General features: G+C 62.7%; 55 protein-coding genes (1 of these 55 running past the window's edge). 26 read left to right on the top strand and 29 right to left on the bottom strand.

Features of this window, described 5'->3' with window-relative positions; translation table 11 throughout:
- Together H7C86_RS23495 and H7C86_RS23490 are read right to left on the bottom strand one after the other, a co-directional pair.
- Positions 1-471 carry the 5' portion of a glycerophosphodiester phosphodiesterase gene (locus H7C86_RS23495; RefSeq protein ID WP_019746370.1) on the bottom strand. The gene continues 294 nt to the left of window position 1, outside the view, so only the first 471 of its 765 coding nucleotides appear in the window; its start codon is at positions 469-471; its stop codon lies beyond the left edge, outside the window.
- On the bottom strand, positions 468-1,409 hold the full coding sequence (locus tag H7C86_RS23490) for a DUF4328 domain-containing protein (RefSeq protein WP_182262329.1): 942 nt from the start codon (positions 1,407-1,409) through the stop codon (positions 468-470). The genes H7C86_RS23495 and H7C86_RS23490 overlap by 4 nt, the downstream gene beginning before the upstream one ends.
- A gap of 415 nt (positions 1,410-1,824) precedes the next feature.
- Between H7C86_RS23490 and H7C86_RS23485 the strand changes: the two genes are divergently transcribed.
- The gene (locus H7C86_RS23485) at positions 1,825-3,606 is read left to right on the top strand and encodes a hypothetical protein (RefSeq protein WP_182262328.1); all 1,782 of its coding nucleotides are present in this window, start codon (positions 1,825-1,827) and stop codon (positions 3,604-3,606) included.
- Between the two features lie 16 nt (positions 3,607-3,622).
- On the top strand, positions 3,623-4,552 hold the full coding sequence (locus H7C86_RS23480) for an LLM class F420-dependent oxidoreductase (protein WP_070384785.1): 930 nt from the start codon (positions 3,623-3,625) through the stop codon (positions 4,550-4,552).
- 15 nt (positions 4,553-4,567) lie between these two features.
- Here the strand turns inward: H7C86_RS23480 and H7C86_RS23475 are convergent, their stop codons facing one another.
- The 3 genes from H7C86_RS23475 to H7C86_RS23465 form a co-directional block, all read right to left on the bottom strand.
- The gene (locus H7C86_RS23475) at positions 4,568-5,164 is read right to left on the bottom strand and encodes a hypothetical protein (RefSeq protein ID WP_020905734.1); all 597 of its coding nucleotides are present in this window, start codon (positions 5,162-5,164) and stop codon (positions 4,568-4,570) included.
- A gap of 111 nt (positions 5,165-5,275) precedes the next feature.
- A complete protein-coding gene (gene msrA / locus H7C86_RS23470) occupies positions 5,276-5,989 on the bottom strand; it encodes a peptide-methionine (S)-S-oxide reductase MsrA (protein WP_020905733.1) in 714 nt (237 codons plus the stop codon).
- The gene (locus H7C86_RS23465) at positions 5,928-7,106 is read right to left on the bottom strand and encodes an acyltransferase (protein WP_020968085.1); all 1,179 of its coding nucleotides are present in this window, start codon (positions 7,104-7,106) and stop codon (positions 5,928-5,930) included. The genes msrA and H7C86_RS23465 overlap by 62 nt, the downstream gene beginning before the upstream one ends.
- 260 nt (positions 7,107-7,366) lie before the next feature.
- On the opposite strand from H7C86_RS23465, the gene H7C86_RS23460 reads away from it, so the two are divergent.
- On the top strand, positions 7,367-7,990 hold the full coding sequence (locus H7C86_RS23460; protein WP_003944189.1) for a superoxide dismutase: 624 nt from the start codon (positions 7,367-7,369) through the stop codon (positions 7,988-7,990).
- On the opposite strand, the gene H7C86_RS23455 is transcribed toward H7C86_RS23460, so the two are convergent.
- From H7C86_RS23455 to H7C86_RS23440, 4 genes are all read right to left on the bottom strand, one after another.
- Complete coding sequence (locus tag H7C86_RS23455) at positions 7,991-9,337, bottom strand: hypothetical protein (RefSeq protein ID WP_182262327.1); 1,347 nt, start codon at positions 9,335-9,337, stop codon at positions 7,991-7,993.
- 44 nt (positions 9,338-9,381) lie between these two features.
- Positions 9,382-10,530, bottom strand: a complete 1,149-nt coding sequence (locus H7C86_RS23450; protein WP_020905730.1) for an AI-2E family transporter — start codon at positions 10,528-10,530, stop codon at positions 9,382-9,384.
- Positions 10,520-11,092 carry an HdeD family acid-resistance protein gene (locus H7C86_RS23445; RefSeq protein ID WP_019746361.1) on the bottom strand — a complete coding sequence of 191 codons (573 nt, stop codon included), beginning with the start codon at positions 11,090-11,092 and terminating at the stop codon, positions 10,520-10,522. The genes H7C86_RS23450 and H7C86_RS23445 overlap by 11 nt, the downstream gene beginning before the upstream one ends.
- A gap of 156 nt (positions 11,093-11,248) precedes the next feature.
- Positions 11,249-12,613, bottom strand: coding sequence for a DUF1254 domain-containing protein (locus H7C86_RS23440; protein ID WP_166501617.1), 1,365 nt, complete (start codon positions 12,611-12,613; stop codon positions 11,249-11,251).
- Positions 12,614-12,778: 165 nt separating this feature from the next.
- On the opposite strand from H7C86_RS23440, the gene H7C86_RS23435 reads away from it, so the two are divergent.
- Positions 12,779-13,306: a hypothetical protein gene (locus H7C86_RS23435; RefSeq protein WP_019746359.1), complete on the top strand. Its 528-nt coding sequence runs from the start codon at positions 12,779-12,781 to the stop codon at positions 13,304-13,306.
- A gap of 292 nt (positions 13,307-13,598) precedes the next feature.
- On the top strand, positions 13,599-14,312 hold the full coding sequence (locus H7C86_RS23430; RefSeq protein WP_019746358.1) for a TMEM165/GDT1 family protein: 714 nt from the start codon (positions 13,599-13,601) through the stop codon (positions 14,310-14,312).
- 3 nt (positions 14,313-14,315) lie between these two features.
- On the opposite strand, the gene H7C86_RS23425 is transcribed toward H7C86_RS23430, so the two are convergent.
- A complete protein-coding gene (locus H7C86_RS23425) occupies positions 14,316-15,335 on the bottom strand; it encodes an Lrp/AsnC family transcriptional regulator (protein WP_069146685.1) in 1,020 nt (339 codons plus the stop codon).
- A gap of 99 nt (positions 15,336-15,434) precedes the next feature.
- On the opposite strand from H7C86_RS23425, the gene H7C86_RS23420 reads away from it, so the two are divergent.
- The 3 genes from H7C86_RS23420 to H7C86_RS23410 are packed head-to-tail and all read left to right on the top strand — an operon-like array spanning position 15,435 to position 19,418.
- Positions 15,435-16,643 carry an MFS transporter gene (locus tag H7C86_RS23420; protein ID WP_029254177.1) on the top strand — a complete coding sequence of 403 codons (1,209 nt, stop codon included), beginning with the start codon at positions 15,435-15,437 and terminating at the stop codon, positions 16,641-16,643.
- A gap of 27 nt (positions 16,644-16,670) precedes the next feature.
- On the top strand, positions 16,671-17,933 hold the full coding sequence (locus H7C86_RS23415) for an amidohydrolase (RefSeq protein ID WP_047889364.1): 1,263 nt from the start codon (positions 16,671-16,673) through the stop codon (positions 17,931-17,933).
- Positions 17,934-17,966: 33 nt separating this feature from the next.
- Entirely contained in the window at positions 17,967-19,418 is a 1,452-nt protein-coding gene (locus H7C86_RS23410) for an amidase (protein ID WP_069146688.1), read from the top strand.
- A gap of 12 nt (positions 19,419-19,430) precedes the next feature.
- On the opposite strand, the gene H7C86_RS23405 is transcribed toward H7C86_RS23410, so the two are convergent.
- Genes H7C86_RS23405 through H7C86_RS23400 form a run of 3 tightly spaced genes read right to left on the bottom strand, consistent with a single transcriptional unit; the run spans position 19,431 to position 21,463 of the window.
- Complete coding sequence (locus H7C86_RS23405) at positions 19,431-20,195, bottom strand: ABC transporter substrate-binding protein (protein ID WP_259349284.1); 765 nt, start codon at positions 20,193-20,195, stop codon at positions 19,431-19,433.
- A gap of 12 nt (positions 20,196-20,207) precedes the next feature.
- Positions 20,208-20,444: a twin-arginine translocation signal domain-containing protein gene (locus H7C86_RS37360; RefSeq protein WP_259349283.1), complete on the bottom strand. Its 237-nt coding sequence runs from the start codon at positions 20,442-20,444 to the stop codon at positions 20,208-20,210.
- Positions 20,441-21,463 (bottom strand): ABC transporter substrate-binding protein, encoded by a 1,023-nt coding sequence (locus tag H7C86_RS23400; RefSeq protein WP_182262326.1) that lies wholly within the window; start codon positions 21,461-21,463, stop codon positions 20,441-20,443. Before H7C86_RS23400 ends, H7C86_RS37360 begins: the two co-directional genes overlap by 4 nt.
- 152 nt (positions 21,464-21,615) lie before the next feature.
- Here H7C86_RS23400 and H7C86_RS23395 point away from each other — a divergent pair, with 152 nt between their 5' ends.
- The 6 genes from H7C86_RS23395 (at position 21,616) to H7C86_RS23370 (ending at position 26,764) form a co-directional block, all read left to right on the top strand.
- Positions 21,616-22,506 (top strand): AraC family transcriptional regulator, encoded by an 891-nt coding sequence (locus H7C86_RS23395; RefSeq protein ID WP_198538398.1) that lies wholly within the window; start codon positions 21,616-21,618, stop codon positions 22,504-22,506.
- 53 nt (positions 22,507-22,559) lie between these two features.
- On the top strand, positions 22,560-23,534 hold the full coding sequence (locus H7C86_RS23390) for an ABC transporter substrate-binding protein (protein ID WP_182262325.1): 975 nt from the start codon (positions 22,560-22,562) through the stop codon (positions 23,532-23,534).
- A gap of 54 nt (positions 23,535-23,588) precedes the next feature.
- Positions 23,589-24,311 (top strand): FadR/GntR family transcriptional regulator, encoded by a 723-nt coding sequence (locus H7C86_RS23385; RefSeq protein WP_019746349.1) that lies wholly within the window; start codon positions 23,589-23,591, stop codon positions 24,309-24,311.
- Positions 24,308-24,958 carry a sterol desaturase family protein gene (locus tag H7C86_RS23380; RefSeq protein WP_182262324.1) on the top strand — a complete coding sequence of 217 codons (651 nt, stop codon included), beginning with the start codon at positions 24,308-24,310 and terminating at the stop codon, positions 24,956-24,958. The genes H7C86_RS23385 and H7C86_RS23380 overlap by 4 nt, the downstream gene beginning before the upstream one ends.
- 144 nt (positions 24,959-25,102) lie before the next feature.
- Positions 25,103-25,261 carry a hypothetical protein gene (locus H7C86_RS23375; RefSeq protein WP_020905720.1) on the top strand — a complete coding sequence of 53 codons (159 nt, stop codon included), beginning with the start codon at positions 25,103-25,105 and terminating at the stop codon, positions 25,259-25,261.
- A gap of 90 nt (positions 25,262-25,351) precedes the next feature.
- Positions 25,352-26,764, top strand: coding sequence for an amidase (locus H7C86_RS23370; RefSeq protein ID WP_182262323.1), 1,413 nt, complete (start codon positions 25,352-25,354; stop codon positions 26,762-26,764).
- A gap of 19 nt (positions 26,765-26,783) precedes the next feature.
- On the opposite strand, the gene H7C86_RS23365 is transcribed toward H7C86_RS23370, so the two are convergent.
- The 5 genes from H7C86_RS23365 to H7C86_RS23345 are packed head-to-tail and all read right to left on the bottom strand — an operon-like array spanning position 26,784 to position 32,442.
- On the bottom strand, positions 26,784-28,982 hold the full coding sequence (locus H7C86_RS23365; RefSeq protein WP_182262322.1) for an acyl-CoA dehydrogenase: 2,199 nt from the start codon (positions 28,980-28,982) through the stop codon (positions 26,784-26,786).
- 4 nt (positions 28,983-28,986) lie between these two features.
- Complete coding sequence (locus H7C86_RS23360; protein WP_007735961.1) at positions 28,987-29,853, bottom strand: SDR family oxidoreductase; 867 nt, start codon at positions 29,851-29,853, stop codon at positions 28,987-28,989.
- A 41-nt stretch (positions 29,854-29,894) separates the two neighbouring features.
- Positions 29,895-30,770 carry a MaoC/PaaZ C-terminal domain-containing protein gene (locus tag H7C86_RS23355; RefSeq protein WP_021342394.1) on the bottom strand — a complete coding sequence of 292 codons (876 nt, stop codon included), beginning with the start codon at positions 30,768-30,770 and terminating at the stop codon, positions 29,895-29,897.
- Positions 30,771-30,777: 7 nt separating this feature from the next.
- Positions 30,778-31,209 (bottom strand): SRPBCC family protein, encoded by a 432-nt coding sequence (locus tag H7C86_RS23350; RefSeq protein WP_019746343.1) that lies wholly within the window; start codon positions 31,207-31,209, stop codon positions 30,778-30,780.
- Positions 31,210-31,251: 42 nt separating this feature from the next.
- On the bottom strand, positions 31,252-32,442 hold the full coding sequence (locus H7C86_RS23345; protein WP_007735955.1) for a lipid-transfer protein: 1,191 nt from the start codon (positions 32,440-32,442) through the stop codon (positions 31,252-31,254).
- 102 nt (positions 32,443-32,544) lie between these two features.
- Between H7C86_RS23345 and H7C86_RS23340 the strand changes: the two genes are divergently transcribed.
- Entirely contained in the window at positions 32,545-33,228 is a 684-nt protein-coding gene (locus H7C86_RS23340) for a TetR/AcrR family transcriptional regulator (protein ID WP_020905717.1), read from the top strand.
- Positions 33,225-33,791: a GNAT family N-acetyltransferase gene (locus tag H7C86_RS23335; RefSeq protein ID WP_182262321.1), complete on the top strand. Its 567-nt coding sequence runs from the start codon at positions 33,225-33,227 to the stop codon at positions 33,789-33,791. Before H7C86_RS23340 ends, H7C86_RS23335 begins: the two co-directional genes overlap by 4 nt.
- On the opposite strand, the gene H7C86_RS23330 is transcribed toward H7C86_RS23335, so the two are convergent.
- From H7C86_RS23330 to H7C86_RS23315, 4 genes are read right to left on the bottom strand one after another with little or no spacing between them, the layout of a single operon-like run.
- Positions 33,754-34,857, bottom strand: coding sequence for an FAD-dependent monooxygenase (locus H7C86_RS23330; protein ID WP_182262320.1), 1,104 nt, complete (start codon positions 34,855-34,857; stop codon positions 33,754-33,756). The two genes, H7C86_RS23335 and H7C86_RS23330, sit on opposite strands and share 38 nt — an antisense overlap.
- Before the next feature lie 3 nt (positions 34,858-34,860).
- Entirely contained in the window at positions 34,861-36,318 is a 1,458-nt protein-coding gene (locus tag H7C86_RS23325; RefSeq protein WP_182262319.1) for an HNH endonuclease signature motif containing protein, read from the bottom strand.
- Between the two features lie 35 nt (positions 36,319-36,353).
- Positions 36,354-37,004: a DUF6308 family protein gene (locus tag H7C86_RS23320; RefSeq protein ID WP_084325541.1), complete on the bottom strand. Its 651-nt coding sequence runs from the start codon at positions 37,002-37,004 to the stop codon at positions 36,354-36,356.
- Entirely contained in the window at positions 36,997-37,587 is a 591-nt protein-coding gene (locus H7C86_RS23315; RefSeq protein WP_020968068.1) for a hypothetical protein, read from the bottom strand. The genes H7C86_RS23320 and H7C86_RS23315 overlap by 8 nt, the downstream gene beginning before the upstream one ends.
- A gap of 158 nt (positions 37,588-37,745) precedes the next feature.
- Between H7C86_RS23315 and H7C86_RS23310 the strand changes: the two genes are divergently transcribed.
- Positions 37,746-38,513 (top strand): SDR family NAD(P)-dependent oxidoreductase, encoded by a 768-nt coding sequence (locus tag H7C86_RS23310; protein ID WP_003944195.1) that lies wholly within the window; start codon positions 37,746-37,748, stop codon positions 38,511-38,513.
- Between the two features lie 55 nt (positions 38,514-38,568).
- On the opposite strand, the gene H7C86_RS23305 is transcribed toward H7C86_RS23310, so the two are convergent.
- A complete protein-coding gene (locus tag H7C86_RS23305; RefSeq protein WP_182262318.1) occupies positions 38,569-40,896 on the bottom strand; it encodes a bifunctional diguanylate cyclase/phosphodiesterase in 2,328 nt (775 codons plus the stop codon).
- Positions 40,897-41,034: 138 nt separating this feature from the next.
- Entirely contained in the window at positions 41,035-42,591 is a 1,557-nt protein-coding gene (locus H7C86_RS23300; protein WP_029537352.1) for a TM0106 family RecB-like putative nuclease, read from the bottom strand.
- 124 nt (positions 42,592-42,715) lie between these two features.
- On the opposite strand from H7C86_RS23300, the gene H7C86_RS23295 reads away from it, so the two are divergent.
- The 8 genes from H7C86_RS23295 to cysC all read left to right on the top strand — a co-directional run bounded on the left by H7C86_RS23295 (position 42,716) and on the right by cysC (position 49,807).
- Positions 42,716-43,369, top strand: a complete 654-nt coding sequence (locus tag H7C86_RS23295) for a DUF6474 family protein (protein WP_003944178.1) — start codon at positions 42,716-42,718, stop codon at positions 43,367-43,369.
- 14 nt (positions 43,370-43,383) lie between these two features.
- A complete protein-coding gene (locus H7C86_RS23290; RefSeq protein ID WP_019746333.1) occupies positions 43,384-43,899 on the top strand; it encodes a hypothetical protein in 516 nt (171 codons plus the stop codon).
- A gap of 52 nt (positions 43,900-43,951) precedes the next feature.
- Complete coding sequence (locus H7C86_RS23285; RefSeq protein ID WP_020905708.1) at positions 43,952-44,620, top strand: YcnI family protein; 669 nt, start codon at positions 43,952-43,954, stop codon at positions 44,618-44,620.
- Positions 44,620-45,138 (top strand): copper resistance CopC family protein, encoded by a 519-nt coding sequence (locus tag H7C86_RS23280; protein ID WP_020905707.1) that lies wholly within the window; start codon positions 44,620-44,622, stop codon positions 45,136-45,138. Before H7C86_RS23285 ends, H7C86_RS23280 begins: the two co-directional genes overlap by 1 nt.
- Positions 45,139-45,142: 4 nt before the next feature.
- Entirely contained in the window at positions 45,143-46,084 is a 942-nt protein-coding gene (locus H7C86_RS23275) for a copper resistance D family protein (RefSeq protein WP_182262317.1), read from the top strand.
- A gap of 122 nt (positions 46,085-46,206) precedes the next feature.
- On the top strand, positions 46,207-47,016 hold the full coding sequence (locus tag H7C86_RS23270) for a trehalose 2-sulfotransferase (protein WP_019746329.1): 810 nt from the start codon (positions 46,207-46,209) through the stop codon (positions 47,014-47,016).
- Entirely contained in the window at positions 47,013-47,927 is a 915-nt protein-coding gene (cysD, locus tag H7C86_RS23265) for a sulfate adenylyltransferase subunit CysD (protein WP_166501604.1), read from the top strand. The genes H7C86_RS23270 and cysD overlap by 4 nt, the downstream gene beginning before the upstream one ends.
- Entirely contained in the window at positions 47,927-49,807 is a 1,881-nt protein-coding gene (gene cysC, locus H7C86_RS23260; protein WP_020968064.1) for an adenylyl-sulfate kinase, read from the top strand. Before cysD ends, cysC begins: the two co-directional genes overlap by 1 nt.
- Here the strand turns inward: cysC and H7C86_RS23255 are convergent.
- From H7C86_RS23255 to H7C86_RS23240, 4 genes are read right to left on the bottom strand one after another with little or no spacing between them, the layout of a single operon-like run.
- A complete protein-coding gene (locus H7C86_RS23255; RefSeq protein ID WP_182262316.1) occupies positions 49,804-51,174 on the bottom strand; it encodes a sulfatase in 1,371 nt (456 codons plus the stop codon). The two genes, cysC and H7C86_RS23255, sit on opposite strands and share 4 nt — an antisense overlap.
- A gap of 56 nt (positions 51,175-51,230) precedes the next feature.
- Positions 51,231-54,428 carry a carboxyl transferase domain-containing protein gene (locus H7C86_RS23250; RefSeq protein ID WP_182262315.1) on the bottom strand — a complete coding sequence of 1,066 codons (3,198 nt, stop codon included), beginning with the start codon at positions 54,426-54,428 and terminating at the stop codon, positions 51,231-51,233.
- Positions 54,425-56,122: an AMP-binding protein gene (locus tag H7C86_RS23245; protein ID WP_182262314.1), complete on the bottom strand. Its 1,698-nt coding sequence runs from the start codon at positions 56,120-56,122 to the stop codon at positions 54,425-54,427. The genes H7C86_RS23250 and H7C86_RS23245 overlap by 4 nt, the downstream gene beginning before the upstream one ends.
- Positions 56,123-56,147: 25 nt before the next feature.
- Positions 56,148-56,783: a TetR/AcrR family transcriptional regulator gene (locus H7C86_RS23240; RefSeq protein ID WP_182262313.1), complete on the bottom strand. Its 636-nt coding sequence runs from the start codon at positions 56,781-56,783 to the stop codon at positions 56,148-56,150.
- A 1-nt stretch (position 56,784) separates the two neighbouring features.
- Here H7C86_RS23240 and H7C86_RS23235 point away from each other — a divergent pair, with 1 nt between their 5' ends.
- Positions 56,785-56,964, top strand: coding sequence for a hypothetical protein (locus H7C86_RS23235; protein ID WP_060938715.1), 180 nt, complete (start codon positions 56,785-56,787; stop codon positions 56,962-56,964).
- 1 nt (position 56,965) lies between these two features.
- Here H7C86_RS23235 and H7C86_RS23230 read toward each other — a convergent pair whose 3' ends face one another.
- A complete protein-coding gene (locus H7C86_RS23230) occupies positions 56,966-57,553 on the bottom strand; it encodes a DinB family protein (protein ID WP_019746321.1) in 588 nt (195 codons plus the stop codon).
- Positions 57,554-57,671 lie beyond the last annotated feature (118 nt).

Genomic DNA, 57,671 nt, shown 5'->3' with positions numbered 1-57,671 from the left:
CGCAGTAGCCGAGAAAGACATGACCACAGCGCGAGAGTGATCGGCCGACGGCGGTGACGCGATCCCGAAGCGGTGCAGTTCCGCGAGAAGTTTTGCTTCGACCAGGCCGCCGAACCGCACTGGGTGTTTGGTTTCGATGAACAGCTTCACCGGGCGCGCGAAATCCAGGGCGAGGGTGATGAGGTCGGAGAGAGTCAGCAGTTCGGCCGGTTCGCTCGTCGACCCGTAGTCCAGAGCGTTCAGCGAATCGAGCGTCATCTCGCTGACGATCCCGGTGCCGCTGGAGGTGCGGTCGACCTTGCGGTCGTGAACGCAGACCAGGTGCCCGTCGCGGGTGAGCCGGACGTCGCATTCGAGCCCGTCGGCACCCTCCTCGAGGGCCAGTTCGTAGGCGGCGAGGGTGTGCTCCGGCCGCGCAGCCGACGCACCTCGGTGCGCAACGACGAGTGGACCTCGACGATCTGGGCTCACAGGGCAGCGGTCTCCTTCTCTTCCAGCACCGAGCGCGGCACTGGCACCCATCGAGTTTCCGATTCGGGTTCGCCGCGCCAGCTCTTGCGCTCGATCCGTCGGATCACGACGAGCGTCAACGACGCGGTGACTGCTGCGACCAATGCGATGAAGGCGTTCAGCAGAACCCCGTCGGCCATTGCCTGAATCCCCGGGCGTGATCGCCAGTACGCGTTGACCACCAGCAGCAGAGCGCTGAATCCCCAGAAGCCCCACCAGATCTTCACCAGCAGAGTTCCGCGCGGATCGCGGCGGACCAACTCGAAGAGATAAACCGCCGGCATCACGAGGTTGAGGATCGGCACAGCGCAGCCGACGACAACTTCCGACGCTGTGCGCGGATCGGATTCCCCGGCACCTGCGAAGTGTTCATGACGCCGACGAAGCAGCCAGCACACACCGGCGACAGCCGCGAAGACCGAGATCAGCAGTCCACCCAACTGAGTGAAGTACACGGCGGCGTCGGAGACCGTGAGAAGCCACTGCGGGATCAGCGTGGTGCGGTTACGCACCAGGATCGCGTATCTGCCCAGTTCGGCGAACACAGCGAGTCCGTAGAGAATCGTCGCGAGTGTCAGCAACGGCCCGACTCTGTCGGCCATCCGGTCCGCTCGCGAGGGCGGCACCGGTGAGGTGTCGACGATGTCCTGGAGCCCCCACTGCGGGACGGCGTCGTAGCGCGGGGTGGTGAGGCTACGACGCACTGGTGCGTCCCCCACGCCGCGTGGGTCGGACGGTGAGCGCGCGATCCAGCGGAAGCCTCGACGGTTGGGTGGTTGGTAGATCTCGGTGCGGGTGGGGATCAGCAGGACGCCGCTGCAGCGCGGGCACCACTGCGTTGGGCCGCCGACGACAGGCCATCGTGCGGCGCACCGGGCGCAGACCTGAACGACACTCACAACTTCGATTCTGTCACGCCGTATCGGTAACGGCAGCAAATGGATTCACTCCCGATTTGTGATCGAACCTCCACCGCGTTCACCTGCATTGTTCGAATAATGTGACCTCCGCCACTTAAAAACTCGAGTTATCCACAGTTTCCACAGGTTCATCCACAGTTCTGGATGAATGAATCGGGCTTTATCCACAGGTCACGGGCAAGACCCTGAGAATTTGCTGACAGGTGTTAGCGAACGATGCACAGGCTCGAGGATGAATTTGACACCGCAGGTCAGTGAACTTTTGGGCGTCGGCGTCATTTATCCCGGCAAAGTTCACAATCCATTCAGAAATTGCTCCCGAAAAGACAGAAAAGACCGTTATCCCTTTTTTGCGGGAAGTCGGTTTTTGACACACCTGGAAGCATGACCGTCGATGACTTCTCCACAGCCCGAGCCAACTCTGACGTTCACCCCGAAACGGGTCGCGCAGCTCGCGTTCGTGTTGATCGGATGTCAGCTCGTCATTCGCGCCTGGGTTGCCGCGAGCAATTACTTCTACTGGGACGACCTCATCCTGATGGGCCGCGGAGGACGCTTCCCTCTCTTCTCGAGCGAACTCCTGCTCTACGACCACGACGGTCACTTCATGCCCGCGGCCTTCTTCTTCACCGGGTTGATCACCCGCATCGCGCCGTACCACTGGGCGCTGTCGGCAACGCTGCTCGTCATCGGCCAGGCCGCGGCGTCGTTGGCGCTTCTGCGCACTCTTCGGTTGGTCCTTGGTTGGCGACCGGCGCTGTTGATTCCGCTGATCCTGTATCTCTTCGTCCCGCTGACCCTTCCGTCGTTCTCGTGGTGGGCGGCCGCACTCAACGCCTTGCCGCTTCAGATCGCGCTTGCCTGGGCATGCGGCGACGCGATCAAGCTGTACCGCACCGGACATGTGCGCTACGTGTTCTCGGGCACCGCGGTTTTTGTCGTCTCTCTGCTGTTCTTCGAGAAGGCAGTGCTCGTTCCGTTCGTGGCACTCGCTTTTCTGGTGCTGTACTTGCGCACACAAGGTGAAGGAACGCCGATACGAAGTGCGGTCACGAAGTGCCGACGCCTGTGGACGGCCTGCGCCGCCGTGCTCGCGATCTGGATTCCGGTGTATCTGACAACTGTCGAATCTCCGATCACCGGCAACGGCCGTTCCATGTCCACCGAACTGCTGCATCACGGCACGTCTTTGGGGATGCTTCCCGCCCTTCTCGGCGGCCCCTGGCGCTGGGAGCGGTGGATCCCCAGCCCCGCCTGGGCCGATCCGCCGACGGTCTTGGTGGCCGCGGCCTGGGCCGCGCTGCTGACGACGGTCGTGATGACCGTGCGTGCCCGACGCGGCGCTGCCTGGATCTGGGCCGCCGCTGCGCTGTACTTCCTGGCCTCTGTCGTGGCGATGACCGCTACCCGATCCGACGCCGACACCACGTACGAGTTGGCGCAGACCTTGCGGTACTTCACGGATTCGGCGACGGTGTTCGCCCTCGCCGCCGCTCTGATTCTCGGTGCACCTCGGCGGCGTCCGGCCCGGATACCCGTCGCAGTCGCCGCCGGCCTGTCGGCGCTCTTTGTGGTCAGTTCGCTCGTCTCGACCGTCACGTTCGTCGACATCTGGCGCGAGAACCCGACTCGCGACTACCTCGCCAACGCGCGAATGTCGTTGTCACAGAATCAGGATGCTCCACTGCTCGAGCAACCCGTCGCGATCGAAGTGCTCCTTCCCGTCGCCTTTCCGAACAATTTGGCAAGCAATGTTCTCGCGCCACTGCCTGATCGCCCCGAATTCTCTTCCAGCACTCCGATTCTGCGCACCATCGACGACAGCGGACGGATTGTCGATGCCGAAGTGACCTGGACGAGAAGGATTCCCGAAGGAGCAGCACCGAACTGCGGCACCCGTGCCGAAGGCCCGACCGAACTCCCCCTCGACGGCCCCCTGGCCGGCTGGGAATGGACGGTGCAGCTCAATTACCTCGCGAGCACCGACGGAACGATCGATGTTGCGTTGGAGTCCGGCGACGCAGTATCGGTACCCGTGACGCAGGGTTTGCACTCGGCATTCGTGCGCCTGGTCGGCCACGGAAACAGTGTGAAGATCACGCCGACAACGCCGGGACTGACGCTGTGTTTCGGCGCCGGACAAGTCGGTGCCGTCGTCCCGACCTCCGCAAAATAGTGGCAGAGTAGAAGTCATGGAGCTGCGTATATTCACCGAACCCCAGCAGGGCGCTACCTACGAACAACTACTGACTGTTGCCCAGACCGCCGAAAAACTCGGCTACGGCGCATTTTTCCGCTCGGACCACTATCTCGCCATGAATTCCGACGGCCTTCCCGGGCCCACCGACGCGTGGATCACGCTCGCCGGAATCGCCCGCGAAACATCCACCATCCGCCTCGGCACTCTGGTGACGTCGGCTACGTTCCGTCACGCCGGACCGCTGGCCATCTCGGTCGCACAGGTCGATCAGATGAGTGGTGGCCGCGTAGACCTCGGCATCGGTGCCGGCTGGTACGAGGAAGAGCACCAGGCGTACGGCATCCCGTTCCCGGCGCTCAAGGATCGCTTCGAACTACTCGAGGAAACTCTCGACGTAGTGACCGGCCTGTGGCGTACGCCGGTCGGCGACACGTTCGACTACGACGGTAAGCACGTGCAGATCAAGAACTCTCCCGCGCTTCCCAAACCGCACCAGGTCGACGGTCCGCCGATCCTGATCGGTGGCACGGGCAAGAAGAAGACTCCGGCACTCGCCGCTCGGTTCGCGAACGAGTTCAACATCCCGTTCAAGTCCCTCGCGGAAACAAAGGACATCTTTGCGCGGGTTCGTCAGGCTTGCGTCGAGCACGAGCGCGATCCGAACGAATTGGTGTACTCCAACGCTCTCGTCCTGTGCTGCGGCCGCGACGAGGCGGAGATCAAGAAGCGCGCCGAAGCGATCGGACGCGACGTGGACGAGCTACGTGAGAACGGTCTGGCCGGAACACCTTCGGAGCTGGTCGACAAGATCGGCACTTTCGCCGAGGCCGGTTCACAGCGCGTGTATCTGCAGACTCTCGATCTGGCCGATCTGGATCATCTCGAACTCGTCGCAAGCGAGGTCATGCCCCAACTGCAGTGAGGAAAGGTCCGGGATCTACAGCGCGTTCGCGTCGAGGAACGCGCGTAGGTCTCGGTCCCACTGGGCCGAGCGGGAACGATCGAGAAAGACCCGCACCAGCATGAACGCGATGACCAACAGGGACATCACGCTGAACCAGGTGAAAACCCCGGTGACCACGGCTGCGACGTCGGCAGCACTCTGCGTGATCGGAGCTACGGTCTTGTCGCCGTGATCGTTGACGTAGATGGGGACCTCGGTGCCGACGGGCGTCGCCGAGTCGACAGTGACATCACCCGTGTGAACCTCACCGTTCCAGTTCCATTGCGCGCTGGCCATTTCGGTGGTCGGCGCAATGTAATCGGCTGTCGAGGCGGTGGTCTGCGTCGAATCTGCAGTCGTCGTCGCCGAAATGCTGTGTAATTCGGCGGATTGTTTGGCGATCAGTGCGTTCTGGCTCGAAGCCGTCGCAGCCCCTGCCCATACCGCGAGAGGCAGCAGAAGAATCGCGAAAATGATCAGACCGAAGGACATGAATCCTTCGATCCGATCACTGCGGCGAACCATCGGATCGTGGCCTACATGAATGGTGCGTCGGAGCAGCGACGCAGTTCCTCGCGTACTACCTGACATTATTAGCTCAGTTCTCTCGACGACACACTCTTACATCGAGATTCCCTTTGTTTCGATCTAGTTGCAAGTGTTAACGAGCTGAATCACATGTGTCCTCCAACACCTGTCCAGTTATTCGCTCGGCGGAAGGATGTCCGTCTGCGCCGGAACCTGATCCTGACGGAGCAATCCGACCGGGCAACTGACGCCGGTGGCATGCACCGGGCAGTAGCCGCCGGGGTTCTTCGCCAAATACTGCTGGTGGTAATCCTCCGCGTAGAAGAAGTCGCGCAGCGGACCGATTTCGGTGGTGATCGCGCCGTATCCGGCTTCGGCAAGTCGTTCACCGAAAGCGACGGCCGACGCATGAGCGATTTCTTCCTGCTCGGCGGACGTCGTGAAGATCGCCGAACGGTACTGCGAGCCCTGGTCGTTACCCTGACGCATCCCCTGCGTCGGATCGTGGTTCTCCCAGAAGTGCGCCAGGATCTGCTCGTAGGAGATCACTGCGGGATCGAAGACCACCAGCACCACTTCGGTGTGACCCGTGCGTCCGGAGCACGTCTCTTCGTACGTCGGGTTGGGGGTGAAGCCTCCCGCATAACCCGCAGCGGTTGTGTACACACCGGGAAGCTGCCAGAACTCCTTCTCGGCGCCCCAGAAACAACCCATCCCGACGACGACGGTCTGCAGTTCGGCCGGAAACGGCGGCGTCAACGGATGCCCGTTGACGTAGTGCGCGGTAGGTACCGGCATTTTCTGCTCTCGCCCGGGCAGGGCGTCCTCAGGCGCGATCAGCGTGGATTTTGCGGACGCTCGTCCCAGAATGTCGTCGTACCAGCTCATGCTTCGATGCTACGCGCGAGCGGCTGTTTCGCCACGCCGTCACCGCGCGGGCGCCGGGCAGCTCCACCCACCGGTAGCCGATTTCTGCTACCGCGGCCGTTGCCAGAAGGAACAGCGCGAACGCCAGCGTCGGTCCGACGTACAAAACGGTGTTCTCGACAACGCGGTACAGGATCAGGGTGTGGACGAGATAGATGATGTAACTGCGCGTCGAAAGCCATTTCACGACCGACCAGCGCGTCGGGACACCGTCGTAGCGGCCGATGAGAACTACCGCTGCGGCGACTACCGAAATGGTCCACAGGTAGTGCTCGCCGGCCCAGTAGACGCGGAACTGGGTCGCCACGATGATGACGTGCATCTGAACGAGGACGGCAACGATCAGCCAGCGGCCGGGAGCGAGCTTGGCCCACGCGAGGTACATGATCTGACCGAGGAAGACAGCCGGCAGCGTCGCGGCGATCTTGGACAGCATCGGCACGGTGTACGGCAACGGCGCGTAGACGTTGTAGAGCAGCACCAGTGAGCACAGTGCTCCGCCGGCGAGCGGCATGACGATTGGACGCAGACGCAGTATCGGTCGAGCCGCGACGCAAGCGAGATAGAAGAGGAATTGGACGGTGAGCGTCCAGGTCACTCCGAGAACCGCTACCTCGGGTTTGAGAAAGAATCCGCCGAGAAAAAAGCTCATCAACGCTTCGGTATCGGAAATACCTTCCTGACCGCTGAACATTCCGTTGATTCCGAGGCGGACCAGAAGAATGGCAATCGCGGTTGCCACCCAGAATGCGGGCAGCAGGCGGCTGAATCGGTTGGTCAAGAACTTTCCGGGACCGTCACGAATCGCGGACCGCGTCACCAGAGCGCCGGTCAGCATCATGAATACCGCGACGCCGACAAAAGAGAGATGCTGGTTGAGTTCGGCGGGCTCGATCAGAACGCCGTAAACGACGTCGATCACCCACCAACCCGAGCCGAGATCGTCGATGACGTAAAAAGAGATGTGGGAGTAGATCACGGCGGCAACCGCCAGTGCTCGCAGCAGGTCAGCGCCCGGAAGATTCACCCGAGGCGCGGCCGCCTCTGGTGATTCCGGGAGGAAAACTGGTGCGGGCATCGCGCAAGTTTAAGGTTCCGTTCACCTTTACGACGAATTTGCGCATATTAGCTTACCCTTAGATCCGACTAAGTTCGGTTAACCAAACTTTATTCTTTGGTGATTACTACCTGAGCCGGACTGTTGCGGACGGTGTACGAATGTTATTGGGTGGAAACCCGAAGAATGATTTGCACATACGCGAGTGACGTCACGCCGTGACCGGTGATCGACGCACTCTAAAGCACCAGGGCTCACCAGCCCGCAAAGAAGGGACCCTCGTGTCTGTTTACACGCTGCCGGAACTCCCCTACGACTACGCAGCCCTCGAGCCGCACATCTCGGGCAAGATCATGGAGCTGCATCACGACAAGCACCACGCGGCTTACGTTGCCGGCGCCAACGCTGCACTCGAGAAGCTGGCCGAGGCTCGTGAGAACGACACCATCGCAGCGCAGGCCAACCTGCTCGAGAAGAACCTGGCGTTCCACCTCGGTGGCCACACCAACCACACCGTTTTCTGGAACAACCTCAGCGCTGACGGTGGCGACAAGCCCGAAGGCGAGCTCGCCGCAGCGATCGACGACAACTTCGGTTCGTTCGATCTCTTCCGCGCTCACTTCTCCGCGAACGCCAACGCCATCCAGGGCTCCGGCTGGTCCATCCTCGCGTGGGACTCGATCGGACAGCGTCTGATCATCGTCCAGCTCTACGACCAGCAGGGCAACATCTCCATCGGCCTCACGCCGCTGCTGCTCCTCGACATGTGGGAGCACGCTTTCTACCTCGACTACCAGAACGTCAAGGGCGACTACGTCAAGGCATTCTGGAACATCGTCAACTGGAACGACGTTTCGGCTCGCTTCGACCGTGCACGTACCCAGACCGCAGGTCTGATCGTCTAGTCACAGCTCTTCTTGCGAACGGCGGCGCCTCACCAGGGGCGCCGCCGTTCGCGTCAGCAGAGCGCCACCGAGCAGGACCGTCGTGGCTCCGAAGACCAATGCCAGTGTGCGAGTTCCGGAGTCACCACTGTTCGCGCTGGTCTGATTCACGGCCACCGGATCCGACAGCACCGAGGTCAACTGAACCTGCTGCGGAGTGGTCATCGCCGGAATACCGGATTTTGCGCCGTCGAGGCCCGTGACCAATGACTTGGCGATCCCTTGCAGCGTCGTGAATCCCTGGGTGATCTGATCGGTCACGTCGCCGAGCATCTGCGGTGCCTGATCGGCGATGGGGATGAGTCCGTCGTTCAATTGTCCGGCAGCACTGCTCAGTTGATCGCTTGCGCCTTGCAGCTGCCCGACAGCGGTGCGGACTAGATCACCGAGCTCCGTATCGGGTCCGACCGAGCCACCCAACAGTGCCGGAACGCTGCCCAATTGCGCATTCAGCGCACCGAGATCCGAACTCACACCGGCCAGTTGCGCTGTCACGTCGGGCGGGATCGGAAGGCCGTTCAACGCAGTTTGCAACGTGTCGATCCGTGTCTTCAATTCCACGGTCGACGACGACGCCTCCCCCAGCGTCAGGCCCAGTGAGTCAGCGCGCGTGGCCAGCTCTTCCGCCGACCCCGACGCCTGATCGACCACGCCGGATACCTGGTCCGCCACGCTCATCAACTCCAACGCTCCCGAGCGTGCGGTCTCGAGATACGGCAGCAGAGTGCCTGCGCCTGCCTTCACCTGATCGATGGACTTTCCGGCCTCATTGGTGCCGGCGACCAGAATCTGTGCGGTGGTGAGGTTTTGATCGATCGAGCGCCGCGCGGCCGAAGTCTGAGCCAGCAAACCCTTGATTCCGTCCGCGCCGACCTGCGCCGATACGGCCCGAGTCAACTCGGCGGACTTCTCCGAGTCCGAGCCATTCACCGCCAGTTCGACACTGGCTTGGCGGGGATCAGTGCCGAACATCGACGCGACGGTTTCGCTGAAGTCTTCCGGCACCGTCAACGTCGCGAAGTAGTTCCCGCCGGGATTGTCGACCACCTGGAAGTCGAAGTCTTCGTTCTTGCCCAACGTGTCCACCAGGGTGTCGCCGGCCCGAAGTTCCTTGCCGTCGAGCGTGGTTCCCGCGTCGGCGTTCACGATCGCGACGGTGTTCGAGGAATCGGCACCGCCCGCGAAGATCACGAACCCGATCCCCGCCACCGCAGCCGCGACAATCGCGGCCACACCACCCACTGCCAGCCGTCGACCGAGGCGTGACGGCTGGCGGTGGGAGTTCTCGGTGGTGTTCTCGGCGCTCATGGGCGAGACGATAAAGCAACAACTTGTAGAAACACTGAGAAGTTCTAGGTGGGCGCCGGGGTCGGTTTCGCTTCTTCTTTCGGGTCTTCATCCGGTTCGGTTCGAGGACCACTGATCAGGATGTCCGCCCAGCGTGTGGCCGGGTCGATGTCGAGCAGGACGGCCTTCACCAGCAACGAGAGCGGAATCGCCAGCAATGCTCCGAGTGCTCCGAGAACCCACGCCCAGAAGACAAGCGAGAGGAAGGTCATCGTCACCGACAACCCGACTGCGTCGCCGACGAACTTGGGTTGGATGATGGACTGGATCACGAAGTTGATGACGGAGTAGACGACGATCACCCACAGCATCAGCCACGGCCCGCCCTGAAGGAGTCCCAGGAGCGCCGGTGGGATGACGCCGATGACAAACCCGATGTTGGGGATGTAGTTGGTGATGAAGGACAGTAGCGCCCACAGGACGGGCAGCTGAATGCCCATCAGCCACAGCGCGCCACCGTCGAGTACCGCCACGATGAGGCCGAAGACCGTCGAGACGACCAGATATTTGCGAGTGCCGGCGGCAAAGGTGGAGAGCGCGTAGGAGATTTCGGGACGTTGCTCGGACAGCACATTCAACCGTGAGCGGATACTCATGCCGTCGAAAGCCATGAACAGCAACAGCGCGAGGATGAACACCAGATCCGACAGAATGCCGAGCAGACCCTCCAGCCCACTTTCGAGTACGCCCACGACCTTCGTGAGATCGATACTGCTGAGTGTGCTTTGGATCTGTTCGGTGCTGACTCCGAAGTCGGCCAACTTGTCGCGGCCCTCGTTGAGGAGGTTGGTCATCTCCTCGGAGTATTGAGGCAGGATTGTCGCCAACTGGGCCGTCGACACGATCAACGACGCCGCCAACCCGAGCAGAATCAGGTACACGGTGACCAGTGAGCCGAGCATCCCGACCCACTTGGGCCATCCTCGTCGCTGTGACCAATCCTGAATGGGCTGAACGGCAATCGTCAGCACGAGCGCCAGGAATACCGGTCCGAGGATGCCGCCGAACACCTTCATTCCGCCGACGGCAACCACGGTGGCCGCGAGACCGAGCAGGACGATCAGACCGCGCGGGATCGACCAGTTCGCACTACCGGAAAGCGTGGGGATCGGAGCGGGAGCCGCGGCGGCCGGCTTGCCCTTCTTAGAGAACACCGGCTTCCTTTGCCCGGCTTCTGATCTGGAATGCGCCCACGATCATGAAGAGGCCGAACAAGATTGCGTACCAACCCAACAGCCAGATGAGGCTGATGATGCCTTCGCCTGGTGCGATCAGAAGGATGATGCCGAAGATGACCGCGAGCACCGATGCGGCGAGCAGCCATCCCCAACTGGATCCTGGCAGCGCTTTCATCTTGAAGGCGCCGACAATTCCGAAGATTCCGAACATGATGGCGTAGAAGGCAATTATGTACAGAAGTACCAGCGCCGTGATGCCTGGCCAGACCAGCGCGACGATACCGGCTCCCACCGAAACGACGCCGGTGAACACCCACCATCCCCACGAACTCAGGTGTTCGCGGTCCCGGATGGCTCGAACGAGCGTGATCAAGCCGTCGACAATGGAGTAGATACCGAACAGGAAAACCAAGGCCACCACGGTAATTCCCGGCCACACGAGCGCGATGATTCCGAAGATCACGCCGAAGATTCCGCGGATCAGGATCATCCACCAGATCTCTTTGCCGTACTGCACGAACGGATTCTGCGTGACCATCAGTAGCCTCCGAAGCAAGCGGGTGTCTCTGACCGATTCAACAGCTTTTCAAACAGGGCAATACCGACAGATCGTATGGCTATCGTGACCTTTCCGCCCATCGAAACGCGCGGCTGATACCGAGTTGTGCTCTTCGGGTGCGAAGCGAGGGGACTTTCAGCCCGCTTCCCGAATACTTGCTTCCCGAATACTTGCTTCCCGAATACCGGGCGCAGTCCACGATCCCGAAAGCACTGCAGCCTTCGGCCAGTACAGGCGCAGAAAGACGTTGAATTCACCGGACGGAGCCGGCAGCCAGTTCCGCTCCTTCTCGCCACCAGGCGACTCGTGCTGGAGATAGATGTCCAGCGAGCCGTCGTCGGCGAACACCAGATCACTTCGATCGCCGATGGCATATCGATCGATCGGGTTGTCCACGAAGTACTGTCGCTCGTTCATCATCGTGAGCGACCAAAATCCCTCGACCGGCGGGAGCTCGTCCTTCTCGAAATGAAGTACGTACTTCTTCTCACCGGTCAGAGGCTTACCGGCGACGTCGGTGGTGGCGTGCGGGTACACGGCATCTGCGTCGAGGTTGGCCCCGAAACCGAGCCAGACGATCAGAGCCCGCTGAGCGTAATGAGTCCCGTAATGCCCCAAGCCGCGGTGCATCGTCCAGCCGTTCTTCGGATTGCCTTCCGCCTCCTTGGCGATCTCGCTCAGCACGTCCATTCCGGTCCGCGCAGCCCGGTCGAGGGCATCACGCACCTCTTGCGGGCGCGACTTCCAGGGCAGCGAGGAGCCGATTCCGATGTCGGACAGCTGTTTCATCATCTCGGTATCCTCCGGACGCGGAGGATTGTCGTCGAGAAGTGCGTCGAGCGTGGTGAAGAAGGCCTCGCCGTCCATTGCGGCCACCTGGTCCACCGGCGGTGTGCGCGTGTCGACAGCAGAGTTCACCGGAACTTCTCCGGGCGTGTAGTCCTGCGGGTCACCCGTCCATTCCGACAGTGGTGTGAGTCGCGTCCGGTCCTGCAGGCTGTGCACTTCGGCCAGGTCTGTTCCCCCTGACGTCGCGTAGCGGGCGACTATCCAATTCATCGCCGTCGGCGACCGCAGCAGCGTCAAACCCTTGGGCACGTTGCCTTTCCAATTCGGTCCGGCCACCAGGTACGGCCCCCCGGTGCGTCCTACCGTCCGAGATCCCGGCACCGTGAAGACGTCGCTCCACGCGTCGAGGATGGGGACCAACCAGTACCGGGTGCCGAAGTCCGGCAGCGAGAGCACCTGCGGTTCCGTCGAGACGTCCAGCCACCCCGACGAGTAGAGAGTGTCCGCGTTCGGCGAGACGACATCGGTGAAGCTCGCGTCGGGCGTCGTACGCGCATAAGCGAACTGGTTGAGCGGGGCTTTCATCGCCACCGGGGTCGGCGTCGCCGTCATGACGTCACGCGATACCGCCGCAATCAACAGGGGATACCCGAAGATCCACGCCTGCGTTGCCAGGTCTTCGAGCCGAGAACGGTTCTTCGACAGAGTCATGCCTGCGCATACCACCGCTCTCACCAGCGCAAACCTGGCTGGCACTCTCCCTGTCTTGTGTGCCAGTACCGAATAGGTGCATATTTCGATTACCCAACGAGGTGTGCCGGACCGACGCATGCGCGTCAGACCGAGATTTGCCCCAGCACCGAGGGAGGAACAGAAATGAACAGAAACGAAGCAATAGGCATTTCTCCGTTCCAAGCCGCTGGGTCTTTGCAGGGTTTCGTCATTTCCGGCCGTTGGCCGGACACCACCCAGGAGTGGGCGCAGCTTCTCGCCCTGGCTGTCCGAGTGGCCTCGATGCCGGGATTGTTGCCGACGACGACGGTCTTCGGAGTGCGTGAGGACGTTCCCGAGGATCCGCAACCCGGCACCGTCGGTCTGGTGGTTGCCGAAGGTCCGGTGCTCGGCGATTTTGCACTGACACCCGGCCGTTTCTCCGACCATCAGCCGCCGGCACTGATCATGCTGCACCCGCCGTCGGAAACTACCCCCAGCCTGCCGGAATGCGAGGGAAGCGCGTCGGGGTGCGTACTACTGCCAGGACTTCCCTACCTGGGCTTGGAGCATCGTGCGGCCTGGGTGGAGGCAGAGCCGGACGGCACGGTCGTCTCCATGATCAGCCGCGTCGGCATCGATTTGATCAGCGATCCCGACACCGCTGTTTTGGCCATGCTCCTCGCTTCGTGACGGCCGCGGTAAGCGATAAGTTCGGACTCCCAAACTTGCTGTGCGCTTTGCCAATTCGTTTCAGGCGCGCTAACGTGGGGAGCAACGAAGGGGAGTAGCCCCCAATCGCCTGTGTCGACATACTGGTTCGACGCGCTCCGCCTGGTGCGGATCGCGAAGCACCCGGCCTGGCGAACCGAAGGTCCTGTGGCCTCGGTGGGCGAGACCTTCGGCCGGACAAGCGCACTATGCGCCTGCCCAGGCCGGAGGCTCGCATTTTTCCTCCGACCTACACCGACCGGAGGAGTAAACCTTGCTTGCCGCAATACTTTTGAGTTTCGGCGTCATTTTCGTCGCGGAACTCGGCGACAAGTCGCAACTGATGGCAATGACGTTCGCCTTGCGATATCGCTGGTGGGTCGTCCTCGGCGGAATCACCGTCGCCACCACCCTTGTTCACCTTGTCTCGGTCGCCGTCGGCCACTACCTGGGCGTCGCACTCCCCACCGCGGCAATCTCCATCGTCGGCGGTATCGCGTTCCTGATCTTCGGCCTCTGGACCCTGCGCGGTGACGATCTCACCGACGACGAGCAGAACAAGGCCGGTCGCGTCACGCGATCCGCCTTCATCGCCGTCGCGTCGGCCTTCTTCCTGGCAGAACTCGGCGACAAGACCATGCTCGCCACCATCACCCTTGCGACCGACAACGACTGGATCGGCGTCTGGATCGGGTCGACGGTAGGCATGGTGGCGGCCGACGCTCTCGCCATCATCGTCGGCTCGGTACTGGGCAAGCACCTCCCGGACGGATTCATCAAGATCGGCGCCGCGGTGCTGTTCTTCGTCTTCGGTGTCTGGCTGCTGCTCGAGGGCATCTTCCCCGACTCGTCGGCCGGCATCATCGGCGGTGGCGTTGTCCTGGCAGTGTCCGTGCTGGGTGCGCTGGCTCGGATGATCTGGAAGCGCTCCCGTGCAACCGACTCCGATACACACCTCGTCGACGACAATCGGACGCCGATCGACTGACGCTCAACGAATAACGTCGCCGGCGCCCCAAATCGCGACCGGGACATGACCTTCCGCCACTCCGCTCGGTCCGAGCAGCTGCCCGAACCGCTTCATCGGGTACAGCGAGACACGTCGATCGAGGATCCGCACACTACCGATTCGGCGGAGTCGATCCTCGACGACAAGACTCTGCGCGAGGGTGCTCAGCCACACGCTGATCAACATGTTCGCTGTTCCGGTAGTCGCCACCAACAATCTGATCTCCGGCCAACTCGACACAAGATTGCCGAGTTCGTCGGTGGAACCGTCCACAGCGACATCGAAGATCACTTCGAACGGTGAACCGACAGCCTGTTGCGAGACATCGCAGCGGAAAATCAACTGTCGCGATGCAGTCAGCTGGGCCAAGCGCCGTCGAATCGCAGTCTCGTTCGTTCCACAAATCGCGGCGAGACGCGCATAGCTGGCACGTCCGTCACGGCCGAGCGCCTCCAACAGGGCACCGTCGGACTCACGGAACACTGTCGGATCTGCCGGCGCCGCAGCGGTTGCCAGCTGAGCGCGACCTGCTTGCCCCAGAGCGCCCGGCTCCCAACTGAAGCCGTCTCGGTACACCTTCACCCCGACCCGGCTTCTGATCGACAAGATTCCAGGATCGGCAGCAAGGTGCTCACACACCAAGGCGTCCAAACTCTTCTGGTCGGCGGCCACAACTCCGACGAAGTACTCGTACTCACCTTCCGTCCTGGCCAACAGATAAGCGCAGGCCAGCTCACGTAACCGCTCCCCCACGTCGGCAACCGCATCCTGAGTGGTCCTGATCAGGAGATAGCCGAATATGTGGGTTCGACCGATTGCGACCGCGTTGACCCACGAATGACCGTTCGAGACGAGTCGACGCCACCGGCGGGCGATCGTCGTCGAATCCATGTCGAGCACCGAAGACAACTGCGTCCACGACGCGCGGGGGTTGAGTTGGAGTGCATTGATGATCTCCAGATCAGATTCCGCGATCACAAATGCGTCGGATTCCGGCTTCATCTGCCAAGTATTGCTGGATTACTGCATTCTGGCCGGTGATCCCTGCCTGTTTGCCAAGGATATGTGAATCACTTCACAGGTTCACCACTTGGAGGCCCAGTGCTTCGCTCCACCAAAGTCACGGTCGCGCTGCTGTTCGTCGCCTACGCGATCGACTACATAGACCGGCTGGCGATCAACCTCGCCCTCCCTTTGCTCGGTGAGGAGTTCGATCTCGACTACTCCCAGCGTGGGTTGATCATCTCCACGTTCTTCATTGCATACACACTGGCCCAACTGCCTGGTGGACTGCTCGCCGATCGATACGGCGCAGTCCGGATGGCTCTGATCGGGTTGGTGGCGTGGAGTGTCTTCACCGGCCTCACTGCCCTTGCGTGGTCGTTCGGGACGCTTCTGGTTGTTCGCTTTCTCTTCGGTCTCGCACAGGGCGTGTTTCCGGCAGCCGCAGTAAAGCTGGTTGCCGAACGCAGCATCCCGGAGCAACGTGCCACCGCAACCGGATGGATGAACAGTTCCAACGCCGTCGGTACGCTTCTTGCCATTGTCGTTGCGGCAGCTCTTCTCCCGTTGATCGGCTGGCGCGGGATGTTTCTGGCCGTCGCGGCGCTCGGCGTACTCTCGCTCGTCAGCATCAAGTTGTGGCTCCCGCCCGCACTTCAGGCGGAGATCGACCACGGTCCGGATTCCTCCTGGGACAACATGCGCACCGTACTTCGCTCCCGCGCGATGTGGCTCTTCGCCTTGATGTTCTTCGGCTACGACTTCGTGATCTGGGGGATGTCGTCCTGGGTTCCGTCCTACCTCCATGACGAACGTGGAATCGCCCTCTCGAGTGCGAGCCTCCTTCTCATCCCGGCAACCGTGGTGGCCGCCGTGACCACCGTCATCGGCGGCCGAATCTCGGATCGACTGGCAGGCAACAGCCGCATCGTCGTAGTGCCGTCCATGCTCGCGTGCATCGTGATGCTCGTTTCAGTTCCTTTCGCCTCCAACACGGCCTTGTTCGTCGTTCTCGTCACCCTCGGATCTGCCGCTGCCTCTTTCGCTTTCATGCCGTGTTTTGCACTCCCACTTCGTAGCCTGCCTTCTTCGGTGGTCGGAGCCGCCTCGTCGATGATCATTTTCGGCGGCATGGTCGCCGGGATTGTCGCGCCGCTGGTGTTCGGATTCATCGTGGACCATCTCTCCTGGTCAGCGGCGTTCGTATCGCTCGCGCTCGGGCCCGTCGTGGCGATCATCGCGGTAATGGCAGCGCCGCAGACCCGAGAAAAGATGCTGAACCTGGTGCAACTGAAAACCGCCAACTGATCATCACCAACCGAAAGAAGATCGACCATGAATCAACTGCTTTCGAATCTTGAATTCGGAGACCCGTCGCGGTTGCGAACCGTCGAGCCGCACTGGTTCGATCTGTACCGGGACCTGCACGCACACCCCGAGTTGTCCGGCAACGAAACTCGCACTGCCGCACTTGTTGCCGAAGAGCTTCGGCGGATCGGCGGCTGGGACGTCACGATCGGAGTCGGCGGCACGGGTGTCGTCGGTGTTCTCCAAGGGAGCAGCGGGCCGGTGATCCTGCTACGCGCCGACATGGACGCGTTGCCGGTCGCAGAAGACACCGGGTTGTCATACGCCTCCAAGACGGATGGCGTCATGCATGCGTGCGGCCACGACGTCCACGTCACCGCGCTACTTGCCACGTGCGCAGCACTTTCCGCGGATCCGACGTCGATCACCGGCACTGTTGTCGCGGTCTTCCAGCCTGCCGAGGAGACCGGGTCCGGCGCTCGTGCGATGGTCGACGACGGAATCTTCGACCGTTTCCCGCGACCGGACCTCTGCCTGGGACAACACGTGGGTCCGACTCCGGCTGGGATGCTGGTCAGCAAACCCGACATCTTGATGGCAGCATCCGACACGATTCGAGTGGTTTTTCACGGCCGTGGTGGACATGCGTCCTCGCCGTACGCGTGCATCGACCCCTTGTTGATGGCAGCATCTTTCGCGCTGCGCATTCAAAGTCTGGTCGCTCATGAAGCGGCAACCCCGACAGCACCGGTGCTCACGGTGGGAGCATTGCACGCCGGCACAGCTGCGAACATCATTGCCGACGACGCCGAACTACTACTCAGTCTGCGAACTTTCAGCGCATCGTCGCGAGAACACATGCTCGAATCTGTAGGCCGGATCGCTCGCGCAGAAGCGGACGGAGCAGGCGCCACCGAAGCGCCGGACGTTCATGCGTACAACGGCTTTCCGGCCACGGTCAACACTCCGGACGCAACGTCCACGGTGATGACCGACCTACGCCGGGCCGGATTGGGAATGCACACCCTGCCGCAACCACTTTCAGGCAGCGAGGACTTCGGAGTCTTCGGCACTGCTGCCCAATGCCCCTCCGTATTCTGGCATTTCGGCGGGACGGCGCTTCGGAGTTTCGACGAAAGAGCTCTCGCCGCACTCGCCGAGGGACGGATTCCTCCCGGCACACCCTCGAATCACTCACCGCGCTTCGCGCCGGATCCGGCCGCGGCACTACCCGAAGGTGTCACGGCTATGACTGCGGCCGCACTGGGCGCCCTTGCGCGAAGCGCGTGATTCCTACACATACTTCTCCAGGGAGATAACGCCATGTCAGACGACCTGCATTACCTCAGCGCCACCGAAGCTATTGCACACTTTCGCACGCGAGAATTGTCTCCGGTCGAGCTGCTACAAGCAGTCGTCGACCGAACCCAGAAGTTCGAACCTCACATCAATGCCTTCACCGAAGAGATGTTCGAGGAGGCACTGACCGGCGCTCGGGAAGCTGAGAGCCGATATCTCGGCCACGGACCCGATCCGCGGCCGCTCGAGGGAATTCCGGTAGCTGCCAAGGAAAAACACGCTATTGCCGGAAAGTCTCTGACCGAAGGTTCGCTGGCGGCGCGCGGAAACATCGCCCGCGAGAACGCGCCGGTGATCGATCGAGTTCTGGCAGCAGGCGGCTTGATTCACGCACGCACCACGACGCCGGAGTTCTGTGTTGCGGCGTTCACGCACTCTCCACTATGGGGCGTGACTCGCAATCCCTGGAATCTCGATTACAGCCCCGGCGGGTCATCCGGAGGTGCGGGCGCTGCACTCGCTGCCGGAACTACCACTCTGGCAACAGCATCCGATATCGGTGGGTCGACGCGGGGCCCGGCAGGCTTCACCGGCACCGTCGGACTCAAAGCGTCGTACGGCCGCATTCCCGGAGTCGCCCCGCTGTCCATGGATTCCTACCGTGGCGACGGTCCGATGGCCCGAACTGTCGACGACGCAATTCTTTTGGCCAACGTTCTGATCGGGCCGGATCCGCGTGACCATTCTTCCCTGAGGCCGGCGATCACGCTGCCACACGAGTACCCGACGGTCGAGGGAATGCGCATTGCCCTGTGCCTGCGGCTCGGTGACTTCCCCATCGAGCCTGACATCGAGGCGAACACCCGGGCTCTCGCACAGTCGTTGGTCGATGCCGGCGCGATCGTCGAGGAGATCGAGTTGCCGTGGACTCGTGATTCGATGGCAGCAGCGGTGAAAGTCCATTTCGGAACGATCATGGGTGCATCCGTCGCGGAAGTTGCTCGCGTCCACGGTGATCTTCTTGCCGACTACACGCTCGACAACGTCGCGATCACGTCGAAGGGCGCTGCAGAAATGTCATTTCTGGACGGCCTTCGCAAAGAAACCCAGATGCAACGAGAGCTCGCCGAGGCGATGGCTCCATTCGATGCGCTGATCTGCCCGACTTCGGGCACCATCGCCTTCCCGGCAGGCGAGTCTTTGCTCGACGGCCTCACGGTTGCGGGCCAGCACGTGAACACCACCGCCGAAGCACTTCTCACGTTGCCGTTCAACGTCGCCAATCGGTGCCCCGTACTAGCGGTGCCCAGTGGACACGCACACAACGGCGTTCCCACGGGCGTCCAGATCGTCGGCCATACGTACGACGAACCGACCGTGTTCCGGATCGGCAAAGCACTGGAGAAGATCCGCCCGTGGGCATACACCGACCAGCATCAACCGAGGCTGGACGTGGTGGCACCGGCTTCCTCTTGATCGCTGAGGAGATCAGAGCTTGGCTCTGATCTCCTCAGCAATCGGCTGGAACTGCTCGAGGAACGTCAGGGCCCAACCGAAGGACGCGACGCCCTCGTAGTCGAACGAGTACACCTGATCGTTCTTGACGGCGCGCAGACGCTGGAAGATGGTGTCGTTCGCCAACTTCTCGTTGATGGGACCCTTGCCACTGTTGGTGATGATGACGTCGGCTTCGTCGAGTAGCTCCAACTGCTCCTTCGGGAACCACTCGTTGCTGCCGGCAGGAATTGCGAGTGAGCGGTCGTTGAACTGGAACCCGGCCTCGCTGATGACCGTCGTCTGATACTTGGTCGGCGAGTACAGCGAGAAACCACTCTCCTCGAAGTACGTGGTGTAGACGACCTTCACCTTGCTCAACACGTCAGCATTGTCGCTGCGGAACTTCGCGATCCGCGCCTCGTACCGGTCTGCCAACTCTTGAACCTTCGCACTCTGGTTGAGTGCGTCCGCGACCCCGAGGGCGCGCTCCTTCCACGCGTACTGGCCGTCTTCGGCAAAAACTGCGGTCGGTGCAATCGACCGGATCTGCTCGTAAAGATCCGGGTTGTTCTCCGAAAGGAGGTTGGTCATCACGATCAAGTCGGGAGACAAAGCCGCTATCGCCTCGGCGTTGGGCTCGTACCAGCGTCCCACCTTCGGAAGAGACCGCAGGGCAGACGCATACGGTTCCGGGACACCGTCGGCGTTCTCGTAGTCCACCGGCAATCCGACGGGCGTGAATCCGGCGTCGAACATCGCGGGGCCTGTCTAGTAATCGGCGCTGACCACTCGCTGCGGGTTGGTGGGAACCTCCACCTGCCCCAGGGCCGTGTTGATGGTGCGCATCGAGCCCTCGGCCGATTCACTGGAGCTGGTTCCACAGGCCGTGAGCAATCCGATCCCCGCCAAGGCACCGGCCCCGAGGAAACCGCGTCGGGTAAGTGCTGCGGTGATGCGAGCGAACTCGGCATCGGTATCAGCGGTAGGCAAGAGAAGTGATGTCATGAAAGTGCCTCCAAGGCGCCGGTTTCGAGTTCATTGAGCCAGTTGATTGCCGTGCCGTAGTCGGTGACCTGAGCGCTGATTCCGAACGAGCGCCCAGATGCGACCGCGGGAATGCGGCTCCACAGCGGGCTGGCGAAGACGGATTTCATTCCTGCAGAATCAGTTCCGTTCGGCTGCTTCGGGTAGATGACGACGGTGACGTCCCGCAGCATTTCGAGTTGTTCGAGCGGGAAGGCTTCGAACCCGGTCGATGGGCGCAGATCCGGGATGAATTCGCCGCGGGTCACGTTCAGGTCGGCGAGCATCGCGCCGGTCACTCCGGTTGGATACAGGATGGAGAAGAGCCCCTCCGAACCACCGACAGCAACCTGGGCCCAACGATTGTCGCCAAGCTGCGCGGCGTAATCGGTGCGGATACGCTCCTGCATCGCCGTGTATTTCTCACGGTTCGACGCCAATGCCGAGCCTTTGTTGACCGCGTCCGCGACGCCTTCCGACACCGAACGCCAGTCAGACCGGTTCATACCCGAATAGACCGCTGTCGGAGCAATTTTCGAGAGCTCGCGGAACATGTCCTCGTCGATCTCGTACGCATCACCGACGATGAGATCGGGCGCGGCAGCCACGACGGCTTCGCGGTTGACTTCGAGGAAAACCCCCACCGTAGACAAGCCTTCGATGAACTTCTGCTGTGTCGGGGTGAACTGGTCGATGTACGCGCTGTAGTCGAGCGTCGCCACGGGTTGGGCGCCGACGGCTTGCAACTGCCACGGGGTGTTGTAGGAGACGGCGACGATGCGCTGCGGATCGACGGGAACGTCCACGGATCCGTAGTGCGTCTGCACAGTCCGAGTTGCACCGTCCGGTCCGTCACCGCCCTCCCCACTACTGCATCCGGCAAGCGCGAGCATGGACAGTGCGGCGGCACTTCCGCCGAGAAAGCCGCGACGAGTCAAGGCAGCAGTGATGCGAGCGAACTCTGCATCGGTATCTGGCGTCGGTAACAGGAGTGGTGTCATGGGTTTCCTGACGGTATCCGAATTAGGGCTACCTAAAATTACTCTCACCTGCACTGTTACGGTGAAGCGTCATGGCCAACCACTGTTTCGATCGAGCCATCGATACGCGCACCCCCTCGGTCGACGGCCGGAAGCCGGTACGTTCTTGGTTCGTGACGCCTTCGCGACAGGACTTCCCCGGCATCATGTTGTGGGGAGCGCCGACCCTGGAACCGTCGACGTGGAACGAGCCGGTGTCCACCCCGAACCGGATCGTCGCGGAGCCGTGGTCCGTCAGCACCATCCGGTTCAAGAGCACGGCAACTGGCGTCTGGGATTTCCATACCCACCGCGAACATGAACTGCTGTGGTCGGCAGGTGGGACCGTCACCCTCGAAGCGTCCGAACACCTTTGGATGGTTCCGCCGATGCTCGGCATCTGGATTCCTGCCGGCACTGCGCACCGCGTCCGCTCCGACGACGGCGCCGTCATCTTCGCGACGTACCTGACGCCGGATCGAATCGACACCGATTGGGACTCGATAGTCGGCATACCCATGACCGGTGCACTTCGGGAGGTGTTGTTACACAACGAGAACAACGCCATGCCCGACCTGAAGCGACTACGGCTACAGCAGGTGGCAATCGACCTCATCCATCCCGTTCAGGCCGCGAGTCTCGACATTCCGTTGCCGAGAACGCCTGACCTCCTTTCGATTGCCCAGCAGATCATCGCCGATCCGGCGGACGACCGCACCACTTCCGACTGGGCTCGCACCATCGGCGTGAGTGGCCGGACCTTGATGCGCCGCTTCCAGGCCGACACCGGCACGACGCTCACTCAATGGCGAATTCTGGTGCGCGTCCGCGTTGCATTGATCGAGATTGCCGCAGGCAAACCTGTCGTCGCCGTGGCCCGCGGCCTCGGGTATGCCAACCCTGGAACGTTCATCGACCTGTTCAGGCAGGTCATCGGCCACACCCCCGCCGCGTACTTCCGCTCGTTCTCACCTGTCATGAAACCGCATCAGAATGGCACCAAACCCGCACGGGTGACACGTTAGCGTTGTTAGGCAAGGCAAACCATGTTGCCCGAACACGTTGGAGAACACCACAGATGCACCACCGCCGCCGCCGTTTTGCCAGGTCTATCGCGCTCGCGGTCGGCGCGATCCTGATCGGCACGCTCGCCTCGTGCAGCTCGTCCGACGACCAGCCCTCGCCTTCGGCCGAGACCATCGACTACAGCTTCGCGGGGTACTCCGCCCAGATACCTGCCGACCCGCAGCGAGTGGTTGTCATCGACTCCCGGACGTCCCTCGAGTTCGCACTTCTCGCCGATTACCCGATCGTCGCCCTCGATTACGACGAGTCGAGCCATCTCGCATCCAAGGTCCCTGCCGATGCGGGGCATTTGGGCGGCAATCTCAGTAAGGAGGACGTGCTGAGCTACAACCCGGACCTGATCCTCATCTCCGTCGGCTGGTACGAGAGCTACAAGTCACAGAACCTCACTTTCGAGGACATCGCACCGGTTCTGGTGATCCAGGACGGCAGCTCGCCCGACAAGGAGACCGAATCACTCGGCGGGCCTCTGGGATTCATGGGCGAGCAACTGGCACTACTGGGCAAGACCGCCGCCGCCTCGGCAGCACAGGCGCGGTACGAAGCCGCTCTCGCCACTGCCCGCGACGACGTCGGTTCCGTCGCGCAGACCAAGACGATCGCCTTCGCATCGCTGATCGAGGACAAGTTCTTCGTGTTCAACACCCCGAACAACCTGACCGTCGACGTAGCGTCGTCACTCGGTTACACGATCTTGTCCAACGATGCGATCACCGCCGCCCAGTCGGCCGCGATCGGCGGCTACAGCGCCGAATTCGGTTGGGAGAATGCGGATGTGCTCGCCGACGCCGATGTCGTCGTCGCCCAGAATCTCGACTCCTGGCCGGGCAACCCGGCGTGGGATCGTGTTCCAGCCGTGGCCGCCGGCAATGTTGCACCGCTCGACTACGACGACAAGGTGGGATTCGCACTCACCTACACGGACTTCCTGAACAAGTTGGCGGACACCACTCGCAACCTGCAGTGACGCTAACTGGTCATACCACTTGACCTCTCACCAGTTAGCGTTTACGGTCGGTACATGTTCCAACCCGTTGCACGTACCTCCGCTTCCGGCGCAGTGTTCGACCAGATTTCAGTGAAAGTACTGGCCGGAGAGTTGGCCGCGGGTGAGGCGCTACCCAGCGAGCGCAAGCTCGCCGAGGCATTCGGTGTCTCGCGGCCCGCAGTCCGCGAGGCAATTCAGAAGCTCGCCCAGGCCGGGCTCGTCGAGGTCCGCCAGGGCGAGTCCACGTCCGTGCGAGATTTTCGACGCCAGGCCGGACCCGAGCTTCTCCCCCAGTTGTTGGTTCGAGACGGCGTCCCCGACCTGACCGTGGTGCGCAGCGTCCTGGAAACTCGCGAGTTGATGGGACCGCAGATCGCGGTGCTGGCCGCCCGTCGCATCTCCGCGGAATCTGCCCGAGAACTCGACACGGCCGTGGATCAACTAGGCGCCACCGAAGATCCGGTAGAGCTGCAAGACCGCGCTCTGGCGTTCTGGGACGTCGTCGTCGACAGCGCGGATTCCATTGCCTTCCGTTTGATCTTCAACAGCCTGCGCGCTGCATACGAACCGGCCATGACTGCACTTGCCTCCGTCATGGTCGCCGAAGTCGGCCAGACCGACCTGTATCGAAAACTGGCCTCCGCCATCACTTCACACGACGAGTCAACTGCCGAGGCGTCAGCCGCACAGCTCCTTCACACCGGCACGACGGCAATCGGCGATGCTCTCACCTTCCTGGAAGGACTCAAACCATGAGCAAGCCTCTCACTCTGGCCGACGCAGCACGGACGTTCCGCAAGTCACCGACGCCGTGGATGATCGGCACCATGTTGATGGTCGCTGCGGCAGCGCGCTTCACGCTGGGCAACTGGCAGATCACCGACGCCCTTGTTCCGCTCGTGATGCTTGCCGCATTCCCCTTCGTGGAGTGGATTATTCACGTCTTCGTTCTCCATTGGAAGCCGCGGACCATTGCCGGCGTCACCCTCGATTCACGCCTGGCGCGCAGCCATCGGGAGCACCATTTCGCCCCGCGAACCATCTCACTCATCTTCATTCCGTGGCAGACGCTCCTGATCGTGATTCCCGTCCTGACTGCCGTCGCACTCCTGGCGTTTCCCCGTGTCGAACTCGGTCTGACCTTCCTGACCTGTATTTCCGTACTCGGCCTCGGCTACGAGTGGACTCATTTCCTCATCCACAGTGACTACAAGCCGAAAACTGCTCTCTACCGGTCGGTTTGGCGCAACCATCGCAACCATCACTTCAAGAACGAGCACTACTGGTTCACCGTCACCACCGCGGGAACGGCCGATCGCGTACTGGGCACGTACCCCGATCCAAAATCCGTCGAGACGTCCCCGACAGCCAAGAATCTGCACGGCACCGCGTCGAAGCTGTGAAGAAACGCCGATTCCTGGCCCCTAGCTGGCAATGAACTTGAACTTGACTGTGTATCAGTGATTTTCGTTGAAACCCACCCGAACCGTGCTTAGTGTCGATGGAGTCAGAAGTTCGAAAAGCGCTGTAACCGAAGGACACAACACATGTTCAACGATGTATTCAACAACGTCATCCACCCGATGGTCACGAACTTCCAGCAGTTGGGTCCCCAGCAGTTCATTCCTCAGCAGTTCATCCCTCAGGGCCTGTTCCAGCAGGCACCGCAGGCAGCAGAGCAGGCAGTGACGATCTTCGGTAGCTGATACCGCAATCCACAGATAGCGCCACTCAGGGGTCGTCCGTCCAATATGCTGGACGGACGACCTGAGTGCCTCCGCCTGACAAGGATCCCCATGAGCCCCAACACCCCCGTCCACGCATTCACCGATGACGCCATGGGCGATCTCGACGCCACCGGCGTCGCCGCCCGGATCAAATCAGGCGAGGTGACCGCACGGGAAGTCATGGAGGCGTCGATCGCGCGCGCCGAGGCAGTGCAGGGGCGATTGAACGGTCTGGCCTGCACAGATTTCGATCGCGCCCTCGCCAGGAGCAACCGGTCGGCCGCGGGCATCTTCGCCGGTGTGCCCACCGCGATCAAGGACAACACCGACAGCGCCGGCCTTCCCACCCAGCAGGGCAGCACCGCCTTCACAGCAGTCCCCGCCAAGGCTGACAGCGATTTCGCGAAGCAGTTCCTCTCCACCGGGGCCATTTCGATCGGCAAGACCCGACTGCCCGAGTTCGGATTCAGTGCGTCCACCGAGTACATGACGGAAGAATCCGTGCACAACCCGTGGAACCCGGCCTACTCGTCGGGCGCTTCCTCGGGTGGCGCTGCCGCACTGGTTGCTGCCGGAGTCCTCCCGATCGCGCACGCCAACGACGGTGGTGGATCGATTCGCATTCCCGCCGCTGCCTGCGGACTCGTCGGACTCAAACCCACTCGCGGCCGTACCATCGCCGATCCGGCCGACAAGTCGATGCCGATCCGGCTGATCTCTCAGGGCGCCGTCACCCGCACGGTTCGCGACACCGCACGATGGATGTCAGCGGCCGAAAGTTACTACCGCAACCCACGACTCGCACCGGTGCGCCTGATCGAAGGACCCAGCTCAACCCGCCTGCGCGTCGGCGTGATCACCGATTCCGTGACGGTCACCAAGACCGACGACGAGACACGCAAGTCCGTCGAAGCTACGGCTGAACTCCTTGCCGGCCTTGGCCATCACGTCGAGGACGCGGCATTGCCAGTCGGACCGGAATTCATCGACGACTTCAGCATCTACTGGGGCTTTTTGTCGTTTGCCATCTCCACCGGTGGCAAACAGATGCTCGGGCCCGACTTCGACAAGTCCGGCACCGACAATCTCACGAAGGGCCTCTACACGCTGTACCGGAAGAACCTGGTGAAGACGCCGCGCGTGCTCTACCGCCTGCGACGCCTCCAGCAGCAGTACAGCGCCATGTTCTTGAAGTACGACGTCGTGCTCTCGCCGGCTCTGGGGCACACCACCCCCGAGCTCGGATACCTCTCTCCCGCTCAGCCTTTCGAGGAGCTCTTCGACAAGTTGATCGCGTACACGTCGTTCACACCGCTCAACAACATCTCCGGTGGTCCCGCGATTTCGCTACCGATGCATCAGACCAGCAACGGTTTGCCGTTGGCTTCGCATTTCTCCGCCGATCTCGGCGACGAGCGCACGCTCCTCGAATTGGCCTTCGAACTGGAAGAGGCTCAGCCCTGGAGAAGAATCCAGGACTGAGCCTCACCCGTAGATACCCTCAGTCTCGCGGCAATCCGAGCATGCGCTCACCGATCACGTTGAGCTGCACCTCGGTTGTGCCGCCGTAAATGGTGGTGGCACGGCCCGAAATGAGCTGCTCCATCGCCTTGTCGCTCGGCTGACCTGGGATGCTGACCGCTCCGGCAGCACCCAGTTCGGCGACGACGAACTCGGCGATCGACTGGCTGATCTTCATCGCCAACAGCTTGCCGACGCTCGACGTCGTACTCACGTCGATCCCCGAAAGTTGCTTGAGCACAACGCGGGAGCCGATGAGGTCGATCGCCTGACTCTCGGCAACCAGCTCGCCGACGCGGTAGCGCCCGATCGGGCTCAGGTCTGCCGACTTCGCGAACTTCAGCAGATCGGAGTCCGAGGCGTACGCCTCCATCTTCTGGCTCAGGGCGACGCGCTCGCCGGCCAGCGTCGTACGTGCGACGTTCCAGCCGTCGTTGACCTCGCCGACCACGTTCTCGTCGGGGATGAACACGTCGTCGAGGAACACCTCGTTGAACAACGCCGAACCCGTCATCTCACGCAGCGGGCGGACGGTGATGCCCGGTGTCGACATATCGAGCACGAAGTAGGTGATGCCCTGATGCTTCGGCTTGGTGGCGTCCGTACGGGCGATCAGCATTGCCCAGTCGGAGAACTGAGCAACCGTGGTCCAGATCTTCTGACCGGTGATCTTCCAACCGCCGTCGACCTTTTCGGCCTTCGTCGACAGTGATGCGAGGTCGGAACCAGCACCGGGCTCACTGAAGAGCTGGCACCACACCAGCTCACCCTGCAGGGTCGGTATTGCCAATTCCTGCTTCTGCTTGTCCGAACCATGCGCTACGACGGCCTGCACGGCCCAGGTGCCCATCAGGAGCTGCGGCATCGAGATTCCCGCAGCCTTGATCTCCTGGGAGATGACGATCTGCTCCAGCGGAGCGGCGCTGCGCCCGTACGGCTTCGGCAGGTGAGGCTGAACCCAGCCGCCGTCGCCGAGCGCGATCAGCTGGTCGTCCTCGTCGAGCTCGACCAACTTGGCAAGCTCGGCCGCGATGCCGCCGCGGATCTCCTCTGCCTCTGGCGGCAGTTCGAGAACCGAAGCCCGGCTGACACCGTCAAGTGCCTGCTGCGCAACACGGTTGGCACGATCCTCGCGGGTACCGAGAATACCGCGGATCGAGAGCGCGCGCCGGTAGTACAGGTGGGCGTCGTGCTCCCACGTGAATCCGATGCCGCCGTGGACCTGCACACAATCCTGCGCTACCTGCACTGCGGCGTCCGGCACGATGACTGCGGCGATATCGGCGGCAAAATCTGCCGTGTCGTCGCCCTTGTCCAATGCGCTTGCCGCATCCCACACAACGGCGCGTGCCTGCTCGAGCGCAATGCCCATCTGCGCACACTTGTGCTTGACGCCCTGGAACTGGCCGATGGGTCGCCCGAACTGCACGCGTGTCTTGGCGTACTCCGACGCAGTGGAAACACACCAGGACATGACGCCGACGTCTTCGGCACCGAGAACGACTGCGGCAATGGACCGTACCCGCGCCTCGGTGGGACCGTCGAGTATCCGTTCGGCGCTGATCTGAACATTGTCAGCTTCGATCCGCGCACTGCCGCGCAGCACGTCGATGCTGTCCTGCACGGTGATCGCGACTGCGCTGCTCTCGAGCACCGCGTAGCGGACACCCTCGGGCAACTGGATCGGGACCAGCAGCACGTCGGCATGTTCACCGCCGAGCACACCGTCGAGTGCGCCCGTGATCTTGTATCCGCCGTCCGACGACTCGGCCGTCAACGGTGCACCCAAGGCGACTGCTGCCGTACGACTTCCGTCGATCAGACCGGGCAGGAACTCGGGTCCCGCCTTGGAATCGGCGGCACCGAGAACGGCGCTTGCCAATACTGTCGGAACAAACGGGCCGGGAGAGACAGTGCGGCCCAATGCTTCCAGTGCCACCGCCAAGGTCAGCAGACCGGCGCCGTGACCACCCTGTTCTTCCGGAACCGCGAGCCCGAGAAGGTCCTGCCCGACCAGGGCCGTCCAGAACTCGGGAAACTTGTCCTCGGTCCGTGATTCCACCGCCGCGCGCACCTGCTCGGTGGTGATGGTGCGCTCGGCGAAGGACCGCACCGAATCTGCGAGTGCGGTGTGCTCCTCACTCAGCCCAAGGCCGAGTTCGTATGCGTTGCGTGCCATGCGCTTACAGACGTTCTGCGAGGTCGGCGGTGGTCCAGGGACCCTCGCTCTCGATGGTGTTCACACCGTGCCAGCCGGCGAGTTCCGTGATGGCTCCACCCTGAACGGCATACACCTTGCCGGTCAGCTTGCAATCCGCTGCCGCAAGATAGGCCACCAGCGGGGAGATGTTGGACGGCGCAAACGCGTCGAACTCACCCTCGGGGACCTCGGCGGCGAACAACGCGCCCATACCGGGTGTCGCCAGCGTCAGCCGAGTACGCGCGATCGGCGCAATAGCGTTGACACGCACGCCGTATCGATCGAGCTCGTCAGCGGCCACCAGAGTCAGGGCTGCGATGCCCGCCTTGGCGGCGCCGTAGTTGCCCTGGCCCGCGTTGGGCATGAAGGTACCCGAAGCCGAAGCAGTGTTGATGACCGAAGCGTTGACGGTCTCGCCTGCCTTGCTCTGGTCCTTCCAGTACGCGGCAGCGTGGTGCAGCGTCGCTGCGTGACCCTTGAGGTGCACGGCAATGACTGCGTCCCACTGGCTCTCGTCCATACCGGCGATGAAGGCGTCACGAAGAATGCCGGCGTTGTTGACCAGTACGTCGAGTCGGCCGAACTCGCTGACGGCCTGCTTGACAAGGCCCTCGGCGCCGTCCCAGGTGGCGATGTTGTCGGTGTTGGCAACAGCCTTGCCGCCTGCAGCGACGATCTCGTCGACTACCTGCTGCGCGGGGCCGGCATCTGCACCGGAACCGTCGTTTGCTCCGCCGAGATCGTTGACCACGACGCTCGCACCCTCACGAGCGAAGAGCAGCGCATGCTCACGGCCGATGCCGCGTCCTGCTCCGGTGATGATCGCTACGCGACCGTCGAGACTTCCCATCAGTTCAGATTCCCATCAGTTCAGTTGTCGGACATGAAGACTCATTTGTCGGCGATGACCGCGAGGCCGTCCTTGATGACGAGGTCGCCGACCGCGCTGGTTTCGTACGAGTACGACGTGGCTCCGTCTGCCGAACCCGACTTGTGGAACACCGTCTCGATGTCCTGTGTCGGGAGTACGGGTTTCGCGAATCGCACTGCGAGACGGCGCAACCGCTCGGTCTCGCCGCCTGCCAGTTCGGTCAGGGCTCCCCACGACGTGAACGCCATCGTGCACAGTCCATGGTTGATGATTCCGGGGAGCCCGGACATCCGAGCGATCTCCTCGTCGAGGTGAATCGGCATCGGATCGCCGGAAGCCGGTGAGTACCGGAATGTCTGGTCCTCGTCGATGTGCTGGTTCACCACCGCTGCGGGACTACCAGCGCGAAGAGCGTCGTCGAATCGGTGTTCGGGAGCCTTCTCGCCAAGTCCGGGGCCCGCGTCGACCTTGCGGAAGAAGGCCGTCATCCACTGCTCGTTGACCAATTCACCCTTGTCGGTTTTGGTTTCGACGTAGATGACGACGGTGGATCCGTTGTCTCGGCCCTCGAATCCGATGGGCTTGGCACGAGCGACAAGGTGGTCACCGGGGTAGATCGGACGGTGGAACAGGAAGTCCTGCTCACCGTGAACGAGCTTCATCAGCAGTTCGACCGGCGCCACCGACAGCGCAGCGGGTGCCATCGACATGAAGACGGGTACCACCGCGAAGACCGGTGGAGCGATCTCGCCCTTCAGGTGTCGCTCGATGGGATCGTTGGTGGCAGCGGCGTATTCAGCGATGCGCTCGGCTGTCACCTCGAAGTGCTCCGGATCGGTCCATACGTCCAGCCCGGACGTATCGAATTCGACCGCGTTGGTCTTCGGTGTCGTCATTGAGCCGTTACCCGACCAGCTCGGCGAACTTGGCCAGCGAGGCCTCGAGATCAGCCTTGGCGTTCTTCGCTACTGCCTTGCCGATCGGCCCGACGATCATGGTGCCCTTGAAGCTGGCGTCGACGGTTGCCTTCGAACCGGCACCGTCGGCCTCGACCGAGAGAACGAATTCGACGGTGACGCCGGCCATTCCGGTACCGGCAATCTTGACCATCTTCGGAACCTCGACCTCTTCGACGGTCCACTCGATCTTGTTTGCCATACCCATCACGGAGACGACCTCGGTGAACTTGGCGCCCAACGCAACCTGGGTGGGGAGTTCACTCTTCCAGCCCTGGTGAATGGTGAGCCACTCTTCCCAGCGAGACAGGTCGGAGAGCGCATCCCAGGTCTTCTCGGGGGATGCGGGCAGTACAGCGGAGACGGAAACGGAAGCCATGATGAAACTCCTAGTGGGTAGCTGGCGGGTTGTGGGTGTGATTCAGCGTGCGTAGGGCTTGTATGCGGTCACGACAACTGCGCCGCCGAGTCCGATGTTGTGCTGGAGAGCGACCTTCGCACCGTCGACCTGACGCTTGTCGGCGGTTCCGCGGAGCTGCCAGGTGAGTTCGGCGCACTGGGCAAGGCCGGTTGCGCCGAGGGGGTGACCCTTGGAGATGAGGCCGCCGGACGGGTTGACCACCCAGCGTCCGCCGTAGGTGGTGTCGTCGGCGTCGACGAGCTTGCCGCCGTCACCTTCGGCGCACAGTCCGAGCGCCTCGTAGGTCAGCAACTCGTTGGTGGAGAAGCAGTCGTGGAGTTCAATGACGTCGACGTCGTCGGCGGTGATCCCGGCCTGCGCGTATACCTTCTCAGCGGCCTTACGAGTCATGTCCGCGCCGACGAGACTGATCGCGCTCTTGTCCTCGAAGGTGCTGTTCATGTCGGTGACCATGGCCTGCCCGACGATCTCGATCGCCTGAGCAGCGAGGCCGTGCTTCTCGACGAATGCTTCGCTGGCGATGATCGCCGCGCCGGATCCGTCCGAGGTAGGCGAGCACTGGAGCTTGGTGAGCGGCCCGTGGATCTGGCGTGCTTCGAGGATCTGCTCGAGGGTGTACTCGTCCTGGAACTGCGCGTACGGGTTGTTCAGTGAGTGCTTGTGGTTCTTGACGGCGATCTTCGCGAACTGCTCTGCAGTGGTTCCGAAGCGTTCCATGTGCTCGACGCCGGCCGCGCCGAACATGTACGGAGCGGGCGGCATCGCGAACTCCTGCAGCTCGGCGAGAGCGAGGAGGTGCCGCATGAGTGGCTGTTCACGGTCGTCGTAGGTGGATCCGAGGGACCCGGACTGCATCTTCTCGAAGCCCAGCGCCAGTGCGCAGTCGGCCTGACCACTCTTGACTGCCTGCGTGGCGAGGTAGAGCGCGGTCGATCCCGTCGAACAGTTGTTGTTGACGTTGACGATGGGGATGCCCGTCAGACCCAGCTCGTAGACAGCCCGCTGACCTGCGGTGGACTCGCCGTAGACGTAGCCGACGTATGCCTGCTCGACCTCGGTGTAGTCGATACCCGCGTCTTCGAGCGCCTTGGTACCCGACTCGCGTGCCATGTCGGGGTAGTCCCACTCGCGGGCTCCCGGCTTCTCGAACTTCGTCATGCCGACGCCGACGACAAAAACCCTGTTACTCATTGCCACTCCTGAAGAGAACGGTATCTGTGTGTGACACGCTGTCCCACCAAAGTATGTGAGACATCTTGTCCAGTCAATGGCGGGGTGAGTATCGTTCGATTTATGACAAAAACAGCCGAGTCGGCGCAGCCCGACGGGCGCAGCACTCGCTGGAACGATCACAAGGAGCAGCGCAAAGCGCGGATCCTCGACGCAGCACTCGATGCAGTCAACGAAGGTGGCGCCGACGTCGGCGTCCAGCAGATCGCCGAGCGCGCCGACGTCCCCCGTTCCGTTGTCTACCGGATCTTCAAGGATCGAGCCGACCTCGACGAGCAGCTGCGAGTTCGCATCCTCGAGATGATGATGACCGACCTGACACCCACCCTCACGCCGCAGGGTACGGTCGGCGAGGCTATCTCACGGGCAGTCGAGACCTACCTCCAGTGGATTGTGAAATACCCACGACTGCACCACTTTTTAGGCAAGGGCTCGCCGAGCACGCGGGCCACCGGTTCGAAAGTGGTGACCGGAACCAAGACGGCCATCGCCGTGCAATTGGGGAACCTGTTGGGTGCGATCCTCGCCAGCCGCGGGAAATCGTCGAAGATGGCGGAGCCCTTGGCTTTCGGCGTCATCGGATTGGTCGACGTCAGCGTCAACCGTTGGCTCAGCCAGCCGGGTTCCGATGTGACCAGTGCGGAATTGGCCGAGTTCCTCGGGCGCTCCATCTGGCAGGTTCTGGACGGCAATCTTCGGAGCATCGGCGTCGACATAACTCTGTCGACTCCGATCGCCGACCTGTGACAGTCACCGAACTACCCTGGGCACTCGACGGACGTGGACTTCAACTGATCCGGGTTCCACCACTCGCCCTCCACGCACTGGGTGAAGACAACGCCACTCTCGCAATGGAACTCGAACCCAACCTCCTGACCCCGTATCTCCTCGGCGAAGAATGCCAGGGCTTGTGGCGCTACCGGAGCAAGCAGATAACCGGGAACCCACTCGACAGCGCGTGGATCACCCGCATCGCCGTCGATGCCCGCACCTCGACGCCGGTGGGGTTGGCCGGATTCCACGGTCGCCCCGATGCGCGCGGGATGGTGGAGATCGGATATCGCATCGATCCGGAATTCCGGCGACTGGGCTACGCTCGAACTGCCCTCGAGATACTTCTCGACGTCGCGAGTCGCCAATCCGAAGTGCACATCGTTCGAGCGACCATCAGCCCGGACAACATCGCATCGCGAAATCTGATCAGCCAGTACGGTTTCAACGAAGTCGGTGAGCAGTGGGACGAAGAAGACGGTCTGGAGACCGTCTTCGAAGTCAGCGCCTCTCGATCGGCTTCGGCCGCCAACGGTTGATCACACCGAACATCGACAAGGCGAAGATATCGGGAGTCAACCGCACCGCAACATCACGCACTGCCGCCAACGGACGACTCGCCGGCATCACCACGGTCGACATGTGTCGCGAAATCCATTGAACAGTTATAACTCTACGACGCCGAACCTTTGTGTAACCCCCTAGGTCGTGCGCATAAGCGGCGAGAGTGACGGCATCCTCGATGGCCAAAGCCGCACCTAGCCCGAGGTGTGGGCGCATGGCATGAGCGGCGTCGCCGATCAACGCAACTTTGCCGCGTGTCAACAACTTCGGGGTCCGAATCTCGAGCAACTCGTTCACGATGATGCGAGCTGGGTCAGCGTTCGCGACCAGTTGCGACACCGGTTCGGGCCAGTCAGCAAAATGCTCGAGGCTCTCGACGCCGCGTCGCGCACCCGCGAAGGCATAGGTGCGGTTGCCCGCCAACGGAAGAATCCCGAACTCCCCTCGAATCCCCCACACCTGTCCGACAAAATCCGGCGGTGGACCATCGATGATCCAGCGCCAAGCGGACACGCCGGTCCGTTCCACGGTTCCCTCGCCGGGCCAGATCTGCTGTCGCACAGCACTGTGCACACCGTCCGCGGCAACGACAAGGTCGTATCGAGCGGTATCACCATCGGTGACGATCTCGCCGCTGCCATGATTTCCGCAGCCCACACCGGTCACCCTGGTTCCGGTGCGTAGGCACTCGGCGGGGATTGCGCGAACCAACACGTCGATCAGATCGGCGCGGTGGATTGTCACCAGATCGCGCCCGCCGGCGAGATCACCAATTCTGCGCGTCACCAGATTTTGGCCGCGCAGATTCCTGATCGCGCCCGAACTGTACGGAAGCGACTTCGCCCTGATCTGGGGGCCTACACCGATTTCGTCCAGTGCTGCCAGCGCGTTGGGAAACAACACGACGGCGGCGCCCACCTCCGTGAACTCGGATGCACGCTCGTACACGGTGACATCCCAGCCTGCTTTGCGGAGCGCGATGGCAGCCGTCAGCCCGCCAATTCCCCCGCCGACGATTCCCGCGCATTGTCCTTCCGGCACAGGTCAGATCCTCTCCGGAACCGTGACAGCCGTCAACCCGCTGGTTTTATCGGTCCAGTGAATGGCACGGTCCTCCAGCATCACCGGCGTCCATAACCTGTATGTCTTCACCTGATGGTGATGGCGACACAGGCATTGGAGGTTGCTCGCAATGGTCCACCCACCGCGTCTCGGATCGGAAGGATCGAACTCGGTGATGTGGTCGAGTTGGCACCTGTTCGCGGGCACCGAACAACCAGGGAACCGGCAGTGACCGTCGACGGCCCGCACCAATGCGGCCAGAGCCGCTCCCGGAGTGTAGGTCAGCGCGCCGGGAGGTGGATCGGGCTGGGCGCCATGCCCATCCGATCTTCGAACTATGTCCGGGGCTCGCGCGACCAACCGTTGCATCGCCCGAATCCGATCTCCGCAGCCTTTCGGTTCGCGACTCAGGCGATCACGTCGGGTGACAAGCGGCAGGACAGTCGGAGCATGTTGCCGACGCGGTCGATTCCCGGCGGCCTGAGAGCGGAAGTCGACAAACAGTGCCTGCCAAGTGGAATCGGCGGCAAGCTCGCGAGCAAAGTCGGGATCGATTGGCCCGTACCCGTCGATGCTCGCGGGATCTGACGTCAACCCGAGGAGCGTCGGCAGATCGCACACGATGTGCAGCAACGGCTTCCGACGCGAGGGCGCAGTTGATCGACTTGCTGGGGATACTGCCTCGCACGTTTCGCTGCCACACTGGCAAGTCAGCCCGTTCTCACCGTGCAGGAGAGCAACCAGCGCGTCGGCCCGGCGCGTCGAGGCATTTCGTGGATCGTGGTTGCAGACGCTTCCGGCGGCCTCGTTGATCAGGCCAAGCGCTTCGACAGCCTCGTTCGCGCTGAGTGTTGCCTGCAACTGGGCGAGTCCGTGACGGTCTGCACGCGTGCGAACATCGCGGTGCTCCAGCATCTTCCGGCGACGTTCGGCAGCAGCATCCGGATCGTAGGCAAAGAGCTGACGTTCGATGTCGCGCTCCAGTTGCCCGGGCGGAAGACGGTGCGCCGAGGCAAGTACCCGGCGCTCGAGTGCTGCGATCGCCTCGGGGTCGACCCCGGTGAGTCCGTCGACAATCTTGCGCACGCGCGCATAGTCCAGCTCGCCGGCAGCAAATGCGGCCTTGGTGAGCGGAAGGAACTCGCGCAAGGCGTCACCGATCTCGATGTGAACTTCGGCTGTGCGCCGCGAACACGTGAGCATGACCGCGATCTCGTTGCACGCGATCCGCCACGCCTTGTCGACATCACCGGACACGTCGAGTTCCGCATTGAATCTCGACTCCGACAACATGGATGCACCGAGCACCTTCTGTGCGGCCAGCATGTTCTCGCTCTGCGCCGTTGCAAAGAGCATGTCCGGCAGCACGAGTGGATCGACGACAGGACGGCCGTCATCTACAACTGCCCCCACACCGCCCGTCGATCCATTATCGAACATACATTCGACACTAGACCTGCCCACCGACAAGAAAGCTAGAGTGCCGGTTTGTATCCCTTACCCTGCATCCAGGCGAGCACATCCAGCACCCGGATCGCCGGAATGGCATCGTCCAGTCCGGCCCGAACTCGCAAGTCGAGCAATCGCACGTGTAATTCTCCGTCGTGCAAGGCCTCTCGTACCGGTTCCACATGGGCAGCCTTCGTTCCCAACTCCCGCCCGATGACGTCGTCGTAGATCGGGTAGAGCCGCGGACGCTTGCGTGCGATCAGTTTGGACGCCATGGTTCGCCCGACGCCGTGAATCTCTCGAAGCGCCGTCTCCAACCGCCACACCGGAGATTCCGGAGTGAAGGGATCGGGTTCGTTCGACAGATCGCGATCGGGGCCCACGTCGGCCAGGAGTCGGTTCAGTTCGGCATTGTTCTCCCCGAGTAGGAAGAAGGCCCCTTGCGCCGGAACCTGAACCGACAGAAGCGTCACCGCAACAAGATCTTCCGCGGTAAAGATGTTCGCATCACGATCGCGGTTGCCACTGGGATCCCAGGAATCCCACAGCGCACCGGTACGGAGATAGCCCGTCTTTCGGAGCGGCCTCGTGAAGTATTCCTGCAGCACGTCGACCGCGCCGGCATCGTCCCCGTCTCGCAGCACACGCGGGAGGCGGATGGGCAACTGATCAACCATGGTCGAGCGACCTTTCCAGTACATATTTGGCGAACCCGGAGTTGTGATATTGCCGAAATGGGCCCTTGCCCTTGGCAACAAGATGCTCCGCGAGTGGACGTACCGTCGTCACATCGACAGGCAGTAGGGCGAACTGTTCCAACGCATCCGAGTCCTCGAGACTGCAGTCGATCACGGTCCCGTCGCCGTCGGCGGACGCCAACTCGGTGCGTCTGATGGCGACCAGATCGTGCTTGGCATCGAGTTCTTCGATGCTGCAGCCGGTTCGCGATTCCAGTGCCGAACTGGATACGTACACGGACATGACGTGCTCGATCGGCTTACCGCCGACCAGATGGCACTCGACGCTCAGAATCTCCATCGGACCGATGTTGAGTGTGAACAAGCGATGGCGCTCCGCCGATCGATTTGTCGACGGCAGGCAACTGATCGTCCACTGTTCGATCTCGACGGCGGCCGGCGCATCGAACGCGTAGGAGAGAACCTCGGCAATCAGCTCGGCAAGATCTTCGAAGAGCGGGTCGCGCTGCAACCGCTCGAAATTCTCGACAGAAGCGGCGGGACGCACAGGCGCCTTGCTCACGCAGGTCCCCTCTCGTCCGGTGCTTTGCTCTCAGACCTCGCGTCCAAGGTACCCAGCCCTACGCGGGTCTCGCGCGTTCGCCCTCACATACACCCTCGCGTTATGGTTCTCGACACGCACCACCGCCTTACCGATCGCTAACTCGAGGAGCACACGAAGTGGAAATCAAGGGAACCGCAGCACTGGTCACCGGAGCGGCATCAGGCCTCGGCGCCGCAACAGCCAAGCGCCTCGCCGACGCCGGTGCTACCGTCTTCGGCCTGGATCTGCCCGCGTCGATCGAGCGCGCAGGCGACAACGTCCCCGCCGGCGTCACTCTCATCCCCACCGACGTGACCAGCGGCGAAGAGGTCGAGGCAGCGATCAACCAGATCGTCGAGTCGGGCTCCCCGCTGCGCATCGTCGTCAACTGTGCCGGTGTCGGCTGGGCGGGACGCATCCTGTCCAAGAAGGGTCCGCACGACCTCGAGCTGTTCCGCACGGTCATCACCGTCAACCTGCTCGGCACCTTCAACGTCATGCGCCTGGCCGCCGACGCCATCGCCAAGACCGAGGCCGTCGACGAGTCCGGCCAGCGTGGCGTCGTCATCAACACCGCTTCCGTTGCTGCCTTCGAAGGACAGATCGGCCAGATCGCGTACTCCGCTTCCAAGGGCGGCGTGCACGGCATGACTGTTCCGGCTGCCCGTGACCTCGCGCAGTTCGGCATCCGCGTCAACACCATCGCCCCCGGCATCATCGACACCCCGATGCTCGCAGGCGTCACCGACGAGTACCGCAAGGGCCTGGAGGCCGGCGTTCCGTTCCCGTCCCGCCTGGGCCAGCCGTCCGAGTACGCGCAGCTCGCGCAGATGATCGTCGAGCACGACTACCTCAACGGCGAGACCATCCGCATGGACGGCGCTCTCCGCATGGCGCCGCGCTAACTTCCCTGCTGTGCGCCTTTATTAACCGCCCGCGGTTAATAAAGGCGCACGGTTGTCAGAACGAATGAAAATACCCACCGCTGGATTGGGCAGTTGCGCTGAGGTACTCGGCCACTTCCGTCGCCGGCATCGGTCGGCTGATGTAGTAACCCTGAACCAATTCGCAACCCGCGGTGAGCAAGAGCCTCAGCTGGTCGGCCGTCTCCACGCCTTCCGCCAATGACTGCATACCGAGCGCCTTCGCCACCTCGACCACCGAAGTGACAACTGCCGAATCACCCTCGCTCAGTTCGGTGATGAACGACCGGTCGATCTTGAGAATGTCCAACGGCAGTTTCTTCAAACTCTCGAAAGACGAATAGCCGGTTCCGAAGTCGTCCAGGGCAATCGCAATTCCGGTGGCACGCAGACGATCCAGCTCGGCGACGGCAAGCTCCTCTACCGCTCCCGTCTCTGTGATTTCCAGCTGAAGCCGTTTGCTGGACAGACCGGATGCCTCCAGCGCAGCGTTGACTGCTGATCCGAAGCCGGACGACATCAGTTGCACCGGAGAGACGTTCACTGTCACGTAGGTGTCGTCCGGCCACGTCGTAGCCTCGGCGCACGCCATGTGCAGTACCTGGAGCCCCAGCGGGACTATCAAGCCTGTCTCCTCCGCGACATCGATGAAAATGCGCGGCGCAAGCACTCCCCGCACCGGATGGTTCCAGCGAAGCAGTGCCTCGAATCCCTCGACGCGGCCGGTGTCCGCACGAACCTGCGGTTGGTAGTACAGCTCGAACTGCCGAGACTCGATCGCGAGCCCAAGCTCTTGCAGGGCCGATGCTCGTTCCCTGGCCCGCGCCCGCAGCACCGGCGAGTATCTTCCGACCCGGTTCTTACCAGCGGATTTTGCCACATACAGCGCGAGGTCGGCGGACATGACAAGCGTGTCCGCGTCTTCGGAATCTGCCGGCGCGCTGGCATAACCGATCGATGCACGAACCTCGATGCGATTCCCCCGCACGAAAAACGGCTCACGCAATGCACCCAGATAGCGAGCAAACACCTCACCGCCGTCCCCTGTTCCCCGCAAGACGACGCCGAATTCGTCGCCACCGATTCGGGCACACATGGCACCGTCGACCACCCGATTGAGCCGTGCAGCAACGGAAATCAACAATTTGTCGCCGACGGGGTGTCCTAACGTGTCGTTCACCGACTTGAAATTGTCCAGGTCGAGGATGCCGACAAGAACCTGCTCGCCGGTCCGGACAGCGCCGAGCGCGTCGGACAGCTCCGTGCCGAACGTCCGGCGATTCGGGAGCCCGGTCAGTCCGTCGGTTGCAGCGAGCCACAGAATTCGCCGCTCGTAGTTGTACTTCTCGGTGATGTCCGAGCCCACGCCTCGCCAACCCACGAACTCCATGGCCTCGGAAAGCCTGGGATGACCCGACAGAGACCACCATCGGTCGACGCCGCCGACACGAACGGGAATGACGACCTCTCGAAACGGCATGAGGCGGTCGAGGTGATCTCCGATGACGTGGACCGCGGCTCGTCCACTCTTCGTCGAACCGACGTCGAGCCGATCCAACAATCCGCGCAGCGACAGGGTTCGCAGGTCGGAGACAGAGACTCCCGAGATCTGCGACAGCCGAGCGGAGGTGTGCGACAACGTCCCGGTGGTGTCGACTTCCCACAGCCAGTCACGAGACCCGCCCTCGAAATCGTCGAGAAGCAAACTGACCGTCTGGCGCTCGGCAGCAGCCTCGAACTCGGCAAGACAACGACTTCGGAACGACGCCCAGAGGTACACGACGCCGATAATCAGTGTCACCGAGTAAACGACCAACTGGAACGAGAGGACAGTGTATTCGGTGGTTCTCTTAGGCAGGATAACGACGAGCAATCCGATGCTGTGCACCAGAATCCACGCTACCGCTATCGACCGAACCGTCGACAATGCCACGGCGCCGGCGCCCATGACTCCGGCGAATGTCGCTATAAGCACAAGCTTTCGCGAGTTGTCCGTCACGGGAAGCATCGCGGCGGCGAGAACGACAAGCAGAAGCCCAAGCAGGATCACCTCGAGCATGAGCGCCCAGTAGTCGTACCTCGTCGTATGTTTGGGCGTGTACCGGCCCTTCAGGACGACTCGCGGTATCCAGACGCGCACCGAATTGAGGACAACCAAGAAGGCCGCAGAACCCCAGATCGCCCGAAACTCGTTGTGACCGGGGGGTATGACGTACGCAAGCAAAGCGCACACGCTGAGTACATTGACCATGTTGGCCAGTGGCGCGACCGTCGTCACCTGCAGTATCTGGCGTGCGAAGAGGTCGCGCCGCTCGACGTCAGACAGTTCGGCGTCGCTCGCACTCGAAGTCAGCCTGCTCAGCATGCAACACCCTCCATCGTGGAGCCGACCAGATGAAGGTAGCGCGGATGCGGGCTCGGGACACACGATGACGAGAAACTACGAATTGAAATACACTGTTAAATAGGATGTTTCAGACAATAGCGACAGAACGGATCGGCGCTACAACTCGGAAGCCAGCGGAATTTCCTTCTCCGCACGGTCCGTCATCCACTCACGTAGAACCTTGGTGGCAATGACGTCGTCCTCGTTGTATTGCAGGATGCGTGTCCGCTGCGTCTCGTCCGGCTCACCGTCGTAGCCGACCGCCTCGCGGTACCACGCCATCGACGCTTCACCACCGGCTTCGGCGTCACGCCAGTTGAACCCGGCGACGGGGGCAATCTTCTTGAGTCCCTTGCCGTTCGGGCAGATGAACTGATCACTCACCGCTTGATAGATGTCGACCCACTGCGGACTGTCGATGAACTCGCGGATCTCGTCCTTGCTCGGAATCCCGGGCTCACCGGCAAACCTGCGCGCCGAGTCCAACAACCACTTGTCCTCGGCCGAACGCGAATAGCAGTACGCGGCAAAGGTTTTACCCGAAGCAGCGGCTGCGGCACGCTCCGCCATCAGCCAGCCCCAGAACTCCGCGAACGACCGCGCCTCGTCACGCGTCGGCAGCGGATCCCACGTCGCAAATCCTCGATACATCGAGAAGCCACCGACATTGAGCAGCGTTCCCCACAGGTAGGCCCCGTGCTCCTGATAGCTCTCCATGTCGACGTCGATCTCGATGTCCGCCCGAGTCACCGAGATCTTCTCGAACCGCCGGACCAACGGAGCATCTGCCAACCACGCCTTGGCGATCACTACTGCGTCGTCGAAATTTCCGTGCGGCCAATCCTCGAGCGGCTCACCGTCCCAGGCGGCCAGCTGATCTATCGTGTTGCAGCCGACGTCGCGCAGAAGCTCCGCGCGCGATCCGACAGCCACCAGGCTGACATCGCGGTTGCGAACCAACTCCTGCTTGCATTCGGTCCACCACGGGCACGACTTGCACTCGCTCACCTGTGACGGAGACGTCAGCACCTCACCGCGGGCAACAGCGATACGGTCGGCGAAACGCTCGTCGTAATCGTCGAGAATCGCACTGAGGTCGTGGACGAGGACGCAGTCTCCGTTGTATCCGATCGCGCCTGCCGTGAGCGACGGGCTCGCCAGCCCACGACGCTCGAGCATCCGATAGACCTGCGCGACGCGCATCTGATCGCGGACCTGACTGCGGACCTTGCGCTTGGGATCGACCGCGGGCTCCCATTCGAAGAGCCCCGAGGTGATCGCGCCCTGGCCGGGATCGGTCACCTTGTGATTGACGACAATGACGGGGATGTACCCGCCGCCCTCGTCGTCACGGATGAGCATTTCGCAGCGGCCCTTGCGTCCGGTGTCGCGCTCGACGGGCAAGACCGCGCCCCAGATCCGGTCCGCGCCGGCCTCACAGGCAGCAAGAGTGTCACGAGCCTGAGCCGACGCCGATTGATCGGGGTTGATCTTCACCCAACGCTCGGGAGCAGCACCGATCACCAGTTCGGCGATCTCCGCGCGCTTCGCGATCGCGGCATCCTGGCGCTGCTTGACGCCGGTGTCGACGGGTTCCGAAGCCGATTTCCCGGGAAACAACCCGTCCAGACGCACCCGATGACGGCATCGGGTCAACGCCCCCGAATCGATGATCGGGAGCTGGGGCGCGGGGTTGTTAACGGAACACACGATGACGAAGATTATGTGCTCCCCTAGGCTGAAGCCGAAGCGCAGGTACCTGGCAACACACAAACACCTGGAAACGGGGTCCTTTTCGATGGGGTTGTTCAAGAAGCGAAAGTCTCGTGCCACCCGCAAGGCGGAGGCAAAGGCTCTCAAGCACAAGGCTGAGGTCGAGGCGAAGCTCAACGCCAAGAGCCAGCGTAAGCGCGACAAGGTCGAGACCAAGTCGCTCAAGAAGCTGGAGAAAGCCGAGATCGAGTCACAGCACAAGATCGAAAAGGCGCAGATCGCGACCCTGAAGGCGCAGGAGAAAGCCGCTGCGAATCAGGGCCTGACTGTCGCCAAGGTGCGTAAGTACCTGGGTGTGGCACGTCTGCTTGCCCCCGTTCTCCTGCCGATCGCCTACCGCGCTGCCACGGCTGTGCGCGCCCAGCTCGACACCACGCGTGCACAGAAGATGGGCATCGCCGTCGACCAGCTCGGTGACTACACCGGTCACGGCGCGAAGTTGAGCGCTCGTATCGCCGGTGCCGAGAGCTCGGTCACCGAGATCCTCAGCCGCAAGCCCGACGATGCGGAGACGCAGCGTTTTGCCGCCGCCATCCGTGAGCGCCTCGGCGATCTCAGCACGGCAGTTCGCGCTGCCGAGCAGATGCCGCAGGCTCGCCGTAAGGCAGCTCACCAGGCAATTTCTTCCGAACTCGACGGCGTCGAAGCAGATCTGCTCGCACGTCTCGGCGTGCGCTAGACCTGAGAACGCCAGTGAGAGCAGCCGAGCAGACCGCGACCCTCCGGGGGATATCTGTCGGTTCCGCTTCGGCTGCTCTCGCTGTCGCCGCGCATGGAATCGGCGGAGGCGAGCTGCCACAGTCGTCGTCGCTGACCCTGCTGCTCGCCGTCTGCGCAACCGTCGGCGCCGTGACGGCCACCCTTCCCGCCCTCTCCCGGGGGCCCGCTGCCCTGATCGTGGCTCTTGGCCTGGGTCAGCTTGCCGCCCACACCACCATGACGCTCTCCGAGCACGCTCATTCGCCCGCTCCGGGATTGGTGATGCTCGGTGCTCACGCCGGTGCCACCGTCGCCTGTGCGGTCGCGGTCCTGGCCGCCGAGCGCCTCTACCGCGTTGTCACCCACGCTCTCCACGTCGTCCTGGCGTCCTTGGCTCCCGCCGCCGTCACTTCCCGCGGCCACACCGTCTCGACCGGAATCCATCACGGACCCGTCGACGCCCTTCTTCGCGCCAGCATCTCGCGGCGCGGTCCTCCCGCCCTGGTCTGAAGATTCGTAGAACTCCCCACCCCTTCACCAGACCAAGAGGACACTTCCCGACATGAAGAACACCCTGATTTCGCGTGCGGTTGTCACGACCGTCGCTACCGGCAGCGCTGTGCTGCTGGCCGCCGGAATTGCTTCAGCACACGTCAGCGTCGTCGCACCAGGAGCTACGCAGGGCGGATACTCCGTTCTCACGTTCCGCGTGCCCACCGAATCCGACACCGCTTCGACCACCAAGCTGACGGTGGCCCTCCCCGACCTCAAGTCGGCACGCACCGAACCGATGCCCGGTTGGACCGCCGTCGTCGAGAAGGACCCCACCTCGCTGGTCGCGAAGTCCGTGACGTGGACGGCCGACCCCGGCGTCGGAATCGCCCCCGGCCAGTTCCAGCAGTTCGTTCTTTCCGCCGGCCCGCTGCCGGAGCAGGAAGAGGTCGAGTTCAAGGCCGTGCAGACGTACAGCGACGGCAACGTCGTCAACTGGGATCAGGAAGAACTTGCCGACGGCAGCGAGCCGGACAAGCCCGCGCCGACGCTGACTCTCGCCGCATCCACCGGCGATGCTCACGGAGCGCCTGCTGCCGATAACACTGCCGAGACGTCCGCTGCTTCCGAATCTTCTTCGTCAGACAACACCGCGCGCTGGCTCGGCGGCGTCGGCCTGGTGCTCGGCGCCTTGGGCGCTGCACTCGGCCTCGGCGCACTGGTCAGGAGCAAGCGCTGATGAGTACCCGGATCAAGGTCATCGCCGTCGGCATGCTCGCGATGCTGGCCACGATGCTCGGAATGGGCACGGCCAGTGCGCACTCCGCGGTTGTCGGCTCCAACCCGGAAAACGGCGCTTCCATTCAGGTTGCGCCTGACAAGGTTTCGGTCACGTTCAACGAGGCTCTGCAGGCGCAGTTCGCGGCACTGACGGTCACCGGCCCGGACGGCAACCTCTGGACCAAGAGCGATCCGTCCGTCGAAGGACCCACTGTCAGTGCAGACCTCGGCGATCTCGGGCCGACCGGCGTCTACACCATCGCGTACCGAGTCACTTCCGCCGACGGTCACCCCGTCAACGGAACTCTGACCTTCACCCTCACCGAGGCGGGGTCGGGCACTCCCGGCGCTGCCGCTGCGTCGAGTACGGGTGAGTCGGAGTCCGGCAGCATGCCGGTGTGGATCTTCATCGTCGCCGGCGTCGTCGTGTTCGGCGGTGCGCTGTTCTTCGTGCTCCGTAAGCCGAAGTCGAGCTGATCGCGTGACGGGTACGGCAAACCGGTGGTGGTTGCTGTTTGCCGTACCCACAGCGCTGCTGGGAGTCCTGATCGCCTGGGGCCTCGCGAGTCCGTCGGGACCCGAATCGTCGAGCACTGTCCGCGTTCTCGCGATCGGATGCGGCTCGTTGACGCTCGGCATCGCGACGCTTGCCTGGATGGGCCGCAGTGAACGCCGTCCGGCAACAACCCCCGCGATCATGTGGACTCAGCTCACCGCGGCGGCAGCGGTTTGGCTCGTCGCCGAGATCACGCTCCTCGTGCTCAATGCCGCAGCGGCAGACGGCGCCCCGGTCACCTCACTGACCATCGGGCACTTCGGCGCATTCGTCTCCGAGGTCAACGTCGGCCGCGTCGGTGTCGCGATCATCGCGTGCGCGTTTGCCGTGGTCTGTTACGGCATCTACGGGTTCACCAATCCCGAGACGGTGCCGGTCGCACCGGCATTGGTCGTCTCCGCGTTGGCGCTCGCTGCCCGCCCGATCACCGGGCACATGGCGCAGCAGAGCTTCGGATCGATCCTCGACGCCGTTCACGTCCTCGCTGCGGCCTTGTGGTTCGGCGTGCTGGCCGCACTCGCGCTTGCCGTACCGTCGCGTGGTGCCTGGGCGATCTGGTTGCCCAGGTACTCCGCCCTCGCCTGGCGATGTGTCCTCGCGTTGGTCGTCACCGGTATCGTCAACGCCGTCGTGCGACTCGACTCGCTCTCCGCCTCCTACGACACCGCTTACGGCCGGGTGATCCTCGCCAAGATCGTGGCGATCGCAATGCTCGTCGCACTGGGATGGTGGTGGCGCCGGACATGGGTGGTCGCAAGTGCTGCACACCGCATGAGTTCGGACGGATCCCTGCGCCGCGCCATCGGTGAAGTTGTCTTCATGGCCATCGCATTCGGGCTCGCCGCGGCCCTTGCGACAACTGCGTAAGACGTGCCTCAGCACAAGATTTCGTGACCCGCACATTTAACGTTTCACGTCGAGATTTAACCTCTACGTGAGTTTATTTTCCCAGCTTGCGGCGGTTTCCGGCCACCCTTAGCGTTGCTCGCATGACGGAGGCCCAACGCTCGTTTCTCGTCTGCGCTTCGCAGCGCAGTGGCAGTACTTTGCTGGTCGAATCCCTGCGAGCAACAGGGGTCGCGGGTGAGCCGGAAGAGTTCTTCCAGTACCTCCCCGAGACCTCGCGTTCGCCGCAACCGAGGCAGTGGTTCGAAGACGTCACGGACGAGTCCGTCTTGGGTCTGCTCGCCCCGTTCCACCCGGGTACGCCGGACACCCGCACCTCCGAGCAGTGGCGCACACAACTTCTCGAACTCGGCCGAACACCCAACGGAGTCTGGGGCGGCAAGCTGATGTGGAATCAGACACCGCTCCTGCTCGATCGCGCAGCCGGATTGCCGTGGCGCAGTGGGACAGATCTACGTTCCGCACTCCACGACACTCTCGATCACGACCTGCAGTTCATCCACGTCTATCGAGAAGATGTTGTCGCTCAGGCTGTATCGATGTGGCGAGCCGTGCAGACGCAGGTCTGGCGCGACGACGCGACCCCACCGAATCTCTCGGACGGTGCGCAGTACAACGCGCTCGGAATCGCACACCTGGTGACGATTCTCGGTGAGCAGGAACGACAGTGGAAGCGCTGGTTCGAGGAAGAGGACATCTCCCCCATCGAGATCGGGTTCCGCGATCTCACCGAAGACCCGCAGTCCGTGGTCGCAAAAACCCTCATTTCCCTCGGTCTCGACGGACAACTGGCCCCACCACCGCCGCTGCGTCGTCAGAGCGACGGACGCTCCCGCGAATGGGTGCAGCGTTATCGCATCGACGCCGAACAGAACGGATACCCCGTCACATGAGCACCGTCACCGATGTTGTCGACGAACTCCGAGTTCTCGAATCCGAAGCGGTTCACATCATTCGAGAGGTGGTGGCAGAACTCGAAAGACCGGTACTGCTCTTCTCGGCCGGCAAGGACTCGATAGTCCTGCTTCGACTCGCCGAGAAGGCGTTTCGACCCTCCCCACTCCCTTTCCCGGTCCTACACGTCGACACCGGTCACAATTTCGAGGAAGTCATCGAATTTCGCGACCGCCGAATCAAGGAGGGCGGGCACACACTTCTGGTTGCTTCCGTTCAGGATTCGATCGACCAGGGTCGAGTGCAGGAGTCGACCGAGACCAGCGGATCGCGAAACCGCCTGCAGACCAGAACTCTGCTCGACGCTCTCGAAGGCGGGCGATTCGACGCCGCATTCGGCGGCGCCCGCCGGGACGAGGAACGTGCGCGAGCCAAGGAGCGAGTCCTGAGCTTCCGTGACGAGTTCGGCCAGTGGGACCCTCGGGCGCAACGGGCCGAACCGTGGTCGCTCTACAACGGTCGGATCAGACGCGGAGAGTCCGTTCGTGTCTTCCCGCTGAGCAACTGGACAGAACTCGACATCTGGCGCTACATAGCCCAGGAGGAACTGGAACTGCCGCCCATCTATTTCGCGCACGAACGGCGGGTATTCGAGCGCGACGGAATGCTCGTCGCTGCTTCGGAATTCAGCACCGACGCCGAGAACGCCGCGGCAACGACCGAGTGGGTGCGATATCGAACCGTCGGCGATCTGACCATCACCGGCGCCGTTCGATCGCACGCCACCACCATCGACGACGTCGTCACCGAGATCTCGGCCGCGACGGTTTCCGAACGAGGCGAGACTCGCGCAGACGACCGAACCTCGGTCGCCGCGATGGAAGACCGAAAGCGTGAGGGCTACTTCTGATGACCACCACCATCACTCGCCAACTCCTGCGGCTGGCCACGGCGGGTAGCGTCGACGACGGCAAGAGCACGCTGATCGGCCGACTGTTGCACGACACCGACAGTCTGCCTACCGATCACCTCGATTCCGTGACCGACGAGCACGGTGTCGCCGACCTGGCTGCACTCTCCGACGGATTGCGCGCCGAGCGCGAACAGGGCATCACGATCGACGTCGCGTACCGATTCTTCTCCACTCCGACCAGAAGTTACGTACTTGCCGACACCCCGGGACACGAGCGCTACACGCGCAACATGTTCACCGGCGCGTCCAACGCTCACGTAGCGGTCCTGCTGGTCGACGCGAGAACCGGCGTGCTGCGTCAGACGCGTCGGCATGCCAGAATCGCAGCGCTACTGGGTGTTCCGAACCTTGTGGCCGTGGTGAACAAGATCGATCTGGTGGGCTTCGACGAAGCGAGATTCGCGCAGGTACAGGAAGAATTGCGGGTATTGGCACGCCAGCTCGGGCGAGGCGACGTACTTGCCATCCCCGTCTCCGCGAAAGCCGGCGACAATGTCGTGACCCGCTCGGAGAACACCGAGTGGTACAACGGGCCGACACTTCTCGAATATCTCGAAGGCGTCGAACTCCATGCGCCCGCGACCCACATCGAGGAACTTCGGCTTCCCGTGCAGTGGGTTTCGCGCCCCGATCCGCAGAATCGGCGCCGGTACACCGGCCGAATTTCGGCGGGCACACTGAGCGTCGGGGACGAGGTAGTGGTGCTGCCGTCCGGATCGAAGAGCACCGTGATCAGCCTGGACACCCTCGACGACAACCGCAGTACTGCTGTTGCACCACTGTCGGTTTCGGTGGAACTGGCCGACGACATCGACGTCGGACGTGGCGACGTTCTGGTCAGCGGCGGTGCGCAGGCCCATTTGCCGGTTCTGGCCCGAGAACTCGAAGCCACGATCTGCTGGTTGTCGAACACTCCATTGCGAGCCGGCGATCGGATAGCGCTCAAACATACGTCCCGGACCGTGCGCGCGACGGTTCAAGAACTGCACACCCGACTCGACCCCGAGACGCTCGACGAGCAGGACAGCCCAGTCGAACTGGGGCTCAACGACATCGGAACGGTCACGCTCCGAACCAGTTCCGTGGTGGTCGCCGACACCTACGACCACAATCGGGACTCCGGCGCTTTCATTCTGATCGACGAGCAGAGCAACGACACCGTCGGCGCCGGCACCATTCTCGAGCCACGCGTTGTCGTTCCCGGTGAGCAGACCCGCAACGACATCAAGTGGCATCCGTCTTCACTCGAACGTCAGCGGCGGTGGGCGTCGACGACCCAGAAGGGCGCGACGATCTGGTTGACCGGCCTGCCTGCCTCCGGAAAATCCACCGTCGCTGTGGCTGTCGAACGTGCGCTGGTCGACGCGGGACGCACCGCGTATCTCCTGGACGGTGACAACGTCCGCCACGGTATCTCCGACGATCTCGGGTTCTCGCCGGGAGACCGGGCCGAGAACATCCGGCGCGTCGGGCATCTCACTCGGCTGTTCGCCGATGCCGGCGTCGTGGCCATCGCGTCGATGGTCTCACCGCTGCGTTCGGATCGAGCAATTGCGCGTGCTCTCAACGAAGCTGCCGGGCTCACCTTCCTCGAAGTTGCCGTCACCACTCCCGTCGAAGAATGCGAACGCCGAGATCCCAAGGGCCTGTACGCGCGTGCGCGGGCCGGTGAACTGAAGGGGCTCACCGGAATCGACGCACCGTACGAGACTCCGGAGGACCCGGACCTGGCTTTCGACACGACAGGCGCTGACATCAACGAACTGGTCGGGCGGGTCATCGCATTGTTGGAGGAGCGCGAAACCGCCAGGCCCTAGGGGTTTTCGGTGTCCGACTCGAGGTAACCGCGGTCCGCGCTGTAGGCGGACCGCACGTTGGGTCGGACACCGATCTTCTCGAGGTACGCCGCCATGCGATGCACCGCCATCGCGCTTCCCAATGCCTCGTCCGGGAGACGATCATCCGTTTCGGCGCGCCACGTGTGAAGCTGCGAGGACAATTCCGCCTGTATTGCCGAGACTTCCGGTCGATCGATCAGATTGATCTTCTCGTCGGGGTCGGCACGAAGGTCGTACAGCTCCCGGGGTGCGCGTACCGCCAGATGCTCGGTGCCGAGCGCCTTTCCGGAAAGACTGTCCTCGATGTCGAGCGGTAGATCCAGAGCGGGGCGGACGGCGTAGTTCTCGATGTAGCTGTAGTCCTTGGTGCGCACCGCGCGAATGGGATCGAAACTGTCGTGAAAGGTCTTCTCCGTGAACAAGGAGGTTCGGACAGGTTCGGACGGCTCGGTTCCACGATCGACGAGGGCATCGGCGTGCGAGCGCCCTTCCACCTCGGTGGGGACATCGATACCGAGGAGATCGAGAATGGTCGGAACGAGATCCACACCGCTGAACAGTGTCTCGTATTCCTTTCCGCCACTGCGATACCGAGCCGGAGGCCGAGCGATCAACGCAATCCCGGTGCCCGGCGCGTAGAGCGTCGACTTGGCACGTGGGAACGCGGCGCCGTGATCGGTGAGGAAGAAGACCCACGTGTTCTCGTCGAGCCCCTCTTCCTCGAGCGTCCCGAGCAGATCACCCACCGCGGCGTCCGCTACCTCTACGCTGCCGTGGAATTCGGCCAGGTCCTCGCGTACCTGCGGCACGTCGGGAAGATATCCGGGAACCTCCAGCGCTGCGGTGTCCGCCGGGGTATAGCGATCGGCCGGGTACGGCCGATGCGTTTCGAAGAACCCCGTGGTGAGAAGGAAAGGCTCGGGCGGGAAGCGTCGTAGCCAGTTCTGGGCACGCGGAACCACGTAGTCGCAGAACGAGTTCGTGACGTCGTACTCGTGATAGCCGAGTCGCTTCGGGTACGCAGTCTCGTGCTGCATGCCGAAGAGCGAGGTGTACCAACCGTTGTCGGAGAGGATCTGCGGAAGCGTCTGCACCTCAGCGTGGTACTCCCAGCCGTGGTGCGCCAACCCGATCAGACCGTTGTTGTGCGGATACCTGCCCGAGAAGAGAGAACCGCGCGAAGGTGAGCACAGCGGCGCCGTCGCGTGTGCGTCGGTGAACCGGATGCCCTCTGCCGCCAGCCGGTCCAGGTTGGGGCTGTTGACCCCGGCGACACCGTAACTCGCGAGGTGTCGGCCCAGGTCGTGCCAATGAATGATCAGGACGTTATTTCGCGCAGCCGACACGTGGGCAAGGCTAGTTGCCCTGCCCACGTGCGGCAACAGCTCGAATCAGCAGGATCTCAACTGTTTCTGCCGAGCTGCCTGATCCAGGCGCGGGTGTCGGCCGGGTCGATGACGTCGTCCAGTTCGAACGTGGTCGCCGCCATCAGCGCCTTGCCCTGTGCGTAGGCCAGTTCCACGAACTGACCGAACAGAGTTTCCCGAGCCACCGGATCTTCGACGGATTCGAGTTCCTTGCGGAAACCGAGACGCACAGCACCTTCCAGACCCATCGGCCCGATCTCGCCCGTCGGCCACGCGACCGTGAACTCGGGGGCGTGGAAGGAACCACCGGCCATTGCCATGGCGCCCAACCCGTAACCCTTGCGCAGGATGATCGTTCCGAACGGCACGGTGAGGCGAGCACCGGCAACGAAGAACCTGCCGAACCTTCGAACCGTCGCCTCCTCCTCCGAATCCGGGCCCACCATGAATCCCGGTGTGTCGCACAGCGTCACCAGAGGGATGCGGTGCGCTTCGAGCAGTTCCAGGAAATCCGAAGCCTTGTCCGAGGCTTCCGCGTCGATCGCGCCGCCGAGATGCTCGCTGCTGTTCGCCAGCACACCGTACGGAACTCCTTCGACACGAACGAGTGCGGTGACTACACCGCGTCCGTAGTCTCGACGCAGTTCCAGGACGCTGTCGACGTCCGCGATTGCGTCGATCGCTCCACGAACGTCGTACGAGCGCAGGCGATTCTCCGGCACCACATGCCGCGAGAGCCGCGGATCCGGAGCCGTCCACTCTCCGCTCGCACCCTGGAAGTAGCCGAGGTACTGCTTGGCCAGCGCCACCGCATGAGCGTCGTCGTCAGCCACCAGGTGTACGACGCCGTTACGGCGCTGCACGTCGATGGGGCCGATGTCCTCGGGGCGGAAGTTTCCGAGCCCGCCGCCCTCGACCATGGCAGGGCCTCCCATGCCGATGTTGGCGTCGGGCGTCGCGATCAGTACGTCGCAGGCACCGGCCAGGGCCGCGTTGCCCGCGAAGCAGCGGCCGGACACGACAGCGACCATGGGTACGCGGCCGCTCAACGCCGCCATGGCACGGAAGGTTCCCAGTTCCAGGCCCGCCCCGGCGCCCGCGTCGGTGTCACCGGGGCGACCACCGCCGCCTTCCGCGAACAGCACTACCGGAACTCGCTTGCGATCGGCGATCTCGAGCAGGCGGTCGGTCTTGGCGTGATTGCGCATGCCCTGGGTACCGGCGAGCACCGAGTAGTCGTACGAGATCACGACGCTCTCGCCGCCGCTGATGGTCGCTACTCCGCCGATCAGTCCGTCGGCGGGTGTGTTGGCGATCAGGTCTTCCTCGCTTCGCCGACTGCGCTGCGCAGCCAGTGCGAGAGCGCCGTACTCGACCAGGCTGTCGTCGTCGACCAGGTCGTAGACGTTCTCGCGAGCAGTCCGCCGCCCCAGCTTGTGGCGCTTCGCCACTGCCGCGGGCCGCGCCGCGTCCAGGGTCACCTCGTGGCGAGCGATGATCTCCGCCAGATCGGGACGTACGTCGTCGAGGTCCACCTCGTCGACCTCGGCGAGCTTCGATCCCGCGCTTGCGCTACGGACGACGAGCAACGGTTCGCCCGCACTCACCGATCTCCCCGGTGACGACAGGATCCGGACCACTTCGAGGTCACCGGGCGCCGAGAGAACATGCTGCATTTTCATCGCTTCGAGGACGGCGACCTGGCCACCCGCATGGACGCCGTCACCGACTGCGGCAAGTTCGACGACGATTCCCGCCATCTGTGCACGGACCACGTCCTCGTCCGGCGCGATGTCCACACTCGCGGAGGGTGTTTGTGGGCCCGCTTCGGGAACGAGGTCCGCCAATCGAGAACCCAACCAGTCGACGTCGACCAGGCCGTCGCGGAAGTCCTTGTCCGACAGTATTGCCTGCAGGAATTCGAGGTTGGTCGCCACGCCGTCGATGGTGAACTCACTCAGAGCAGCAATCGACTTGCGCACAGCGGCAGGAAAATCCGATCGACGCGTGTGGGTGACGACCTTCGCCAGCAGCGAATCGTAACGCGCACTCGGCGAGAGTCCGACCGTACCGAAGGTGTCCACTCGCACGCCGGGTCCGCCCGGAGGAGTGAAGTTGTCGAGCGTGCCGGAGGACGGCAGCGCATTGCCGTCCGGCGTCATGGTTTCCATGTTGACGCGGGCCTGGATCGCAATCCCCGAAGCGTTTGCCACGGATCCGACTGTCTCCGATACCTTCTCGACAGCAGTGATTCCGGCTGGCAGGTCCAGGTCCTCGAACGGAACCCCGTCCGCGATCGCGAGTTGCACGGCGACGAGGTCGATTCCGGTGACCTCTTCGGTCACCGTGTGCTCCACCTGAATTCGTGGATTGACTTCGAGGAAGACGAATCCGCGTTCCTCGACCAGGAACTCGACCGTCGCGATGCCTCGGTAGCCGACCTCGGCGCACAGTCTTGCGGCCGCAGCGTGAAGACGCTCGCGCAGCGCCCCCGACAGCCCCTGCGCGGGCGCAACCTCGATCAACTTCTGATGCCGACGTTGGACGCTGCAATCACGGTCACCCAGAGCGAGCGCGTGGGTTCCGCCTTGCCCCGGCGCCGCCACGATCTGCACTTCGATGTGCCGAGCGTGCTCACTGAGTACCTCGGCGAACAGTGCCGAACTGCCGAATCCCGACTGGGCTTCGGCCGCACACACACGGTACGCGTCGTCGAGCGCTTTCAGGTCGCGCACCGCGCGCATGCCGCGGCCACCGCCGCCGCTGAGCGCCTTGATCATGATGCCGCGGGAGTTGCGCTCGAAGAATTCACGCACCTCGTCGAGGTCGGCGTTCGCCGATGTCGACGGCAGGACCGGTACGCCGGAGTCGACCGCCGCAGTGCGGGCGCTGGCCTTGTCGCCGAAAGTCCGGAGAACCTGGGCGTCCGGGCCGACGAAGACGATGCCCGCCTCGGTACACGCCTGCGCGAATTCGGCATTCTCACTGAGGAATCCGTAGCCCGGGTGCACGTGCGTGGCGCCCGTTTCGGCCGCGATCTTCAGCAGTGCGCTCTGATCCAGGTACGCGGATGCGCCCGAGGCTCCGAGCGGCACCGACTCCGTGGCCGCCGCGACGTGCGGACTGGACGCGTCGTCCTCGGCGTAAACCGACACCGTTTCGATCCCGAGTTCACGGGCAGTTCGAATGATCCGCAGCGCAATTTCGCCGCGGTTCGCAATCAGCAGTCTCACTTGTCCCCCTGAGTGCGCTCGAACAGATCGCCCTTGCGCACCTTTCCTGTTGCAGTCATCGGAAGCGCCTCGAGCACTTCCACTTCGGGCACCTTGTACGTAGCCATGTTCTCCTTGGCCCACGAGACGATCTCATCGGCCGCGGTGTCGGAACCCTCGACCAGCTGGACAAACGCAAAAGCCACCTGCCCCTTGTCCTGGTCCGGTTTCGGTACCACCGCAGCCTTTTCGATCGCCGGGTGCAGCATGAGCAGCGCTTCCACCTCGGAGGGGAAAACACTCATGCCGTTGGTCTTGATCATTTCCTTGTTTCGCGCCAGGTAGTGCAAACCACCACGCTCACTGAACTTTCCGACATCGCCGGTCTGCAACCAGCCGTCACGGATGGCGTCGGCGGTGGCAGCCTCGTTGCGGTAGTACGCGGAAAGGATCGACGGACTGCGCACGATGATCTGTCCGTGCTCACCGACGGGAACCGGCCTGCCGTCGTGATCGACGATCAGAACGTCGGTACCGGGCACCGGAATTCCGCAGAACACCGGCTCGCTTTTCAGGTCGTAGTCGCCGTCCTGGAAACCGAGAGTGATCGTGTCCGCGGTGTGGGTTTCGGTCATGCCGTAGCTCGCTTCGCGCAGAACACCGCCGGTAGCCTCGCGCCACCGCTGGCGCGTGGCCGGATCGAGTTTGAGAACAAACGAGACTGCCATGGCGTTCTGGAGTGTCGAGAGATTTCGCTCCGAGAACCCTGATGTGTCCATCAGTTCGACGTAATTGTCGACGGTTCCGACCAGCGAGGTCACACCGTAGGTCTCGACCGCGTCGAGCGTGGTCTCCGCATCCCAACGGTTCAGCAGAACAACGGTTCCGCCGTTGACGAGCGGAACCAGAATGCCGAAGTCCTCACCCGCGATCCAGAAGATCGGCAGAAACACCAGGGATACCGGCGGATTGGCGCCCACCTGGTCACCACCGGCAAGCGTCGCGGTGGCCGCGGTGTAAACCATGTGGCGCTGAGTGTGCTCACAGCCCTTGGGCATTCCCGTCGTTCCGCCCGTGTAGTTCAGGGCGGCGAGGGAATCGAGTTCGGTGGCAACGGGAGTCGCACGCTCACTGGTGATGATCGACTGCCAGTCGCTCAGGCGCGGATCGTCGACCTCGAAGGGCAGTTCGACGGTGGGGATCGCAGTCAGCATGTCCGATACTGCGGTCTTCGCGACGTGTTCGAGTGAAGTCTGTGAGCGAACCTTCTTCACCAGCTTCGAGAAAGTGTTCTGCGTCAGTAGGACCTTGACGCCGGCATCGTTGAGTTCGTGAATCAATTCGTGTTCACGGAAGAGCGGATTGATGGGCACGTGAACCGCACCGACCTTGAGAATGCCGAGCATCGCGATGTGGAACTGCGGGCAATTGACCAGGTGAACGCCGACGCGATCACCTCGTTCAACTCCGAGTGAAAGCAGCCATCCGGCAAAACGATCCGAAAGCTCGTCGTACTCGGCGTACGTGATGACGCGGCCGTAAAAGACGATTGCGGGAGTATCCGGCCGCTCGAGCGCCCAATGCCGCAAGTAGTCGACAAGTCCCCCGCCTTCGAGCGGATACTCGACGGCGCGGGGAATCCCGGCGGGCCAATGCGCCTGCTGCAGCGCAGAGATTTCCGCCAGAGCCGCTTCGAGCACGTCTTGTTCTGCCACCGATCACTCCATTCGTAAAAGAAATCTATTTCGACTCTTCGAACCCGATCAACCGTTCGGACATCGTCGTCATATCTGCAATGAACTGGTTCTGCTCATCGACACTCGCCTTACTCAGTCGTGCTCCACCGGCCATCTGTGCGTCCGAGATCATCTGAACGAGCACCGGGGGCGAAACGCAGGGATCTACATCGTGAACCTGTCGAATACGTTCGACGAAGCGTACGTAGCGGCTCACGAGCTTTTCGCGAACTGCTGACCAACTGCGCTCGACCTCGGAATCCACCCGCGCCCGGTGCTCGATCACCGCGAGCAGGTCCCCGTAGGTGTACACGGCCGTGATGAACGCCGACGTGGTCGTTCTGAGAACTTCGCGTAGATCCTCGGCCGCTGGCCCCTCCATGTGCTGGGCGTCGAGAAACCGTCGGCACATCATTTCGGCGACGGCACGGAAGGCCTCGTCCTTCGACGAGAAGTACGCGTAGAAGGTCGCTCGGGACACATCAGCCCTGGTGGTGATGGTCTCGACGGTCACGGCGTCGTATCCGAGTTCGCCGAAACAGAGAGCAGCGGTATCGAGCAGGCCGGCCCGACGTGGACCGTCCCCGAGCTTGCGGGCTGTCCGCGCTCGCTCCTGCGTTTCGCTGGTGGTCACCGTCACAGTGTGTGTTGACGTTGACGTCAATGTCAAGAATTGCGGCATCCTCGCCGCCGTTCTCGTCGGCTCAGTCGCGAAGATGGGCGAGAAGAAAATCGTCTCCCGGATCACCCGTGGGGCCGGCGACATGGTCGGCCCGGCGATCGTCGTCGTGGTGATCGGTGCGGCAGCGGTATTCGAGTAGTTCAGGCGTGGTGGGCCTCGCGTGCCGCCGTCTCCAGACGGTCGTTGTACTCGGCCCACCACGCCTCATCACCGGGAGCCAGATTGTTGTCGCCCGCCTTCATCCCAGCAGCTCCGTCGATCAGCTCCCGCACGATGTCCGCGTGGCCGGCGTGCCGATGGATCTCGGTGACAACGTGAACGAGTATCCGGTGCAATGTGACGTCGCGACGATCCTCCGGCCAGTGCTTCACGAAGCCGGGGGCGTCCAGATCGTGCTGCTCGATCGTGGCGTCAGCGAAAGCCCAGGTGCGGCGATAGGTTTCGACGATGTCGGCACTGGACTCATCGGCGCGGGCCCACATGTCGACGTTGAGTTCCTCCGAACGCAACCACGCCGGTAGATCGGGAACCCGACGGCCGAACGTCGGACCGAAATACCCGAGCTCGACGCCGATCATGTGTTTGACCAGTCCCAACAAGTTGGTCCCTGTCCGGGTCATCGGACGCCGAATGTCATACTCCGACAGCCCGTCGAGCTTCCAGACGAGCGCGTCACGTGCTGCCTGCAGGTACCGCTGGAGATCTTCCTTTTCCGAGTTGGTGGTCATGAAACCAACCTAAACCGAGTGGAGCAGACATTGACAGCGGTGGAGGATCTGACCGAGGTTGCCTCCCGGGCCGTCGCCGCCGAGCGTGACGCCCGGTCGGTGCGCTGGCACAACCCGG

The sequence above is a fragment of the Rhodococcus sp. UFZ-B548 genome, assembly GCF_903819475.1.
Lineage (GTDB): Bacteria > Actinomycetota > Actinomycetes > Mycobacteriales > Mycobacteriaceae > Rhodococcus_F > Rhodococcus_F erythropolis.
This window is presented reverse-complemented; position numbering and strand designations above follow the sequence as displayed.

Coding starts and splice junctions, on each gene's coding strand:
- H7C86_RS23485 (WP_182262328.1), top strand. CDS start 1,825: ATGACTTCTCCACAGCCCGAGCCAACTCTGACGTTCACCCCGAAACGG.
- H7C86_RS23480 (WP_070384785.1), top strand. CDS start 3,623: ATGGAGCTGCGTATATTCACCGAACCCCAGCAGGGCGCTACCTACGAA.
- H7C86_RS23475 (WP_020905734.1), bottom strand. CDS start 5,164: ATGTCAGGTAGTACGCGAGGAACTGCGTCGCTGCTCCGACGCACCATT.
- msrA (WP_020905733.1), bottom strand. CDS start 5,989: ATGAGCTGGTACGACGACATTCTGGGACGAGCGTCCGCAAAATCCACG.
- H7C86_RS23465 (WP_020968085.1), bottom strand. CDS start 7,106: ATGCCCGCACCAGTTTTCCTCCCGGAATCACCAGAGGCGGCCGCGCCT.
- H7C86_RS23455 (WP_182262327.1), bottom strand. CDS start 9,337: ATGAGCGCCGAGAACACCACCGAGAACTCCCACCGCCAGCCGTCACGC.
- H7C86_RS23445 (WP_019746361.1), bottom strand. CDS start 11,092: ATGGTCACGCAGAATCCGTTCGTGCAGTACGGCAAAGAGATCTGGTGG.
- H7C86_RS23440 (WP_166501617.1), bottom strand. CDS start 12,613: ATGACTCTGTCGAAGAACCGTTCTCGGCTCGAAGACCTGGCAACGCAG.
- H7C86_RS23435 (WP_019746359.1), top strand. CDS start 12,779: ATGAACAGAAACGAAGCAATAGGCATTTCTCCGTTCCAAGCCGCTGGG.
- H7C86_RS23425 (WP_069146685.1), bottom strand. CDS start 15,335: ATGAAGCCGGAATCCGACGCATTTGTGATCGCGGAATCTGATCTGGAG.
- H7C86_RS23415 (WP_047889364.1), top strand. CDS start 16,671: ATGAATCAACTGCTTTCGAATCTTGAATTCGGAGACCCGTCGCGGTTG.
- H7C86_RS23410 (WP_069146688.1), top strand. CDS start 17,967: ATGTCAGACGACCTGCATTACCTCAGCGCCACCGAAGCTATTGCACAC.
- H7C86_RS23405 (WP_259349284.1), bottom strand. CDS start 20,195: ATGTTCGACGCCGGATTCACGCCCGTCGGATTGCCGGTGGACTACGAG.
- H7C86_RS37360 (WP_259349283.1), bottom strand. CDS start 20,444: ATGACATCACTTCTCTTGCCTACCGCTGATACCGATGCCGAGTTCGCT.
- H7C86_RS23400 (WP_182262326.1), bottom strand. CDS start 21,463: ATGACACCACTCCTGTTACCGACGCCAGATACCGATGCAGAGTTCGCT.
- H7C86_RS23390 (WP_182262325.1), top strand. CDS start 22,560: ATGCACCACCGCCGCCGCCGTTTTGCCAGGTCTATCGCGCTCGCGGTC.
- H7C86_RS23385 (WP_019746349.1), top strand. CDS start 23,589: ATGTTCCAACCCGTTGCACGTACCTCCGCTTCCGGCGCAGTGTTCGAC.
- H7C86_RS23380 (WP_182262324.1), top strand. CDS start 24,308: ATGAGCAAGCCTCTCACTCTGGCCGACGCAGCACGGACGTTCCGCAAG.
- H7C86_RS23375 (WP_020905720.1), top strand. CDS start 25,103: ATGTTCAACGATGTATTCAACAACGTCATCCACCCGATGGTCACGAAC.
- H7C86_RS23370 (WP_182262323.1), top strand. CDS start 25,352: ATGAGCCCCAACACCCCCGTCCACGCATTCACCGATGACGCCATGGGC.
- H7C86_RS23365 (WP_182262322.1), bottom strand. CDS start 28,982: ATGGCACGCAACGCATACGAACTCGGCCTTGGGCTGAGTGAGGAGCAC.
- H7C86_RS23360 (WP_007735961.1), bottom strand. CDS start 29,853: ATGGGAAGTCTCGACGGTCGCGTAGCGATCATCACCGGAGCAGGACGC.
- H7C86_RS23355 (WP_021342394.1), bottom strand. CDS start 30,770: ATGACGACACCGAAGACCAACGCGGTCGAATTCGATACGTCCGGGCTG.
- H7C86_RS23350 (WP_019746343.1), bottom strand. CDS start 31,209: ATGGCTTCCGTTTCCGTCTCCGCTGTACTGCCCGCATCCCCCGAGAAG.
- H7C86_RS23345 (WP_007735955.1), bottom strand. CDS start 32,442: ATGAGTAACAGGGTTTTTGTCGTCGGCGTCGGCATGACGAAGTTCGAG.
- H7C86_RS23340 (WP_020905717.1), top strand. CDS start 32,545: ATGACAAAAACAGCCGAGTCGGCGCAGCCCGACGGGCGCAGCACTCGC.
- H7C86_RS23325 (WP_182262319.1), bottom strand. CDS start 36,318: ATGTTCGATAATGGATCGACGGGCGGTGTGGGGGCAGTTGTAGATGAC.
- H7C86_RS23320 (WP_084325541.1), bottom strand. CDS start 37,004: ATGGTTGATCAGTTGCCCATCCGCCTCCCGCGTGTGCTGCGAGACGGG.
- H7C86_RS23305 (WP_182262318.1), bottom strand. CDS start 40,896: ATGCTGAGCAGGCTGACTTCGAGTGCGAGCGACGCCGAACTGTCTGAC.
- H7C86_RS23295 (WP_003944178.1), top strand. CDS start 42,716: ATGGGGTTGTTCAAGAAGCGAAAGTCTCGTGCCACCCGCAAGGCGGAG.
- H7C86_RS23285 (WP_020905708.1), top strand. CDS start 43,952: ATGAAGAACACCCTGATTTCGCGTGCGGTTGTCACGACCGTCGCTACC.
- H7C86_RS23280 (WP_020905707.1), top strand. CDS start 44,620: ATGAGTACCCGGATCAAGGTCATCGCCGTCGGCATGCTCGCGATGCTG.
- H7C86_RS23270 (WP_019746329.1), top strand. CDS start 46,207: ATGACGGAGGCCCAACGCTCGTTTCTCGTCTGCGCTTCGCAGCGCAGT.
- cysD (WP_166501604.1), top strand. CDS start 47,013: ATGAGCACCGTCACCGATGTTGTCGACGAACTCCGAGTTCTCGAATCC.
- cysC (WP_020968064.1), top strand. CDS start 47,927: ATGACCACCACCATCACTCGCCAACTCCTGCGGCTGGCCACGGCGGGT.
- H7C86_RS23230 (WP_019746321.1), bottom strand. CDS start 57,553: ATGACCACCAACTCGGAAAAGGAAGATCTCCAGCGGTACCTGCAGGCA.